Origin of the sequence: Burkholderia humptydooensis (genome assembly GCF_001513745.1) — a bacterium.
Lineage (GTDB): Bacteria > Pseudomonadota > Gammaproteobacteria > Burkholderiales > Burkholderiaceae > Burkholderia > Burkholderia humptydooensis.
Genome location: NZ_CP013380.1, coordinates 3,588,735 through 3,645,035, shown reverse-complemented (window position 1 = coordinate 3,645,035; position 56,301 = coordinate 3,588,735). Strand labels below are relative to the sequence as shown.

Sequence of the window (56,301 nt, the reverse complement as noted above, 5' to 3'; positions counted from 1 at the left end):
TCGGCGGGGGCCACCGCGATCGGGATGAACTGGCGCAGATCGACCTGCGCGTCCTGCGTGTCGTGCCACGGGTCCGGCTCGTCCTTCAGCGCGAACTGCAGCCGCTCCCACAGCGCGCGGCGGTTCCCGGCGTCGTCGAGCACGCGCGCCTTCACGTGGTCGAGGCCGACGCGCTCGAGGTAGTGCACGGTGCGCTCGAGATACCAGCCTTCCTCGCGATACAGTTGCAGGAACGCGCCCGCGTATTCGAGCACTTCTTCGTGCGTCTTCACCTTGCAGAAGAACTGCGCGACCTCGGTCTTGATTCCGCCGTTGCCGCCGACGTAGATCTCCCAGCCCGAATCGACGCCGATCACGCCGACGTCCTTGATCCCCGATTCCGCGCAGTTGCGCGGGCAGCCGGACACCGCGAGCTTCACCTTGTGCGGCGCGTACATCCGCCACAGCGCGCGCTCGAGCTGCTGGCCCATCAGCGTCGAATCCTGCGTGCCGAAGCGGCACCATTCGGAGCCGACGCAGGTCTTCACAGTGCGCAGCGCCTTCGCATACGCGTGGCCGCTCGGCATGCCGAGGTCGCGCCACACGCCGGGCAGATCCTCCTTCTTCACGCCGAGCAGATCGATGCGCTGGCCGCCCGTCACCTTGACGGTCGGGATCGCGTATTTGTCGACGACGTCGGCGATGCGGCGCAGCTCGCCGGCGCTCGTCACGCCGCCCCACATCCGCGGCACGACCGAATACGTGCCGTCCTTCTGGATGTTCGCGTGCGCGCGCTCGTTGATGAAGCGCGACTGCGGATCGTCCTTCGCGTCGTGCGGCCACGTGCTGATGCAGTAGTAGTTGAGCGCCGGGCGGCAGCTCGAGCAGCCGTTCGGCGTGCGCCATTCGAGAAAGCGCATCGCGTCCGGCACCGACAGCAGCTTGTGCTCGCGGATCGCCGTGCGTACTTCGGCATGCGTATGATCGGTGCAGCCGCATACGGACTTCGCCTTCGGCGACGCCGAGTAGTCGCCGCCCAGCGTCGACATCAGGATCTGCTCGACGAGGCCCGTGCACGAGCCGCACGACGCGGACGCCTTCGTGTGCTTGCGCACGTCGTCGAGCGTGAAGATGCCTTTCTCCTTGATCGCCGTGACGATCGTGCCCTTGCACACGCCGTTGCAGCCGCACACCTCGGCGTCGTCGGCCATCGCCATCGCGCGCGTCTCGCCGCTGTGGCCGGTGTCGCCGAGACCCGTCTCGCCGAACATCAGCGTGTCGCGGATGTCGGCGATGTTGCGGCCCTCGCGCAGCAGCTTGAAGTACCACGCGCCGTCCGCCGTGTCGCCGTACAGGCAGGCGCCGACGATCTTGTCGTCCTTGATCACGAGCTTCTTGTAGACGCCCGCGATCGGATCGGACAGCGTGATGTCCTCCGTGTCGCCGCCGCCGAGGAAGTCGCCCGCGGAGAACAGATCGATGCCCGTGACCTTGAGTTTCGTCGACGTCACCGAGCCCGTGTAGCGGCCGATGCCGAATTGCGCGAGATGGTTCGCCGCGACCTTCGCCTGCTCGAAGAGCGGCGCGACGAGGCCGTACGCGATGCCGCGATGGCTCACGCATTCGCCGACCGCGTAGATGCGCGGATCGTAGGTCTGCATCGTGTCGCTCACGACGATCCCGCGGTTGCAATAGAGGCCCGCGCTTTCGGCGAGCGCCGTGTTCGGGCGAATGCCGACCGCCATCACGACGAGATCGGCCTTGCATTCCTCGCCATCCTTGAAGCGCACCGCGCGCACGCGGCCGCTGTCGTCGCCGACGAGCGCCTGCGTTTCCTTCGGCATCAGAAATGTCAGGCCGCGCGCCTCCAGCGACGCGCGCAGCAGGCCGCCCGCCTTCGCGTCGAGCTGGCGCTCGAGCAGCGTCGGCGCGAGGTGCACGACCGTCACGCTCATCCCGCGCAGCTTCAGGCCGTTCGCCGCCTCGAGGCCGAGCAGGCCGCCGCCGATCACGACCGCGTGCGTGTGCCGCGCGGCGGCGTCGATCATCGCCTGCGTGTCCGCGATGTCGCGATAGCCGAGCACGCCGTCGAGATCCGCGCCCGGAATCGGCAGCATGAACGGAGTCGAGCCGGTCGCGAGCAGCAGCCGGTCGTACGCGGCCTCGGTGCCGTCCTCGGCGATCACGATGCGCTTCACGCGATCGATCTTCACGATCTGCTTGCCGACGTGGAGCGTGATGCCGTGCGATTCGTACCACGCGTAATCGTTGAGGACGATCTGCTCGAGCGTCTGCTCGCCCGCGAGCACGGGAGACAGCAGGATCCGGTTGTAGTTCGGATGCGGTTCGGCGCCGAATACCGTCACGTCGTACAAATCGGGCGCGAGCTTGAGCAACTCTTCGAGCGTGCGCACTCCGGCCATGCCGTTGCCGACCATCACCAGCTTCATCTTCCGCATCGGGGATCTCCTGACCGGGCCGCTTGTCGTGGGGGCCCATGTTCGATGGACGGAAAACAGCAATTGCCATGCCACTTTTTATTTGGCCGCTATTTAGAAGGCGGCCGGCCGATCGCGCGGCAATCGTGCGCGCGCGCGTGGTGCGCCGGCACACGGCCGATGCGCCATTTCGCACGCGAAGCGTGCATTGCCGCAGTTGCGCACCAGCAAAGTGCCGCCGGATCGGCCGCGCGAACCGGCGCGCCGCGTTACACTTGCGGCCGTTGCCGCGGCGTTCGGCGTGACGAAGCGCTCGAACGCCCGCCCGGCGGCTTCGCGGCGCGCGCCGCCCGTCGCGCCCGAGCGCCGGCGAGAAGATCGACGATCGAGACATGGAGGGACATTGATGAAGCTATATAGCTATTTCCGCAGTTCGGCGGCGTTTCGCGTGCGCATCGCGCTGCATCTGAAGAAACTGCCGTTCGATTACGTGCCCGTGCATCTGCTGCGCGACGGCGGCCAGCAACTGACGGACGACTATCGCGCGCTCAACCCCGACGCGCTCGTGCCGACGCTCATCGACGGCGATTCGCCGCTGCAGCAGTCGCTCGCGATCGTCGAATACCTCGACGAAGCGTATCCGGACGTGCCGCTGTTGCCGAAGGCGCCCGTCGACCGCGCTTACGTGCGCGCGATCGCGCTGCAGGTCGCCTGCGAGATTCATCCGCTGAACAACCTGCGCGTGCTGAAGTATCTGAAGCACACGTTGCAGGTTGACGACTACGCGAAGGACGCGTGGTATCGCCACTGGATCGAGGACGGCTTCAAGTCGCTCGAAGCGCGTCTGTCGAGCGATCCGCGCGCGGGCAAGCTGTGCTTCGGCGATGCGCCGACGCTCGCCGATCTGTGCGTCGTGCCGCAGGTGTTCAACGCGCAGCGCTTCTCGATCGGCCTCGAGCGGTTTCCGACGATTCAGCGCATCCACGATCATGCGATGACGCTCGACGCGTTCAAGGCGGCCGCGCCCGCCGCGCAGCCGGACGCCGAGTGAGCGCGGCATCGGCGGCGCGCCGATGAAAAACGGGCGCCTTGCCGAACCGCGCCGCCAGACGCCGGGCATCGGGCCCGACGTTGACGTGCGGTTCGGCAAGGCGCCCCTTTTCACGGCGGCGGCTGCGTCCCGCCAGAGGGATCGGCTGCCCGGCTTATCCGAGCAACGCGTCCGCGAATTCCTCCGCGCTGAACGGTTGCAGATCCTCGACCTTCTCGCCGACGCCGATGAAGTACACGGGAATCGGCCGCTGACGCGCGATCGCGGCGAGGATGCCTCCCTTCGCGGTGCCGTCGAGCTTCGTGACGATGAGGCCCGTGAGGCCGAGCGTGTCGTCGAACGCCTTCACCTGCGCGAGCGCGTTCTGGCCGGTGTTCGCGTCGATGACGAGCAGCACCTCGTGCGGCGCGCCGTCGTGCGCCTTGCCGATCACGCGCTTCACCTTCCGGAGCTCTTCCATCAGATGCAACTGCGTCGGCAGGCGGCCCGCGGTGTCGGCCATCATCACGTCGATGTTGCGCGCGCGCGCGGCGCTGACCGCATCGAAGATCACCGCGGCCGGATCGCCGCTTTCCTGCTGGACGACGGTCACGTTGTTGCGCTCGCCCCAGATCGCGAGCTGCTCGCGCGCGGCCGCGCGGAACGTGTCGCCCGCGGCGAGCAGCACCGACTGATTGAAGCTCTGCAGATGCTTCGCGAGCTTGCCGATGCTCGTCGTCTTGCCCGCGCCATTCACGCCCGCGATCATCATCACGAGCGGCTGCGCGCGGCCGAGCACGAGCGACTTCTCGAGCGGCGTCAGCAGATCGACGAGCAGGCCGCGCAGCGCGTCCTTCACCTGTTGCGGATCGGTGAGGCGGCCCGTGCGCACCTTCTCGCGCAGCGCGCCGAGCAGATGCTCGGTCGCGTCGATGCCGGCGTCGGACATCAGTAGCGCCGTCTCGAGTTCCTCGTAGAGTGCGTCGTCGATCTTCGTGTTGACGAACACGTTCGTGATGCTCGAGCTCGTCTTCGCGAGGCCGGACTTCAGCCGTGCAATCCACGATTTCTTCGCGGCCGGCTCGGGCGCGGGCGGCGGCACGATCTCGACCGTCTCGACGACGCCGTTGCGGCCGTTCGACGACGGCGTGACCGTCATCACGACGGACGGCGCGGGCTTGGCGCTCGCGCGAGCCGCTGCTGCTGCTGCTGTGGAGGGCTGCGGCTGCCCAACCGGCGATTCCGGCGCCGCGGCGGCGGGGGAGGCGGGCGGCGTTTCGGCGCGCGCGACCGGCGCGGTGGGCGCGTCGACTCGCGTGGCCTCGGGCGCGGCCGGCGCGCGGGCGTCGTCCTGCGGCGCGTCGGGCGCTGGCTGCGGCTCGGCCGGTGCGGCATCGGGCGCTTTCTTGAATCGTTTGAAGAAGCTGAACATGGTTTCGCTTGCGGAAGAGGCGGGGCGCGGCACCGGGTGCGCCGGCCGGCCGGGCTCCGTGCAAAAGAGCCCGGCGGCGCGCATGCGGCGGGTTCGCGCGCTGCAAACCCGGCATTTTATCAGGCGCTTGCGCTTCGCCGTGCGGCGGCGGCATGGCGGGCGCGCCGCTTGTGGTAACGTGCGCGTCATCGCGGCGCATCGCGCCGTTTCAGCCGGTTCATTCCGTTTCCAACGCTTCCGTATCGAATCTTCCGCATGTCCCGTTCCTCTCCGGCGCGGCCGCAGGCGCAGCGAGCCCTAGCGGCCGGCCGCGGCAAGCCGCACACGATCCGCATCATCGGCGGCGACTGGAAGCGCACGCCGCTTCCGGTGCTCGACTTGAACGGCCTGCGTCCGACGCCCGACCGCGTGCGCGAGACGATCTTCAACTGGCTCGGCCAGAATCTCGAAGGGCGGCGCTGCCTCGACCTGTTCGCGGGCAGCGGCGCGCTCGGCTTCGAGGCGGCGTCGCGCGGCGCGGCGAGCGTCGTGATGGTGGAGCGCCATCCGCGCGCCGCGCAGCAACTGCGCGCGCTGAAGGACAAGCTCGCCGCGCGCGCGGTCGAGGTCGCGGAGGCCGACGCGCTGCGCATCGCGGCGGGCCTCGCGCCGCGCTCGTTCGACGTCGTGTTCGTCGATCCGCCGTTCGGCGACGCGGCCGCGTTCGCGCGCGCGCTCGAACTCGTGCCGGAGCTCGTCGCGCCGGGCGGCTTTCTGTACGTCGAGACGGGCGCGCTGCTCGATCCGTCAGCGCATGCGTCACTCGCCGGCTGGCAGGTGACGCGGCGCGGCAAGGCGGGCGCCGTCCACTATCATTTGCTGCAACGCGAAAATGATGAATAATGCGCGTTCCAAACGAGGCGCCGCGTGCAGTCGCGACGTGCGTCCATGTCGGCGACCGCGCATGACGCGCATGGCCGTGTGACCCCAATTGCTCGATGACAGGAGGCGCGACATGGTAGTCGCCGTGTACCCAGGGACGTTCGATCCGCTGACGCGAGGCCACGAGGATCTCGTGCGGCGCGCGTCGAGCATTTTTGATACGCTGGTTGTCGGCGTCGCCGACAGCCGTGCGAAGAAGCCGTTCTTCTCGCTCGAGGAACGTCTGGAGATCGCGAACGAGGTGCTGGGCCATTACCCGAACGTGAAGGTGATGGGCTTTACCGGCCTCTTGAAGGATTTCGTGCGCGCGAACAACGCGCGCGTGATCGTGCGCGGCCTGCGCGCGGTGTCGGACTTCGAGTACGAGTTCCAGATGGCGGGGATGAACCGCTACCTGCTGCCCGACGTCGAGACGATGTTCATGACGCCGTCGGACCAATACCAGTTCATCTCGGGCACGATCGTGCGCGAGATCGCGCAGTTGGGCGGCGACGTCAGCAAGTTCGTGTTCCCGTCGGTCGAGAAATGGCTGACTGAGAAGGTGGCCGCGATGGCCCAGGGGCCGTCCGCGTGAGCGCTCGCGCGCGCGGCAGGCGGCCCGGAGCGGCCGGCCGCGCGCCGGCGGAAGTGAGACCAGTATGGCTTTGATGATTACCGACGAGTGCATCAATTGCGACGTGTGCGAGCCCGAGTGCCCGAACGGCGCGATTTCGATGGGCCCGGAAATCTACGTGATCGATCCGGACAAGTGCACCGAGTGCGTCGGTCATTTCGACGGACCGCAGTGCCAGCAGGTGTGCCCGGTCGAATGCATCCCGCGGGACCCGGATCGTCCCGAGACGAAGGATCAGTTGATGGCGAAGTATCGCGCGCTGATCGCGGCGGAGAAGAACGGCGCGTGACGCGCCGCGCGGCGGCCGGCGCGACGGCTGGGTCGTCGCCCTCCGCCCGTGCGCGATGACGGCGGCCGATGCGCCGCCCGCCGTATTTTTCCCGCATCGCTTTGGCTTGCGCGTCGACCGCGCGAGCCGCCCGTTACGCGAGCAATTCGCGCAGCGCGGCGACGAGCGCGTCGCATTCGGCGTCGGTGCCGACCGTGATGCGCAAATGCTGGTCGATCCGCGGCAGCTTGAAGTGCCGCACGAAAATCTCCCGCTGCTTCAGTTGCGTGGCAAGTGTCGCCGCATCGTGGCGAGGATGGCGCGCGAACACGAAATTCGCCGCCGACGGCACGATGTCGAAGCCGAGTGCGGCGAGTGCGGCGACGAGCCGCTCCCGGCTCGCGATCACCTGCTTGCGCGTCGCCTCGAACCACGCGGCGTCCTCGTACGACGCCTGCGTCGCGACCTGCGCGAGACGGTCGAGCGGGTACGAGTTGAAGCTGTCCTTCACGCGCGTGAGCGCGTCGATCAGCGCGGCGTCGCCGAACGCGAAGCCGACGCGCATGCCGGCGAGCGAGCGCGCCTTCGACGCGGTATGCACGACGAGCAGGTTCGGGTAGCGCGAGATCAGCGACACGGCCGATTCCGCGCCGAAGTCGACATACGCCTCGTCGATCACGACGACCGAGCCCGGATTCGCGGCGACGATCCGCTCGATGTCGGCAAGCGGCAGCGCGCGGCCCGTCGGCGCGTTCGGATTCGGGAACAGCACGCAGCCGGCGTCGTCGAGATAGTCGTCGACGACGATCGAGAAATCCTCGGCGAGCGGCACCGTCTGGTATTCGACGCGATAGAGCCGCGCATAGGTCGGATAGAAGCTGTACGTGATGTCCGGGAAGCGCAGCGGCCTGTCGTGCCGCAAGAGCGCTTGGAACACGTGCGCCAGCACTTCGTCGGAGCCGTTGCCGGCGAACACCTGCTCGGGCGCGATCCCGTGGTGGGCGGCAACCGCTTCGCGCAGCTTGCGCGCGACGGGGTCGGGATAGCGGCGCAGCGCCTCGCCCGTGTCGCCGAGCTCGCGCCGGATCGCGTCGACCGCGCGCGGCGACGGCGGATACGGATTCTCGTTCGTGTTCAGCTTGACGGGATGCGCGAGCGCCGGCTGCTCGCCCGGCACGTACGGCTCGAGTTGATGGACGATGTCGCTCCAGTAACGGCTCACCACGTGGCTCCTGATGCGATAAAACGACGAGCTTAACCGATGCGCGCGGCTCACGCGCCGTTGCGATGCAACTGCATCATCGCGCGCTCGGTCTCGCCCTTGACGATGGTCGGCATCACGGCGAGCGCGCGCTCGATCGCGGCGTCGATCACGTCCTGCTCTTCCTTGCGCGGCGGCTTCAGCACGAAGTTCGCGACATCGGGCTTCGCGCCCGCGCGCACGCTTTCGGGAATCAGGTCGCGCGGATGGCCGATGCCGATCCGCAGCCGCCAGTATTGTTGCGAAGACAGGTGCGCGGAGATGTCCTTCAGGCCGTTGTGGCCGCCGCTGCCGCCGCCGAGCTTCAGCTTGACCGTGCCGGGAGGCAAGTCCAGCTCGTCGTGCGCGACGAGGATTTCGTTCGGCAGGAGCTTGAAGAAATGCGCGAGCGCGACGACCGATTGGCCGGAACGGTTCATGTACGTCTGCGGCTCGAGCAGATGCACTTCGTCGCCGAAGAGGCGCGCCTTCGCGTACAAGCCGTGGAAGCGCCGCTCGTCGCGCAGCGTCGTGCCGGCTTCGCGCGCGAGCTGGTCGACGAGCCAGAAGCCCACGTTGTGGCGCGTCGCCGTGTATTCCGCCCCGGGATTGCCGAGGCCGACGATCAGTTTGATCATGATGAATGCTTGCCCGTCAGGGCTCGCCCTCGCGGGCTGCAAAATGAAAAAACCCGCCGGGCAAGCCGCGGCGGGTCTCGTCGACCGTCGTGCGAAACGGTTCGAAAGGCGGGTCCGAAGGGCGCTCAGGCAGCCGGCGTTTCGCCTTCGCCCGCAGCCGCTTCTTCCGACACGGCGCCAGCCGGGATCGTCGCCAAGGCGACCACGGGGTTTTCCGCGTCGACGTGCGGGGTCAGCGCGACGCCGTTCGGCAGCGCGATGTCCTTCACGTGCAGCGATTGGCCCGCTTCGATCTTCGACAGATCGACTTCGAGGAATTCCGGCAGGTCGGCCGGCAGGCACTCGATTTCGATTTCCGTCACGACGTGCGATACGACCGCGCTCGACAGCTTCACGGCCGGGCTCGTTTCCGCGTTCAGGAAGTGCAGCGGCACCTTCGTGTGCAGCTTCTTCTTCGGATCGATGCGCTGGAAGTCCACGTGCAGCACGAGCTGACGGAACGGATGGTATTGCACGTCACGCAGCAGGACGCGTTGCGACTTGCCGGCCACCTCGAGATCGAGGATCGACGAGTGGAAGGCTTCCTTCTTCAGCGCGTGCCACAGGGCGTTGTGATCGAGCTCGATCATTTGCGGGGCTGCTTCACCGCCGTACACGATACCCGTGGTCTTACCGGCGTTGCGCAGGCGGCGGCTCGCACCCGTACCTTGCTGTTGGCGCTCGAAAGCGACGACTTTCATGTGTTTCTCCATGTGCTGCCCGCGACCAGGCAGTAAAACGGGACCCTGCGACAGCATGAGGCCCCCGATCGATGGCCGGGGGTTCGTCGGTCCCGGCCGATTGTGCAAAAAGCGAAGCTCGTCGCTTCGCTTTTTGCGCTAAACCATTTTGCGGCGGATCGCTCTACGATTCCGCGAACAGCGACATCACCGAATCGCCGCGGCGGATCCGCGAAAACGTCTCGGCGAGGAGGCCCGCGCTCGACAGCGCGCGGACCTTCGAGCACGCGAGCGATTCGGCGGACAGCGGAATCGTATCGGTGACGACGAGCTCGTCGAGCGCCGAAGCGGCGATCCGGTCTGCCGCGCCGCCCGACAGCACCGGGTGCGTCGCATACGCGAACACCTGCTTCGCGCCGCGCTCCTTCAGCACTTGCGCGGCCTTGCAGAGCGTGCCCGCCGTGTCGACCATGTCGTCCATGATCACGCAGGTGCGGCCTTCGACTTCACCGATGATGTTCATCACTTCGGCGACGTTCGCCTTCGGACGACGCTTGTCGATGATCGCCAGGTCGCAGTTCAGTTGCTTCGCGAGCGCGCGGGCGCGCACGACGCCGCCGACGTCCGGCGACACGACGAGCAGATCCGGGTAGTTCTGCTTGCGCAGGTCGCCCAGGAGGATCGGCGTCGCATAGATGTTGTCGACGGGGATGTCGAAGAAGCCTTGAATCTGGTCGGCGTGCAGATCCATCGTGATGATCCGCTCGACGCCGGCGATTTCCAGCATGTTCGCGACGATCTTCGCGGAGATCGCGACGCGCGCCGAGCGCGGGCGGCGATCCTGGCGCGCGTAGCCGAAGTAGGGGATGGCGGCGGTGATCCGGCCGGCGGATGCGCGCTTGAGCGCATCGACCATGATCATCAGTTCCATCAGGTTGTCGTTCGTCGGCGCACACGTCGATTGCAGGACGAAGACGTCCTTGCCGCGCACGTTTTCCTGGATTTCGACCTGAATCTCGCCGTCGGAGAAACGGCTGACCATCGCTTTGCCGAGGGGAATACCAAGAATTTTGACGACTTCCTGAGCAAGCGCGGGATTGGCGTTGCCAGTAAAAACCATCAGGCCGTCATGGCTGCTCATCGTGCACCTGCTTCAGGCTTAGGCGGGAAATGCGGGAAAGAAATTTTGGCAGGGGAGGAAGGACTCGAACCCTCGCATGCCGGAATCAAAATCCGGTGCCTTGACCAACTTGGCGACTCCCCTACACTAAACTTTTGGCTCCATCGGAAGTGTAGGCCATCCGATGGAGCGAAACTTTATGACGCGAAAGCGAAGAATGGATGTTCACCCAAGCTCTCGGCAACTGCGCTATTCCAGCCGGCCGGCAGTTTGGCTTGCGCCGCTTCTGCTTCAGCCTTGCTCTTGAACGCCGCAAACACACTTGCTCCAGAGCCGGTCATCCGCGCGGGGGTCAGATTATAAAACCACTCGACCACCTTTGCAACTTCCGCGTACTTGCTTGTCACAACCTGCTGCATGTCATTCCGGCCGAAGCTGTCTGGCCATCCTGCAGTGCAGTTTCGCTGTGCAAGAAAGTCCGTAATTGTGATGGGTTTCGAATTTCTTGTCAACGATTTTTCGGAAAAAATCGCTGCTGTCGGAACGTGAACCCGTGGCGTCACAACCAGGAACCAGCGAGCCGGTAATTCTACAGCTTGTAGCGTTTCCCCGATACCCTCTGCGAATGCATTTTTTCCGAAGACGAAGAACGGCACGTCGGCGCCGAGCTTCACTGCGAGCGATTGCAGCGTTGCGCGCGGCAAGTCGAGCTTCCAGAGGCGGTTGAGCGCAAGCAAGGTCGTCGCCGCGTCCGAGCTGCCGCCGCCGAGGCCCGCGCCCATCGGCAGCCGCTTGTCGATCTCGATGTCGACGCCCGCCGCCACGCCCGCGTGCGCTTTCAGCAGCGACGCCGCGCGCACGACGAGATCGGTTTCCTCGGGCACGCCCGGCACGTCGGTCTTGCGCGACACCTTGCCGTCGTCGCGCAGCGTGAAATGCAGCGTGTCGCCCCAGTCGAGTAGCTGGAACACGCTTTGCAGCTCGTGGTAACCGTCCGGGCGGCGGCCCGTGATGTGCAGGAACAGGTTCAGTTTCGCCGGGGCGAGGCAGTCGCGCAGCGAGCGGGTCGTATCGGTCATGCTAAGGCAGCTTGGTCGGGCAAAAGCGCGTGTTCAGCGGTCGAGCACGAGCTTGATGTCGAGGGGCGGCGTCTGCCGCACCAGATTGATGCGTTTCACGCCGGCGGCCGGCGCGTCGGCGTATGCGAGGTAATCGATGGTCCAGCCGTCCTGGCGGATCTCCTTGATTCGCGTGCCGTCCTGCGGATCGCGCACCGTCGTCGCGGGCGTTGCGGGCGACGGCGTCGGCAGCAGCCAGTAGCGCAGGCCGTCGAGCGGCAGCGCGAAGCCGAGCGCGCGCTGCATCAGCTCGCCGACGTCGGGCGCGAATTGCGGTTGACGATTCGGCAATTCGAGCGACGCGCCGTCCGGCGCGGACTTCACGATCGCGAGCGTCTGGCCGAGCGGGCTGCGCAGTTCGAGCGACACGTTCGTGCCTTGCTGCTGCCAGTCGAAATTGCCGTAGACGTTGCGCGGATTGCCGAGCTGATCGTGGTACTGGACCGCGAAGCGGCCCGTGTACGCGCGATTCTGCTCGGTCTGCAGCGCGTTCGGCGCGGTGACGGGCGCGCGCTGCGGCTGCGTCGCGCAGCCGGCGAGCGCGACGGCGGCCGCGGCCGCCGCGGCGAGGGTGAAGCCGCGCGCGCTGCGCGCATGCGGCCGGGCAAAACGCGGCATCGTCATCAAAGTCCGTTTACCTCAAGGCGCTTGAGCGTCTGCACGAGCGTATCGTTGTCGGGCTCGAGCTTCTGCGCGGCGCGCCACGCGGCGCGCGCTTCGTCGCGCGAGCCGCTCTTCCACAGCACTTCGCCGAGATGCGCGCCGATTTCAGCGTTCGGCTGCAGGTCGTAAGCGCGTTTGAGGATCGTCGTCGCGCCCGCCGTGTCGCCGAGGCGGTACTTGACCCAGCCGAGGCTGTCCATGATGAACGCGTCGTTCGGCGCGAGCGAGCTCGCCTTCTCGATCAGCTTGCTCGCTTCCTGCAGGCGCAGGTTGCGGTCGGCGAGCGAATAGCCGAGCGCGTTGTATGCCTGCGGATTGTCCGGCTGCGCGCGCATCAGCAGGCGCAACTGCTGTTCCATCATCGTGTACTGGCCGATCTTCTCGCACGCCATCGCGTAGTCGTAGCGCAGATCGGGATCGTCCGGGAAATCCTCGACCGCCTGCGCGAGCCGGTCCGCGGCCTCCTTGTAGCGTCTCGACGTGAAGAGGATCGACGCATCGGTGCGCGCGATCACCGCGGCGTCGCGCGGATCGGACGCCTGCAGGTTCGCGAGCAGCTTGCGCGCTTCGTCGGTCTTGCCCTGCTTCTGCAACAGTTGCGCGCGCGTGACCTGCGCGGGCACGTATTGCTGGCTTGATTCGTCGACCTTGTCGAGCCATTGCGCGGCGAGCGCCTCGTTGTTCTGGTCGAGCGCGATCTGCGCGAGATACACGTACGCCTGCCCGACGTCCGCCCCCGGCTTCTTCTGCGCGACCTTCACGTATTGCTTCAGGTACGCGGTCGCGTCGTCGAGGTGCTTCTGCTGGATCTTGATGAGCGCGATCGCCATCAGCGGCGTCGGGTCGCTCGAATCGTTGCGGCGCATCGCGTCGAACTGTTTCTGCGCGTCGTCGAGGCGATCGTCGGCGAGATACAACTGCGCGAGCGCGAGGCGGCCGTCGCGCGACTTCGGATTCTGCTGAACGAACTTCTCGAACGATGCAACCCCGGCCGCGCGCTCGTCCGGCCCCATCTGCGACAGCATCAGCGCCGCCGGCAGATAATCGGGCTTGATGCGCAGCGCTTCCTTCAGCGATTGCGTCGCGCCGTCCTTGTCGTCGGTCGCGAGCTGCTGGCGCGCGATCGCGAACCGCGCCTCCGGCCGGTTCATGTCGTTCTTCAGCAGATCCTGAAGCACCGTCAGGCCGCCGACGCGGTTCGGTCCGCGCGCGAGCAGCGCCTGCAGCGCGATGATCGCCTGGCCGCGGCTGTCGCCCGTCGCGCGCGCGAGTTCCTGCGCGAGCATTGGCTGCGCCTCGGCCGGCTTGCCGCCGAGCACGAGGAGCGCGGCGTCGACCTGCGCGGCGCGCTGCGAGCCCGGCGAATACTCGCGCCACAGATTCGCGGCCGTCAGCGCGTCCGCCGGGCTCTGCGCGGCGAGCGCGATCTCGGTCGCCCGCTGGGCCATGCGCGGATCGCGCGTGTCGCGCGAGAGCGCGAGGTAGGTCTGGTACGCGGGCGCGGGAAGATTGCGTTGCAGCGCGACCTCGGCCGCGAGCACCTGGTAGACGATCTGGCTCGTCAGCGCGATGTTCGGCAGATCCTTCTGCTCTTCCGGCAGCGTCGACGCGAATGCGCCCGGAGGGGCTTCGTCGCCTGCGTCGTCTTGCGCGTGAGCGGGGAATGCGGCGAGCGCCCACGCCGCGACGAGCGCAGCGCCGATCGCGCGGCGCACCGGAACGGCGCGCGGGCCGCGCGCAGCGGCAAGGCGCTTCTGGGACAGCTTCGAGGGCAAGGTCATGGAAATCCGTTCAATGTTTCAGCCGATTGTAACGCGCTCGCTACAATACGCGCACCATCGCCATCAGCCAGATAGAGACCCGTAAAACATGCCAGAGTTGCCGGAAGTCGAGGTTACGCGCCGAGGCATCGAGCCGTTCGTCGCCGGGCGGCGCGTGCAGCGCGTCGACGTGCGCACCGCCATGCTGCGCTGGCCCGTGCCCGCCGGCTTCGCCGAGCTGCTCAGGTTGCGCGAGGTGCTGCGCGTCGAGCGGCGCGGCAAGTACCTGCTGTTCGAAGTCGACGCCGGATGGTTCATCGTCCATCTCGGCATGACGGGCACGCTGCGCGTGCTGCCGAACGACGCGCCGCCGCCCGCGCCGGCGAAGCACGATCACGTCGACTGGATCTTCGACGAGTTCGTGCTGCGCTTTCGCGATCCGCGCCGCTTCGGCGCGGTGCTCTGGCATCCGCGCGACGCGGGCGACGTGCACGCGCATCCGCTCCTCGCGAGCCTCGGCGTCGAGCCGTTCTCGGCCGCGTTCTCGGGCGCGCTCCTCTTCAAGCGCACGCGCGGGCGCACGGTGTCCGTCAAGCAGGCGCTGCTCGCGGGCGACATCGTCGTCGGCGTCGGCAACATCTATGCGTCCGAAAGCCTCTTTCGCGCCGGCATCCGGCCGACCACGGCGGCGGGGCGCGTATCGCTGCCGCGCTACGAGCGGCTCGCCGACGCGGTGCGCGCGACGCTCGCCGCCGCGATCGAGCGCGGCGGCAGCACGCTGCGCGACTTCGTCGGCAGCAACGGCGAGAGCGGCTATTTCCAGCTCGACTGCTTCGTCTACGATCGCGCGGGCGAGCCGTGCCGCGTCTGCGGCGCGGCGATCCGCCAGATCGTCCAGGGGCAGCGATCCACCTATTTCTGTCCGAATTGTCAGCGTTAAGAACTTGAAACCGCCCCGCATTCCTCCCGCGCCGCCCATCATCACGCCGCTTCACGCGGCCTTCGCGCCGACGCTGATCGCCTGGCAGCGCAAGCACGGCCGCCACGGCCTGCCGTGGCAGAACACCCGCGATCCGTACCGGATCTGGCTGTCGGAGATCATGTTGCAGCAGACGCAGGTGTCGACCGTCGTGCCGTACTACGTGCGCTTTCTCGAGCGTTATCCGGACGTCGCCGCGCTCGCGGCCGCGCCGATCGACGACGTGATGGCGCTTTGGGCCGGGCTCGGCTACTACTCGCGCGCGCGCAATCTGCACCGCTGCGCGCAGGCGGTCGTCGAGCTGCACGGCGGCGCGTTCCCGGGCTCGCCCGAAGCGCTCGCCGAGCTGCCGGGCATCGGCCGCTCGACGGCCGCGGCGATCGCGTCGTTCGCGTTCGGCGCGCGCGCGACGATCCTCGACGGCAACGTGAAGCGGGTGCTCGCGCGCGTGTTCGGCGTCGAAGGCTTTCCGGGCGACAAGCGCGTCGAGAACGAGATGTGGGCGCTCGCCGAGGCGCTCTTGCCGGATGTGGCCGAACAGGCCGACGTCACGGCGTACACGCAGGGCCTGATGGATCTCGGCGCAACGCTTTGCGTGCGCGGCAAGCCCGATTGCGCGCGCTGCCCGTTCGCGGGCGATTGCGTTGCCGATCGCAGCGGCCGGCAGCGCGAGCTGCCCGCCGCGCGCCCGAAGAAGGCGGTGCCGACGCGCCGCACGTGGATGCTCGTGCTGCGCGACGGCGACGCGGTGCTGTTGCAGCGGCGCCCGCCCGCGGGCATCTGGGGCGGCTTATGGAGCCTGCCCGAAGCGGACGGCGACGCGGCGCTCGCGCGGCGCGCGCGCGAATTCGGCGGCGCGGCGCTCGTGCCGCTCGCGCCGTTCACGCATACGTTCACGCATTTCAAGCTCGAGATCGAGCCGCGGCTCGCCGAGCTCGACGGCGCAGCGGGCGGCGCGTTGCAAGCGGCCGACGACGAGACCGCATGGGTCGCGCTCCACAAGCTCGACGCGTACGGCGTGCCCGCGCCCGTGCGCAAATTGCTCGACGGGTTGAGCGGGTCGTTGCTGTAGGCGCTGCAACTGCGGCAGGCGGGGTGGCCGCGCGGGGGCCGAAGTGGAAGCGAATGGCGCCGCCGTTTCCGGCGCGGCGCGCCTACAACCACCCGTGACGATTCAACTCCCGATGAACCGCATCGATGCGCGCGCCGACATCGGGGAATTCCATCAGCTTCTGCCGCGCGCGCAGATCGAGCGGCAGCACTTCGGCGAGCCGGTTCGACACCCACGTAGGGTCGTCGAACCGAAACGGCTCCGCGAACGGCAGCTCGGCTTCGGATTTGCGCAGCACTTCGACGATCCGGTCGAGCGCCTCCGCGCACGCGCCGAACTGCGCGAGCGCGTCGTCGCCTTCGAGCGGGATGTCGTCCTGCATCGGCTCCGCGATGCCGACGAGCAGGCCGTTCGCCTCGACCCGGTGCGACAGCAGCTCGAAGCGCTGCGTGCCGATCGTGCGCAGCAACAGCATGCCGAATTCGCCGGTATCGCATTCGATGATCCGCGCCATGCAGCCGATCGTTTCGGGCACCGATACTTCGCCTTCCTGAGCGACTTCCGGGCCGCTCTTCAGCAGGCACACGCCGAACGGCGCGTCGTCGCGCAGGCATGCGCGCGCCATGTCCAGATAACGCGCCTCGAAGACTTTCAGTGGCAGCAGCCCGCCCGGGAACAACACCGTATGCAGCGGGAAGAGCGGCAAATCGATGAGCGTGGTCGACAGAGAGGACATGGCGGGCCCGGGAAAAGTGAGCGGCGCTAGGTCACGAGCCGCGACGACGCGTCCACGGCGACGGGCGCGTCACGATGCCGCACGATCACGTTGGCCTGCCGCGACAGACGCGCGGCGAGCGTCTCCGCGAGAAACACCGACCGATGCTGGCCGCCCGTGCAGCCGATCGCGACCGTCAGGTAGCTGCGGTTGTCCTCGCGGAAATGCGGCAGCCACTTGACGAGAAACGACTCGATGTCGTCGAGCATCTGATGGACGACGGGCAGCGCGTCGAGAAACGCGACGACCGGCTGGTCGACCCCGGTGAGCGGGCGCAGCTCGTGGTCGTAATACGGGTTCGGCAGCGCGCGCACGTCGAACATGAAATCGGCGTCGAGCGGCACGCCGCGCTTGAAGCCGAACGATTCGAACATCAGCACGAGATCGTCGTTCTTCTGCTCGATGAAGCGCTTGACCCACGTGCGCAGCACGTTCGCGCGCAGATTGCTCGTGTCGATCTGATGGCCGAATTCGGCGAGCGGCGCGACGAGGTCGCGCTCGCGCTCGATCGCCTCTTCGAGCGACACGAGAAGGCCGACGTCCGCGTCGTGCGACGGCGAGCCCGACAGCGGATGGCGGCGGCGCGTCTCGGAGAAGCGCTGGATCAGCGCCTGCGTGCTCGCGTTCAGGAACAGCACGCGCACGTCGTGCTCGCGCGACAGCGCGCGGATGAGGCCCGGCATTTCGTCGAGCGACGCGCTCGAGCGCGCGTCGATCGCGACGGCGAGCCGGTTCTGGCCTTCGTTCGCGAGGTAGCGGGCGAGCTCGGGCAGCACGTGCGGCGGCAGGTTGTCGACGCAATAGTAGCCCGCGTCCTCGAGCGCGTTCAGCGCGACGGACTTGCCTGAGCCGGAGATGCCGGTGATGAGGACAATGCGCATGGAAAGAGGAAATCCTGTCGTTTCATCATAGCACCGGCTCGTTGCGCGAGCGTGGCGGGCGCGAGGCCGGCGCGGGTTACACGAGCTTGCCGGGGAACTGGCTGTCCGGGTCCTGCATCGCGAGGCGCTGGCGATCCATGAAATCGCGCAGCGTGTCGATGCCGCGCAGTTGCAGGATCGTGTTGCGCACCGCCGCCTCGACGAGCACCGCGAGGTTGCGGCCCGCCGCGACCTGGATCGTCACCTTGCTGATCGGCAGGCCGAGCACGTCGACGGTCTGGCTTTCGAGCGGCAGCCGCTGGAACTCGCCGTCGGGCCGGCGCACGAGCTGGACGATCAGCTTGAGCTTCATCTTCCGGCGCACCGCGGTTTCGCCGAAGATCGTCTTGATGTCGAGAAGGCCCAGGCCGCGCACTTCGAGCAGGTTCTGCAACAGCGGCGGGCAGCGCCCTTCGACGAAATCGGGGCCAAGTCGAACGAAGTCGACCGCGTCGTCGGCGACGAGCCCGTGGCCGCGGCTGATCAGCTCGAGGCCGAGCTCGCTCTTGCCGAGGCCCGAATCGCCCGTCAGCAGCACGCCCATCCCGAGGATGTCGAGGAACACGCCGTGCAGCGTCGCGCGCGGCGCGAGGATGCGCGACATGTACAGGCGCAGGCTGTCGATCACCGCGGCGGCCGACATCGGCGTCGTGAAGAGCGGCGTCGACGAGCGAGTGCAGCGCAGGACGAGCTCGGGCGGCGCGGCGGCGCCGCCCGCGACGACGAGAAACGGCGGCTCGAGCGCGATCAGCTCGGCCATGTGGCGCGAGCGGTCTTCGTCGGTCTGGCGCTGGTAGTAGTCGATCTCGGCCTCGCCGAGCACCTGGATCCGGTTCGGGTGGATCAGGTTCAGGTGGCCGACGAGATCGGCGCTCGACGTCGCGTTCGCCACCGTGTCGGCGGAAAAGCCGCGTTCCCAGCCTTCATGCCCCGTCAGCCAACTGAGCTTCAGCATGGCTGCGTTGTCGTCGAAGATGCTCTGGGCGTTGATGCTGGACGTATCCATGAGTCCGTCACTCCAAGGAGCCGGCGCCCTGGCGCTGCAACGACGGTTGCGGCGCCGGTCCGGCGGCGGGCGGCTCGGCGGCGCGGGCCGCGACGCAATGGGGAACGAACCGCCCCGATCAGCCTAAGGTTGCCACTGAGTCAGGAGTCGATGCAACTCGTCGCGGTCCGGTTCGGTATGCAGACGCTCGCGCGTGTCGCGGTCGGACAGCAACTGGGCGATTTCGGAAAGGATTTCGAGGTGCGCCTGCGTCGCCTGCTCGGGCACGAGCAGGAAGATCAGCAGCGACACGGGCTGGCCGTCCGGCGCTTCGAACGGGATCGGCTCGGCGAGCCGCACGAAAGCGGCGAGCGGGTGCTTGAGCCCCTTGATCCGGCCATGCGGAATGGCGACGCCCTCGCCGAGGCCCGTCGAACCGAGACGCTCGCGCGCGAACAGATTGTCGGTGACGGTGCTGCGGGCGATGCCGTTCTGATTCTCGAAGATCAGGCCGGCTTGTTCGAAGACGCGTTTCTTGCTGGTGACGGAGAGATCGATGACGACGTTCTCCAGAGGCAGGATTTTGGCTAGGCGATTCATGTTGGCAGGCGTAGGGGCGGCCTGGGGTCTCCTCGCGGCGGACTGATTTTCCATGTCGGTCAAAAAGGACGGCGTTAGGCGACGGAGACCTGTGAAGCGCGGCGAACCGGCTCATCGCCCCCGATAATAACCGAGACATTATAGAGCACTGCAGACGGCGCCGCGCACCGCGCAAAACGTCGGGAATCGCTCGGGGCGCGGCGCATCCGCGTCGCGCCGCAGCGGTTTGCACAATAAAAAACCGCCCGTCGAGGCGGGCGGTTCGGCTGGCGCTGTCGCGCCGCGATCATTGCGGCGGCAGCTCGATCTGTTCGGCAGCCTGCTGGTGCTTGATCGGCTCGTGCGTGTGCGTCTGCAGACGCTCCATGTGCTTGACGACCTGGCGGTCGAGCTTGTCGATCAGCAGATCGATCGCCGCGTACAAATCGCCGTTCGCACTTTCGACGAAGATATCCTTGCCCTTCAGATGCAGCGTGATTTCCGCCTTTTGCCGCTTGTCCTTCTCTTTGTGGTTGTCGACCGTGAGGATCACTGCGCCATCGATGACCTGATCGCTATGGCGTAGCACCCTGTCGAGCTTGGTGATCACGTATTCGCGGATAGCAGGCGTGACTTCGAGATGGTGTCCACTGATCTTCAGGTTCATAGTGCTTCTCCAAGCTAATGACCACCTTCCGCATAGAGGCGGCATGCCTGCCGATTCTGTTGCCGACGCTCGTGGTGAGCAAGCATCGGTCGGCCGGCTTTGCCGTCGACGATGCGGCGGCCGGAAAACGCCCGCCGTGTGGCGACGGGCTACAGAGACTTGCGCAGATTCACCGCCGGGATCTTGAGGGCTTCGCGATATTTGGCAACCGTGCGGCGCGCGACCACGAACCCTTGTTCCGCTAGCAGCTCGGCTATGCGACTGTCCGAAAGAGGGGATTTGGGGTCTTCGGCTCCTATCAGTTGTTTGATGAGGGCGCGGATCGCTGTCGACGACGCGGCGCCTCCGGTGTCTGTCGATACGTGCGATCCGAAGAAGTACTTAAATTCAAGCGTGCCGAACGGGGTCAGCATGTACTTGCCGGTTGTCACACGGGAGACAGTCGATTCGTGTAGGCCCAGCGTATCAGCTATTTCCCGCAAAACCAAGGGGCGCATCGCGATTTCGCCGTGCGCAAAGAAATTCTTCTGACGTTCGACAATCGCCTGCGCGACGCGCAGGATCGTCTCGAATCGCTGCTGAATATTCTTGATCAGCCAGCGCGCTTCCTGAAGCTGCTGCTTCAGCGATCCCGTGCTCGGATCGCCCCGGCTGTTGCGCAGGATGTTCGCGTAAAGATGGTTGATCCGCAGCTTCGGCACCACTTCCGGATTGAGTTCCGCCTGCCAGTTCTGGCCGGTCTTCTTCACGATGATGTCGGGCACCACGTAATCGGCTTCGGCCTTGCCGTATGCCGCGCCGGGGAACGGCTCGAGCGAGCGGATCAGCGCGTGCGCGTCGCGCAGCTCGTCGTCGGTCGCCTTCAGTTGCTTGCGCAGGCGCGTGAAATCGCGCGCGGCGAGCAGCTCGAGATGCTGCGACACGATATCGAGGGCGAGCGTGCGCGTCGGGGACGGATCCAGGCGCAGCAGTTGCAGCTTCAGGCATTCGGATGCGGAGCGCGCGCCGACGCCCGCGGGATCGAAGCTGTGCACGAGCGCGAGCGCCGCATTCAGTTCGTCGACGTCGACTTCGAGCTCCTCGGGCAGATCGGCGAGCACTTCCTCGAGCGACGCGGTCAGATAGCCGTCGTCGTCGAGCGATTCGATCAGGAACGTGACGAGCGCGCGATCGCGCGGGCTCGCCTGCGTGACGCGCAACTGCGCCATCAGATGATCGCGCAGCGACGTCGACGTTTCGTGGATCTGCATCGGCGGCAGATCGTCGTCGTCGGACGCGGCGGGCGAGCGGCCGAAATCGTCGAGGTTCCACTGGTTCGCGTCGCCGCTGTCGGCCGAATAGCTGTCGTATTCGTCGACGCCGGCGGCTTCGTCGCGCTCGGTGCGCTCATTCGTCGCAGTCGTGCCGTTCGACGCGCCCGCCATCGGCTCGGGCGCGGACGGCGCGGGCGTCTGCGCGATCACCGAGCCGTCGGCCGCGACGCGCAACGGGCTCGCGATCCAGTCGTCGTCGCTTTCGAGCAGCGGGTTCTGCGCGATCGCCGTCGCGACTTCCTGCTGCAGTTCGAGCGTCGACAACTGCAGCAGCCGGATCGACTGCTGAAGCTGGGGCGTGAGCGCGAGATGCTGCGACAGGCGAAGTTGGAGACTGGCTTTCATGGCAAAAAGGGAGTCGTACCGGAAGTTTGCCACGAGGGCGGCGCGTTGAGGCATTCGGGATGACGCTCGGCGCGCGGGGCGAGCGCGCGCGGCGCGAGCCGGGCGTGCGGTGAGGCGGCGCGGATCGCGCCGGGGAGCGGGCGGCCGCGGGATCGTGTCCCGCGCCGCCTACATGCGGAAGTGCTCGCCGAGGTAGACGCGCCGCACGCTTTCGTTTTCGATGATTTCCTTCGGCGCGCCGGACGCGAGCACCGAGCCGTCGCTGATGATGTACGCGTGATCGCAGATGCCGAGCGTCTCGCGCACGTTGTGATCGGTGATCAGCACGCCGATGTTGCGCTGCTTCAGGAACTTCACGATCTTCTGGATTTCGAGCACCGCGATCGGGTCGACGCCCGCGAACGGCTCGTCGAGCAGGATGAAGCTCGGGTTGCTCGCGAGCGCGCGCGCGATCTCGACGCGGCGGCGCTCGCCGCCCGACAGCGACAGCGCCGGATTCTCGCGCAGGTGCGCGATCTGCAGCTCTTCGAGGAGCGCTTCCGTGCGCGCGCCGATCTCGTCCTTCGACAGCCGCTTGCCGTTGTCGTCGTGCTGCAGCTCGAGCACCGCGCGCACGTTCTGCTCGACGGTCAGCTTGCGGAACACCGACGCTTCCTGCGGCAGGTACGACAGGCCGAGCGACGCGCGCTTGTGGATCGGCATCAGGCTGATCGGGCTGCCGTTCAGCGAGATGTCGCCCGCGTCGAGCGGCACGAGGCCGACGATCATGTAGAACGACGTCGTCTTGCCGGCGCCGTTCGGACCGAGCAGGCCGACCACTTCGCCGCTCTTCACGTCGAGCGACACGTCCTTGACGACGGTGCGCGAGCCGTAGCGTTTCTTCAGGTTGCGCACGACGAGCGAGCTCGACGTGCCGGCCGGTTGGCGATTGGGGAGGGCGTTCACGGGTTCGGCGCTCCCTGGACGTCGTTCGACGGCGCGAGCCGCGCGGGGCCGCCTGACAGCGGCGCGGGGCCGCCGTTCTTCGGCGTCAGCATCGCGCGCACGCGGCCGCCCGGGTTGCCCGGACCGGCGACGTCCTTGCCGCCGCGCGCCGTGTAGAAGTCGCGCTGGCCGTCGTACGTGATCACGCTGCCGTGGACCGTGTCGGCGACGGTCGACTGGCCCTGCAGGCGGCGCACGGTCGCGTTCGTCGTGAGCGTGGTCAGATCCTGCTTGCCGTCGTAGTCGATGCGCTCGGCGTCGCCGTCGATGTACTCGTCGAGGCCCTCGCGCTTCTGGCGGAACGACGCGTGTTTCTTGCCGGAGGCCGTCGCCGTTGCGTACTGGTAACCCTGCGGGTCCTGGCGCACCTCGACGCGATCGCCCTTGATCAGGATCGTGCCCTTCGTGATGACGACGTTGCCGGTGGCGACCGTGACCTGCTTCAGGTCGTCATAGGTGAGGTTGTCCGCTTCGACGTTGATCGGCTTGTCGCGGTCGGCCTTCTCGGCGTGGGCTGCGGGCGCGACGCCCGCGAGCGGCGCCGCGACGAGCGCCGCCGCGACCAACGCGCGCGCGGCGCGGCGTGCGCCGCTCGGAAATAAACAAGGGAACGATTCGTTCATGCAGTCCCGCGTGGTGAGTTACTTGGGTTGGCCAGCAGCGCCGCCGGACGTGTCGGAAGCGGCGATCGTGCCGCGCACGTTGCCGTAAAGTTCGATGACCCGGGTGACGTTGTTGTACTTCATCCCGGCGGCGGCGTTCGCGATCGACAGGCCGCGCTGAAGTTTAACCGGCTTTTCGGTCTCGATCACATCGTCGTTGACCAACACCCGGAAATGCTGGGAATCCGCCTGCATCGGCGGGTCGCCCGCGCCCGCCGCGCGCAGGATTCGCGCATCGTCATACAAATCGACGATCGACACGTCGCCGTTGACGGCGCCGCGCTTCGCGGTGGCGGTCACGGTCGGCTTGCCGGGCTGGAACGCGCGCAGCGCCGGCTGCGCGAGCTCGCTCGTCTCGTCGTCTTCGTAATGGACGAGGCCCGCCGCCGTCAGCCGGTACTGGGTCGAGCCCGTCTGGTCGAGCTCGGTGACGGAGAAATTGTTCGCGAAATAGTCGGGCGTGTGCGACTTCGGCCGCACGAGCGCCTCGCCGGGCGGCGGCAGCGTGGCCTGCAGCAGCCAGTACGTGCCGCCCGCGAGCGCCGCCATCGCGACGAGCGGGATCAGCGAGGTCAGCCGGAATTTGCCGTCCATCCGCTCAGGCTCCGCAGGCGGCGGCGAGCAGCGCGTCGTAGCGGCGCTGCGCGCGCAGGATCGCGTCGCACGCTTCGCGCACCGCGCCGTGGCCGCCGCGGGCCTCGGCGACCCAGTGCGCGCGCGCGATCACGTCCGGATGCGCGTTCGCCGGCGCGGCCGCGAAGCCGCAACGCAGCATCACCGCGAGGTCGGGCCAGTCGTCGCCCATGTAGCCGCACTCGGCGGGCTCGAGGCCGAGCGTGCGCAGCAGCTCGCCGAACACGGCGAGCTTGTTCTCGACGCCCTGATGCAGGTGCGCGATGCGCATTTCCCGCGCGCGCGCGGCGACGGCTTCCGAGCGGCGGCCGGTGATGATCGCGGTCGCGATGCCCGCTTCGCCGAGGAGCTTCACGCCGTGGCCGTCGAGCGTGTTGAACGACTTCGTCGTGTCGCCCGCTGCGGTGAAATGGAGGCCGCCGTCGGTCAGCACGCCGTCGACGTCGAAAATCATCAGCTTCACGCGGCTCGCGCGTTCGGCCGCCGTGGCAGGGGGCGCGGACATCAAATCACCTTCTTCGAGAACAGATCGTGCATGTTGAGCGCGCCGATCAGCGCGCCGTGCTCGTCGACGACGAGCATCTGGTTGATCCGGTGGCGCTCCATCAGTTCCACCGCCTCGACGGCGAGGTGATCCGGCGCGATCGTGCGCGGATCGTGCGTCATCACGTCGATGATCGGCAGCCGGCGGAAATCGCCGTCGCGCTCGAGCACGCGGCGCAGGTCGCCGTCGGTGAAGATGCCGGCCACGCGGCCCGCGTCGTCGACGACGGCCGTCATGCCCATGCGCTTCGCGGTGATCTGGAAGAGGGCGTCGGAGAGCGTCGCGCCAAGCGGCACGGCGGGCACTTCGTCGCCCGTGCGCATCACGTCGCGCACGTACGTGAGCAGGCGCCGGCCGAGCGCGCCGCCGGGGTGCGAGCGCGCGAAATCGTCGGAGCCGAAGCCGCGCGCGTCGAGCACCGCGACGGCGAGCGCGTCGCCGAGCGCGAGCGCGGCCGTCGTGCTGGCCGTCGGCGCGAGGTTCAGCGGGCAGGCTTCCTTCGCGACGCCCGCGTTCAGATGGACGTCCGAGAGCGTCGCGAGGCTCGATGCCGGGCGGCCCGTCATTGCGATCAGCTTCGCGCCGAGCCGCTTGATGAGCGGCAGGATCGCGACGAGCTCCTCCGATTCGCCGGAGTTCGAGATCGCGATGAACACGTCGTCCTTCGTGACCATGCCGAGGTCGCCGTGGCTGGCTTCGGCCGGATGGACGAAAAACGCGGGGGTGCCGGTGCTCGCGAGCGTCGCTGCGATCTTGCGGGCGATGTGCCCCGATTTGCCGATGCCGGACACGACGACGCGTCCGCGGCAATTCAGAAGCAGCCCGACCGCGGCGACGAATTCGCCGTCGAGCTGGCCGGCGAGCGCGCGCACGGCGTTCGCCTCGATGTCGAGCACGTCGCGGGCGAGCGCGAGCGCCCGATCATCATTGATTTTCGCTATCATGCGCGGAGTATAGCAAAGGCGTTTGTTCGCCGCGCCGGGCCCCTTGCGCCCACCTTTTCGAGTAGTCTCCCGGCCCAACCCGGCGTCCGTTTCGCGGCGCCGTCGACGAACGAGGACGCTTTGCCCGTGATTTCCCCGCTCGAAATGACGCTTCTGCTGCTGCTTGCCTCGGTGGCGGGCGTCGTCGTGTTCCGTTCGCTGAACCTGCCGCCGATGCTCGGCTATCTGACGGTCGGCATCGTGGTCGGCCCGCATGCGCTCGGCTTCGCGGCCGACCTCGAGCGCGCCGAGCATCTCGCCGAGTTCGGCGTCGTGTTCCTGATGTTCTCGATCGGCCTCGAGTTCTCCCTGTCGAAGCTGCGCGCGATGCGCCGGCTCGTATTCGGGCTCGGGCTCGCGCAGGTGCTCGGCACGATCGCGATCGCGCTCGCGCTGGGCGCGCTCTTCGAGCGCTGGATGCATATCACGTGGGAAGGCAGCGTCGCGCTCGGCGGCGCGCTCGCGATGTCGTCGACGGCGATCGTCTCGAAGATGCTCGCCGAGCGGCTCGAGATCGAGACCGAGCACGGCCGCAACATCTTCGGCGTGCTGCTGTTCCAGGATCTCGCCGTCGTGCCGCTGCTCATCGTGATCGCCGCGTTCGGCGGCGAATCGTCCAGGGATCTCGCGATGTCGCTCGGGCTCGCGGCCGTGAAGATCGTCGTCGCGCTCGCGCTGTTGCTGATCGTCGGCCAGCGCTTCATGACGCGGTGGCTGAACGTCGTCGCGCGGCGGCGCTCGCAGGAGCTGTTCGTGCTGAACCTGCTGCTCGTCACGCTCGGCGCCGCGTTCATCACCGACCGCTTCGGCCTGTCGCTCGCGCTCGGCGCGTTCATCGCGGGGATGCTGATCTCCGAGACGCCCTACCGGCATCAGGTGGAGGAGGACATCAAGCCGTTCCGCGACGTGCTGCTCGGCCTGTTCTTCGTGACGACCGGCATGCTGCTCGATCCGAGCGTGATCTGGCGGCATCCGTTTCTCGTGCTCGCGTTCTTCGCCGGCCAGGTGCTGCTCAAGAGCGTGATGATCACGGCGCTCGCGCGCGCGTTCGGCGCGACGCCCGGCGTCGCGATGCGCACGGGGCTCGGGCTCGCGCAGGCGGGCGAATTCGGCTTCGTGCTGCTGAACCTGATTCTCGACCGGCATCTCGTCGACGCGACGCTGTTGCAGTCGATCCTCGCGTCGATGCTGCTGTCGATGCTCGCCGCGCCGTTCCTGATCCAGAACGCGGACCGGATCGTGATGCGGCTGTCCGCCGCCGAATGGATGCAGCAATCGCTGCAGATGACGCGGATCGCGACGCAGAGCATCAAGCAGAAGGGCCATGTGATCGTCTGCGGCTACGGCCGCGCCGGGCAGAATCTCGCGCGGATGCTCGAGCAGGAGGGGATCGCGTACGTCGCGCTCGACCTCGATCCGGACCGCGTGACGGCGGCGGCCGCGGCGGGCGAATCGGTCGTGTTCGGCGACGCCGCGCGCCGCGAGTCGCTGCTCGCGGCGGGCATCCATCGCGCGGCGGCCGTGGCCGTCACGTATGCGAACACGCCGTCCGCGCTGCGCGTGCTGCACAACGTGCACGAGCTCGAGCCGACGTTGCCCGCGATCGTGCGCACGGTCGACGACGCCGATCTCGAGAGGCTGCTCGCCGCGGGCGCGACCGAGGTGATTCCGGAGATCGTCGAAGGCAGCCTGATGCTCGCGTCGCACACGCTCGTGCTGATGGGCGTGCCGATGCGGCGCGTCGTGCGGCGCGTCGAGGAGATGCGCGACGCGCGCTACAGCCTGCTGCGCGGCTACTTCCGCGGCGCCGACGACGCGGACGACGACGACCACGAGCAGGTGCGGCTACAATCGGTGCCCGTCGACGCGCGTTCGGACGCGGTCGGCCGCTCGCTCGCCGAGCTGGGGCTTTTCGCGCTCGGCCTCGAGGTGACGGCGATCCGCCGGCACGGGATTCGCGGCGTCGAACCCGACCCCGAGACGAAGCTGCGCGCGAGCGACATCGTCGTGCTGCGCGGGCTGCCCGAGGCGCTCGCGGAGGCCGAGGAGCGGCTGTCGCGCCATCGGCGCGAAGGCGGATCGACCGTGGTGGCGTGACGCCGCGCGGCCGCTGATTGTTGAGTTGTCGAGCGATCGACGAACGGCGCGAGATTCCGGCGCCGTTTTTTTCGGAGAGTTCCATGATGTCCACGTCGTCGGACGCGCAGCTCGATCCCGTCGAGTTCATTCACAGCCGCATCCGCACGGTGCCGAACTGGCCGCAGCCGGGCGTGATGTTCCGCGACATCACGCCGCTCTTGCAAAGCGCGAAGGCGCTGCGCGTGCTCGTCGATCTGTTTGTCGAGCGCTATGTCGACGCGAAGCTCGACTACGTCGCGGGCCTCGACGCGCGCGGCTTCATCATTGCGCCGATCGTCGCGTACGAGCTGTCCGTCGGCTTCGTGCCGATCCGCAAGGTCGGCAAGCTGCCGTACCGGACGCAGCGCGAATCGTACGCGCTCGAATACGGCGCCGCGACCGTCGAGATCCATGAAGACGCGTGCCAGCCGGGCGACCGTGTCGTGATCGTCGACGACCTGATCGCGACGGGCGGCACGATGATGGCGGGCAAGAACCTGCTCGAGCGGCTCGGCGCCGTGGTCGTCGAGGGCGCGGCGATCGTCGACCTGCCGGATCTCGGCGGCTCGGCGCTGCTGCGCGGGGCCGGCCTGTCGCTCTACACGGTCACCGGATTCGCCGGACATTGAGCGCGGCGCGCCACCGCGCGCCGGATGCCCGGCCGCGGTTCCATCCCGCGCTCGCCCGAACGCGGCCCACTCATCCACCGATTCAAGCGAGCTCACGATGCCGAACTTCATGCTGTTCCTCGCGACGTCGATCGCGATCACCGTCGCGCCCGGCCCCGACAACCTGCAGGTGCTCGCGCGCGGCATCTCGCAGGGCCGCGCGGCCGGCATCGTCGCGGCGCTCGGCTTCGCGTCGGGCGTGCTGTTCCATACGACGCTCGCCGCGTTCGGCGTCGCCGCGCTGCTGCGCTCGTCGCCCGTCGCGTTTCACCTGCTCAAGCTCGCGGGCGGCGCGTATCTGATCTGGATCGGCCTCAAGGCGCTGCGCAGCAAGGGCCTCGCGACCGCGCACGAGCGCGCGCCGCAACCGCTGTCGACGATCTTCCGCCAGAGCGTGATCGGCAATCTGCTCAATCCGAAGGTGACGCTGTTCTTCGTCGTGTTCCTGCCGCAGTTCGTCGATCCGCGCGGCGCGCAGCCCGTCGCGCTGCAGATGCTGGAGCTGGGCGCGCTCTTCATGGCGCAGACGGCCGTCGTGTTCTCGGTGTTCGGCGTCGGCGCGGGCGCGATCGGCGTGTGGCTCAAGCGCCGGCCGCGGGTTGGCGTGTGGCTCGACCGGCTCGCGGGCGCGACGTTCGTCGCGCTCGGCCTGCGCGTCGCGCTGAAGGACTGAGGAGCGGCGCGATGACGTTTCCGTGCATTGCCGCCGCGCGCCGCTTCGATCCTGCCGCGCACGTGCCGTTCTGGATCGCGGGCCGGCAGGTGGGCTGGCTGCGCCGCGGCGACGTCGCGCGCCTCGCGCGCTGGCCCGACGTGTTCGAGTTTCCGGCGGGGCGCGTCGAGCTCGCCGCGCGCTACGACAGCGTCGACGCGCGCAGCATGGCGCTCGCGAGCCCGATCGGCGCGCTCGCGGCCGAAGGCGCGATCGTCGGCTGGCGCGACGAGATCTACGCGATCCGCAACCGCTTCGACGATCCGCCGCTCGCTTACATCGAGCGGGCCGCGTCGCGCTTCTTCGGTACGATGACGTACGCGGTGCATCTGAACGGCGTCGTAGAATATGCGCCTTCGGCGCCGCTTGCGATGTGGCTTGGCCGCCGCAGCGCGACGAAGGCGACCGATCCGGGCATGCTCGACAACGTCGTGGCGGGCGGCATCGGCTGGGGGCTCGGCATCGAGGACACGATCGCGAAGGAATGCTGGGAAGAAGCGGGCATTCCGGCCGAGCTCGCCGCGCGCGCGATTCCCGGCCGCGTCGCGTACGTGCTGTGCTCGCTGCCGGAAGGCACGCAGGCCGAGCAGATCTTTGTCTACGACCTGCCGCTGCCGCGCGATTTCGCGCCCCGCAATCAGGACGGCGAAGTCGCCGAGCACCTGCTCGCCGGCGTGGGCGAGATCGTCGCGTGGCTGCGCGCGGGCGAAGCCACCGTCGACGCGAGTCTCGCGATGCTCGACAGCCTGTTGCGCCACCGCGCGCTTTCGCCCGACGACGCGCACGGAATCGACGCGCTGTTCGCGCCGCCGCCGCCCGGCTGAGCGCGGCGCGCGCGCATCGCATTGTTCAGAAGATTTGAGAAGGGAGTAGCGGTCATGTCGACCGATCACAGCTTTATCCTGAAACTGTCGTGCCCGGACCGGCGCGGCATCGTTCACGCGGTCTCGGGCTTTTTGCTCGAACGCGGCAGCAACATCCTCGATTCGGCGCAGTTCGGCGATAGCCGCACTGGCGAATTCTTCATGCGCGTGCATGCGGGGCAGGCGGGCGGCGCGGATGCCGCGGCGGCGCTCGATGGCCTGCGCGCCGAGTTCGCGCCGCTCGCCGAGCAGTTCGCGATGCGCTGGGAGCTGCACGACGCATCGGTGAAGCCGCGCGTCGTGATCCTCGTGTCGAAGATCGGCCATTGCCTGAACGACCTGCTGTTCCGCTACCGCACGGGCCAGTTGCCGATCGAGATTCCGGCGATCGTGTCGAATCACAAGGACTTCTACCAGCTCGCCGCGAGCTACGACATCCCGTTCCATCACTTCCCGCTCGCCGCGGGCGCGTCGGCCGACGCGAAGGCCGCGCAGGAGGCGCGCGTGCTCGAGGTGATCGACGAGCACGCCGCCGATCTCGTCGTGCTCGCGCGCTACATGCAGATCCTGTCGCCGAACATGTGCGAGCGGCTCGCGGGGCGCGCGATCAACATCCATCACTCGTTCCTGCCGAGCTTCAAGGGCGCGAAGCCGTACTACCAGGCGTTCGATCGCGGCGTGAAGCTGATCGGCGCGACCGCGCACTACGTGACGACCGATCTCGACGAAGGCCCGATCATCGAGCAGGAAGTCGAGCGCGTCGATCACAGCATGACGCCGGACGAACTGACGGCAGTCGGCCGCGACGTCGAGTGCGTGACGCTCGCGCGCGCGGTCAAGTGGCACGTCGAGCACCGAATCGTGCTGAACGGCACGAAGACGGTGGTGTTTCGCTGAGCGAGGCCGCGCGGCGCGCGCCGCGCCTCAGATGAGCCGCAGGTAGATCAGCTCGCGCTTCACGTATGCGTAGAAAATCGGCGCGGCGATCACGCCGGGCACGCCGAACGCGGCCTCCATCACGAGCATCGCGAGCAGCAGCTCCCACGCGCGCGATTCGATCTGGCCGCCGATGATCTTCGCGTTCAGGAAGTATTCGAGCTTGTGGATCACGATGAGGAACACGAGCGACGCGATCGCGGTGCCCATGCTGACCGACAGCGACACCGCGACGATCAGCGTGTTCGAGATCAGATTGCCGACGACGGGCAACAGGCCCGCGATGAACGTGACGAGCACGAGCGTCTTCGACAGCGGCAGCCGCTGATGGAAGAGCGGCAGCGCGACGAGCAGGTAGAGCGCGGTGAAGAACGCGTTGAGCGCCGAGATCTTGATCTGCGCGAACACGATCCGGCGGAACGCGTCGGAGAAGCGCGAGATCCGCGTGACGAGCGCGGTCGACAGCGGCTGGCGCAGCTTGTGGCGATCGACGCCGATCGCGATCATCGCGCCGATGATCATCCCGAACAGCACGTGCCCGAAGCCGCGCGCGACGCTCTTGCCGCCTTGCTGCAACTGATCCATGTGCTTGCTCATCAGGCCCGTCGCCTTCGCGCGCATCTGCTCGGCGTCGACGGGCAGCAGGTTCGATATCCACTCGGGCGTGCGGGTGCGCGCCTGGTCGACGATCTGCATCACCTGGCCGAGCAGGTTCTGCGCGTTCGGCACCGCGTGCTCGAAGTGCTCGATGACCGCGATCGTGAGGCCCGCGAGGCCGCCGACGATCGCGGCGGACAGCAGCACGACCGCGAGCCAGCGCGCGCGCTGGCTCGACATGTGGCGCTCGATCGCGGGCGCGATCATGTGGACGAGCTGATAGACGAGGAGGCCGGCGAGGAGGCCGCCGAGCAGCTTCAGGTGCAGGACGAGCCACAGGCCGAGGAGGGCGAGGAGGTAGCTGCCGATCTCGATTGCCGAAAGCTTCGGCAGGCTGAAATCGCTCGTCAGCCGGACGCTGCGCAAGTGCGGTTCCCGCGTTTGCGGCTCGCGCGTCGGCTCAGATTGCTTCTCCATGACTATCCCTGTATTCGGAGGCTACTCGGCGCGCTTGTGGCCGCAAGCGGGCGTAACCTTGTATCGCCGCGAGTATAGCAACGATTATCGACCTGAATATTAGGATCTTGTAAGGAGGAATTTGGCGTCGCGCGCCCGGAGCGGCCGCCGGCGTTCGCCCGGACGGCCGCATCCCGCTTACTTCTGGCGCTTGAGGAGCGGCGCGAGGTACTTGCCCGTGAAGCTCGCCTTCGTTTTCGCGACCTGCTCGGGCGTGCCCTGCGCGATGATCCGGCCGCCGCCCGCGCCGCCTTCCGGCCCGAGGTCGATCACCCAGTCGGCCGTCTTGATCACGTCGAGGTTGTGCTCGATGATCACGACCGTGTTGCCCTGGTCGCGCAGCCGGTGGATCACCTCGAGCAGGAGCGCGATGTCGTGGAAGTGCAGGCCGGTCGTCGGCTCGTCGAGAATGTAGAGCGTGCGGCCCGTGTCGCGCTTGGAGAGCTCCAGCGACAGCTTCACGCGCTGCGCCTCGCCGCCCGACAGAGTCGTCGCCGACTGGCCGAGCCGGATGTAGCCGAGGCCGACGTCGAGCAGCGTCTTCAGCTTGCGCGCGACGACGGGCACCGCGTTGAAGAACTCGTGCGCGTGCTCGACCGTCATGTCGAGCACTTCGCTGATGTTCTTGCCCTTGTACTGCACTTCGAGCGTCTCGCGGTTGTAGCGCTTGCCGTGGCACACGTCGCACGGCACGTAGACGTCCGGCAGGAAGTGCATCTCGACCTTCAGCACGCCGTCGCCCTGGCACGACTCGCAGCGGCCGCCCTTCACGTTGAACGAGAAGCGGCCCGGATCGTAGCCGCGCTCCTTCGACGCGGGCACGCCCGCGAACAGCTCGCGGATCGGCGTGAACAGGCCCGTGTAGGTGGCCGGGTTCGAGCGCGGCGTGCGGCCGATCGGCGATTGATCGACGTTGATCACCTTGTCGAAGTGCTCGAGGCCCTCGACCGACTCGTGCGGCGCGGGTTCCGTCGCCGAGCCGTACAGGTGGCGCGCGACCGCGTTGTACAGCGTGTCGTTGATGAGCGTCGACTTGCCGGAGCCCGACACGCCGGTGATGCAGGTCAACAGGCCGACCGGCAGATCGAGATCGACGTTCTTCAGGTTGTTGCCGTGCGCGTCGGTGATGCGCAGCATCCGCTGCGCATCGGGCGCGATCCGCTCGTCCGGATATTCGATCGTGCGCTTGCCGACGAGATACTGGCCCGTGAGCGAATCGCCGTTCGCCTGGACCTGCTTCGGCGTGCCTTCGGCGACGACCTTGCCGCCGTGCTCGCCCGCGCCGGGGCCCATGTCGACGACGTAGTCGGCCGTGCGGATCATGTCCTCGTCGTGCTCGACGACGATCACCGAGTTGCCGAGGTCGCGCAGGTGCTTGAGCGTCGCGATCAGGCGATCGTTGTCGCGCTGGTGCAGGCCGATCGACGGCTCGTCGAGCACGTACATCACGCCCGTCAGGCCCGAGCCGATCTGCGACGCGAGCCGGATGCGCTGCGCCTCGCCGCCCGACAGCGTCTCGGCGCTGCGCTCGAGCGACAGGTAATCGAGGCCGACGTTGTTCAGGAACGTGAGCCGCGCGACGATTTCCTTGATCACCTTGTCGGCGATCTCGCGCTTCGCGCCGTCGAGCGTCAAGCCGTCGAAGTAGCCGAGCGCGTCGCGCAGCGGCCAACTGCTCACTTCGTAGATCGCGCGCGCGTAGTCGCCCTGGCCGACGCGCACGAAGCGCGCCTCGCGGCGCAGGCGCGTGCCGTCGCACGACGGGCACGGCTGGTTGTTCTGGTACTTCGCGAGCTCCTCGCGCACGGCGGCCGAATCGGTCTCGCGGTAGCGGCGCTCGAGGTTCGGGATGATCCCCTCGAACACGTGCTCGCGGATCGTCGTGCGGCCGCGCTCGTTGATGTACGAGAACGGGATCGTCTGCTTGCCGGAGCCGTACAGCAGGATCTTCCTGATCTTCTCGGGCAGGTCCTCGAACGCGGTGTCGATGTCGAAATCGTAGAACGCCGCGAGGCTTTGCAGCATCTGGAAGTAGAACTGGTTGCGGCGGTCCCAGCCCTTCACCGCGCCCGCGGCGAGCGACAGCGACGGATGCGCGACGACCCGCTTCGGATCGAAGAACGTGATCTGGCCGAGGCCGTCGCATTCCGGGCACGCGCCCATCGGGTTGTTGAACGAGAAGAGGCGCGGCTCGAGCTCCTGCAGCGAGTACGAGCACACCGGGCACGCGAACTTCGAGCTGAACAGGTGCTCGTGGTCCGTATCCATCTCGAGCGCGATCGCGCGGCCGTCGGCGAGCCGCAGCGCGGTCTCGAACGATTCGGCGAGCCGCTGTTTCATGTCCGGGCGCACCTTCAGGCGATCGACGACGACGTCGATCGTGTGCTTGTCGTTCTTCTTGAGCTTCGGCAGCGAATCGACTTCGTAGATCTTCGCGACGCCTTCGTTCGCCGCGCCGCCGCCCGAGCGCACGCGAAAGCGCACGAAGCCCTGCGCCTGCATCTCGTCGAACAGCTCCGCGTGCTCGCCCTTGCGGTTCGCGACGACGGGCGCGAGGATCATCAGCCTGGTTTCCTCGGGCAGCGCGAGCGCCGCGTCGACCATCTGCGACACGCTTTGCGCCTCGAGCGGAATTTCGTGGTCCGGACAGTACGGCGTACCGACGCGTGCGTACAAAAGCCGCAGGTAGTCGTGGATTTCGGTGACGGTGCCGACCGTCGAGCGCGGATTGTGCGACGTCGCCTTCTGCTCGATCGAGATCGCGGGCGACAGGCCCTCGATCAGGTCGACGTCGGGCTTCTCCATCAACTGCAGGAACTGGCGCGCGTACGCCGACAGGCTTTCGACGTAGCGCCGCTGCCCTTCGGCGTACAGCGTGTCGAACGCGAGCGACGATTTGCCCGAGCCGGAGAGGCCGGTGATCACGATCAGCTTGTGCCGCGGAAGGTCGAGATTGACGTTCTTCAGGTTGTGGGTGCGCGCCCCACGGATACGAATTTGTTCCATGAACCCGGCGGAAGACGAGAGAACCAAACCTGCTACTATAACGACTTTTCGAGTCCGTCGTTTCAGGCTCCCAACCAATTCCCGCGCCCTCCGGCAGCGGGCTTTCGCGACGCCCGGGCCGCAGCGGGGCGGCGCGCGGCGGCAGGCGGCCGGCCCCGGATCTTCCGCCGTCCGGCAGCGGGCGGACCACCGATTCAATCGAACACACGCCCGATGTCCAATCCGTCCGCTACCTCCACTCGCATGAGCGCGCCCGAGTTGCGCGCGACCACGTCGCTCGCGGCGATCTTCGCGCTGCGCATGCTCGGTCTCTTCATGATCATGCCGGTGTTCTCCGTCTACGCGAAGACGATTCCCGGCGGCGAGAACGTCGTGCTCGTCGGCGTCGCGCTCGGCGCTTACGGCGTCACGCAATCGCTCCTTTACATCTTTTACGGCTGGGCGTCGGACAAGTTCGGGCGCAAGCCGGTGATCGCGGCGGGCCTTTTGATCTTCGCGCTCGGCAGCTTCGTCGCGGCGTTCGCGCACGACATCACGTGGATCATCGTCGGCCGGGTCATTCAAGGAATGGGAGCGGTATCGTCGGCGGTGCTCGCGTTCATCGCCGATCTGACGTCCGAGCACAACCGGACCAAGGCGATGGCGATGGTGGGCGGCTCGATCGGCATGTCGTTCGCGGTCGCGATCGTCGGCGCGCCGATCGTGTTCCACTGGGTCGGGATGAGCGGGCTCTTCGCGATCGTCGGCGCGCTGTCGGTTGTCGCGATCGGCGTCGTGCTGTGGGTCGTGCCGGATGCGCCGCGGCCCGTGCACGTGCCCGCGCCGTTCGCCGAGGTGCTGCGCAACGTCGAGCTGCTGCGCCTGAACTTCGGCGTGCTCGTGCTGCACGCGACGCAGACCGCGCTCTTCCTCGTCGTGCCGCGCCTGCTCGTCGACGGCGGGCTGCCCGTCGCGTCGCACTGGCAGGTCTATCTGCCGGTGATGGGGCTCGCGTTCGTGATGATGGTGCCGGCCATCATCGTCGCGGAAAAACAGGGCAAGATGAAGCCCGTGCTATTGGGCGGAATTGCGGCTATCCTGATCGGTCAACTGTTGCTCGGCGTGGCAACGCATACGATATTGATTGTCGCGGCAATCCTGTTCGTCTACTTCCTGGGCTTCAACATTCTGGAGGCGTCGCAGCCGTCGCTCGTGTCGAAGCTCGCGCCCGGTTCGCGCAAGGGCGCGGCCACGGGCGTCTACAACACGACGCAGTCGATCGGGCTTGCGCTCGGCGGCGTCGTGGGCGGCGTGCTGCTGAAGCACGGCGGCGCGAACGCGGTGTTTTTCGCGTGTTCGGCGCTGGTAGCCGTGTGGCTTATAATCGCGGCCGGCATGAAACAGCCGCCGCGCAAAGCCTGACACGCGAACGCCCTTCGAAGCGCGCGGCGTGCTCCGGTCCGGCACACGCCGGGCCGATGAAGCCGTGAACGGTTTTGCCGCGCTGTTTGGCATCGAATCAACTGGAGAAACACATGGCATCCGTCAACAAGGTCATTCTCGTCGGCAACCTCGGCGCCGATCCCGAAGTGCGTTATCTGCCAAGCGGCGACGCGGTGGCGAATATCCGCCTTGCGACGACCGACCGCTACAAGGACAAGGCGTCCGGCGAATTCAAGGAAATGACCGAATGGCACCGCGTCGCGTTCTTCGGACGCCTCGCGGAGATCGTCAGCGAGTATCTGAAGAAGGGCTCGTCGGTGTACATCGAAGGCCGGATCCGCACGCGCAAGTGGCAAGGCCAGGACGGCCAGGACCGCTACTCGACCGAAATCGTCGCCGACCAGATGCAGATGCTCGGCGGCCGCGGCGGCTCGGGCGGCGGCGGCGGTGACGATGGCTACGGCGGGGGTTACGGCGGCGGCCGCGACACGGAGCGCGGCGGCGGTGGCCGCGCGTCGGGCGGCGGCGGCACGGGTGCGCGCAGCGGCGGTGGCGGTGGTGGCGGCGGCGCGAGCCGGCCGAGCGCGCCGGCGGGCGGCGGGTTCGACGAGATGGATGACGATATTCCGTTTTGAGGTCTCGTTAACCAAACGCTGTAAAGCTCAACCCTGCCTTTTGGCGGGGTTTTTCTTTTTGTATTTCAGTTTCAGGGCGTCGTTCGACCCGCAACCTCGACCGGCGGGCCGCTCAGGGCGGGCATTGTCGCGAAGAAATCGTCAACATCGCCTGCGCTGAATCGCGAGGGCTCGGCTGATGAAGATCGTGGAACCCGTCACGGATTGGCGCGGCATCGGTTGCCCTGTGGCACGCGGGATGGACAACCGGCAATGCGCTTCCGATCACCCGCGGGTTTTCGCCGTTGCTCTCGGCAGCGAGCGGCGCCGCGCGATTATCAGCATGCAGATGCTGACCGACGCCACGATGTTGACGACCGGATAAAACGCGACCGCGACAGTCCACTTTTCCAGGGCCATCACCGCCAGCGCATATTTGACGACACACAATGCGAAATAGGTGAGGCTTTCGCTCCACGGGGCCCGGGTAGTCTTGCGGATCGTCGGGCCGAGGCCGGCAAGCTCGATGAGCGTCACGAGGCAGATCGAAACCGTCGGGTCTTTGGCCAATACCCAAATCGGAATAGCCGAGCAGGCGGCGGCAAGAAAAAACCAATCCGATTGCGTCCAGTTTTTGTCGCCGCGAAAAATGCTGGCCACGAGGGTAAGAAAACATGTGGCGGCGATTGCCGCCGTACACCACGCGGACGGGCCGGCGCCCGCAACGAATTGCCCGGCGGCGGCAATCGCCGTTACGATCGACCAGATCAGCCACGTGAAAAGATGGGGGCGAATTTCACGCCTGTATATCGCGAGCCCATACGGAATGGCCGCTAGAAGAGAGACGGCTGAACCGGCGACTCCAAATATCGAAACGGCATTCTGATCGACGCTCAAGTGAATAACCTCGTTCGCTCGAAACATATTGGAGCCGACGCCGAAGTATTCATATCATGCGGCCGCGGTCGCCCGTCTCGCGGTGATCGGCCTGCCGAAGAGCATCACGCTTGGGCTTGGGCGGGATACGGACGGGACGGGCTTGCGGGACGCCCGACCACGGATGGAGCGGGTCCCCGCGCGCCACGTCGTTCCGGTCCGCGTTGTTCGAATGGGCGACACGAACTCGGCAGCGCCTCAAAGCCCCGGAATTCACGCCTTGCCGATGGCGGCCGCGCCGAACACTTCGTCGAAAAGCGCGAGCATCATCGTCCACGCCCGCTTGTCTGCGGCGGGACTGTAGCCGTAGCCGGGTTTGTTCCACCGGTCCGCGTCCGGATTCGTGTAAGCGTGCCCGATTCCGCCGAAGAGATGAAGCTGCCAGTCCACCCGCTTTCCCTGCATTTCCGCGGCGAACGCGGTCCGATCCTCCGCCGGCACATCGGGGTCCTGGTCGCCGATCATCATCAGGACCTTGGCGTGGAGCGGCTGATCCTGGCTGCCTGCCGGACGCATCAAACCAGGATGGAAGCCGACCGCGCATCGAATCGGGGCCCCGCCACGCGCGAGTTCGAGAGCGCTGATGCCGCCCTGGCAAAAGCCGATTGCCGCGACCCTCTCCCGATCCACTCCGGGCTGTTCCATCAGGACCCCGAGCGCAGCGTTTGCGCGGGCGTACATGAGTCCCGGCGCGGACATCAATGCGATATGCCGTCTGATCGCCTCCGGCATCGAAAATCCCTCGGCGCCATACATATCGAGGGCGAACGCGGCATAGCCGAGTTCGGCCAGGCGTCTCGTTCTTGCCCGTACATGGTCGTTGATTCCGAAAGCCTCGTGTGCGATCAAAATGGCGGGCTTCTTCGTGTTTGGCGCGCCGTCGGCGAAGTACCCCGTCAGCTTGATCCCTTCACATTCGTAGGCTATCGAGCGTATTTCCATTGTCGGAATTCCTTGCGCGGTAGTAAGGGGGCCTCGCTCGTCCGAGCGGTCTCCCGGGATTTCATGAGTGGAGCGTCGTGGGCGATCATGCTGCCGATTGGATCGCGGGCGGCGTCGCGAAGTATGCCTCACCCGGTGTCCGATCCGCCTGCCCGAATGAGGTCGTTCGCATCCAGCGCTCATGTCGTGCGCGCCGCCAGCGAGCATCCGCCGCGGCTCGCGGGACCGATGGGCGTGCTGGTGTTCCGGCGGGATGGCCGGTGACGTCGCGGGAGCGTTCGGCCGAGCGGACGGGTAATGGTCGATGGTCGGGCCGGTTGGCCGGCGGCCCGAAGCGGTGGCGGCGAGCCGATCGATGCGGGAAGGGGCCGCCGTCGCGCGACGGCGACGCCCGTTCGCCCCTTCAGTCGAACGCGCCCGCTTCGAGATCCTGCTTGAAGTGCCGAAGCCAATCGCTCGCGTCGCCGAGCGGATATTCCTTCGTCACGTGCGTTGAGCGCCGGGTGATCGTGACGAAGCCCATTTGCCCAATGTTCTCGTCGCTCTTCGGGTCTGTCGTGTCCGTTTCGCGAAGCGCGAAGTCGTTGCCCGACAGGCCGCGGCTGTGCAGCGCCGCGAGATAGGCGTGGTGCTCGCTCGTTTCGATCAGTCGCATGGTCTTCCTCCCGTGCGTTCGACGCTCTCCGTTCGATGGGTGCGCGCCGGCAGCGGCCGACGATCGATGTTCGCCGACTCGCATGGCGGCGCGCCGTGCGTCATGTCGTGGCCCGATGACTTCGCGAAGCGGAAAAAGCCGTTATCGACGCAAGCCCTTCATGCTTTCCGCTTCCATTGCCGCTCGCCATTCCTCGCGCGCCTCGATGGGGTCCATCTCGTCATCCACCGACGACATCGCGCGTTCGGCAACGGCCCGCGTCTCGTCCGACAGGAAATCGGATTCGTTGGAGTCGTCCTCCGGCGGCAGCATCATGTCGCGAATCATCGCTTCCAATTCCGGCGTATCCCACGGTTGACCGCGCTGCGCGCGAACCTTGATGTAATGCATTACTTCAGCGTTCTGCTCGGGCGTCAACGGCAAGCCGCGGAAGGTGCTTTCAGGGTCGGGAGGAATCATGGTGTGTTCTCCGGCGTAAGCAACCTTAGTTTAGCGCTGTGGGGCGGTCCGGGGGATAGGGGAGCTTGATGATTGTCGGAGGTGGGTATCGGAAATCGTGGCCGCTGTTGGCTTCTTCTCGTGTTCTTTCTTGGCGGAGCAGCCGATGGGTTTTGTGGAGGCCGTGTTTAGTGTGAATGCAAGACTGTGACCGATCCAAAGCAGCCATTCGCTGTCCACTCGATCCAATGCGGAGACGTCGCTCGCACGGCGTCGATGCCGAGTCGAGACGCGCAGGTTGGCGTGCGTATTGTCGGGCGGCAATTGCCGGCTCCCGATCGTTCCGCGCTCATTGTCGAATGGACGATCCGCGCGGATACGGACGACGTAGCCGAAGCATATTCGGGCGGCCGCTCTCGCCGATTGCCGCCATCAAGCCGCAAATTCCTCGAACGCCGTCAGCGCATGCGCCGCATACATCATCGATGGCCCGCCGCCCATATAAACCGCCGTCGCGAGCAGATCCTCGAATTCCTCGCGCGTCGTGCCGAGCTTCACGAGCGTCTGCACGTGAAACCCGATGCAATCGTCGCAGCGCGACGCGATCGCGATGCCGAGCGCGACGAGTTCGCGCGTTTTCTTCCCGAGCGCGCCTTCTTTCGTTCCCGCCGCCGCGAGCGCGCCGAACGCCGACATCAGACCCGGTTGCGTCTTGCGCAGCGCGCGCATTTGCGTCGCGACTTCGCCGGTCAATTCCCGATAGCTTCGTGGCAGAGCCATGATGTTTCTCCGGTCGCACGTGATGAGCGAGGCGATGCCGATAGCTCGCATCCGCGAATCCGGTTCTATTCCGGCTCGAATCCATCTCGAATCCGGCTCGATGCGCAATCGCGCGGGGCGACCGAAACCGCGGACCTCATTCGTCCGGGTTCGAGCGCTCGCATCGATGCGGATATTTCGTCTGATCTATCCGGCGAGACTGCGCAAACCCGCGCAAGATCGGATCGCATCACCGGATCGCACTCGACATCGAGCATAAGAAAGCTCGCCCGCGACGATTTGATCTGCCGCAATCAGTCGCGTGCATTCGATCGGCATCCGAACGGATCGGGTCGCTCGCCATTCGGCGGCCCAAGCGGCGAAGCGAAACCAGGAGCGCACGCCGTCATCCATGAGCCGCAGCGCATCGCGTCGCCGCCCGCCCCAAAACAGAACCCGGCGGCCCGACCGGACCACCGGGTTTCTCGTTTGCGCGCTTGTTGTTCTGTCGATCCCGTCGCATTCGATCGGGAATGCTTGCGTTATCGCGAAACGACTCCAAGGTGCTACCGAACGCATTTTTATTCCGGCCGGACGATACGCTGTCCGCCGGGCGCCGTTTCGAATCGACGGCGCACGATTTGCCGAAGCCGATGTCCGTCGCGCGCGCTCCGCTTGCCGCCGCCGCGGATCGCCGCGGCGGCCGGTTCGCAGTCAGCCGGCCCTCGTTCGACGGGTCACAGGCTGAGCGTGCCGCTCTTGCTCGTGCCTCCTATGATCGGCGCGCAGACGGTCAGCTTGTAGTCAAGCTTTCCACCCGGCACGTCGAGCGTCAGATCGACTTCGGCTTTCAACTTGCCGACCGAGCCCCCGCACTTGCCGCTCGGATGCGCGGCGTTCACCGTGCAGCCGCCGACCAACTGCCGCGAGATGTGCAGCTCGGCCGTCGCGGAAGGAGGCTCCGCACTGGTGCGGAACTCCACCGTGACCGGGCCGATCGTCACCGCTTGGCAAGACACGGCGAAAATGCTGCCGTCGAGCTGGTCGGCCCGAATGTGCGTGAGCAGCTCCTGGTTCATGTTTTGTTCCCTGTTGTCGTCGTCAGGAAATCGAAGCGCAAGGGCGGCGCTCGTCCACTCACTCGGCGTCGAGCGTCGCCTCGGCCGCCTGCACGGCTTCGTGGCGAAACAGCCCGACCTTGACGGGAATGATTCCGTTCGCACCGCGAATGAAGATCTCCTTGTGATACCGGCTTTCGAACGAGCAAGCCGGCGTCCGGTACTTCTTCACCGTCGGCGACGGGCGCCCCGCAATGCCCACGACCTCGAGCAGCACCCCGCCGATGAAACCGGGATCGTGCGCGAGATGGATGTTGCCCACGTGAAGCGGCGCCTCGCCTTCCGCGACAATGTGCAGGAATCCCGGCACGTGCGGGCTCAACGCCGTATACGTGGCCGTTGCGCTCGCGATCGAGACGAGGACCTGGCGTGGCTGGATGATGTCCGACGAACTCATGTTGGTCTCCGCGCGCTGCTGGGCGCAGCGTCATCAGTCGAAAGAAGCGTCGTTGGCGGCATGCGGCGGTGCCGGTGAAACGAACGGTATGGCGGCGGCGGGGCGAAATCCATTACAGGCGATTACGGGCGGTGTGCGGCGTGCGGCGGATCGCGGACGGCGGCTATTCTTTGGCGTCGAGCCAGGCGGCGCACGCCGCGGCTTCGGACCGATTCGAAATCGCTTTCGCTGTCTCGCGCCGTAACGCAGTCGGATATATCGACGCGCAACCTCCGCTTTGGATTGCCAAATTCATTGACTGTGACAGTCGACAATGAATTCGATTTGACCGGCGCATTCAGCCGTTTGGCATCGGGATCGAAACGCATTTAAATATGACGACGCACGACTTCCATTCTTATCTCGATATTCGAGCGCGGCATTCACGAGCTGCGAATGTAATCGGAAATCGATAAAAAAAAGACCCGGCGATCCATTTCCGGATGCCGGGCGCTTTCGTTCGCTTGTTGTTGTCTGACGATTTTCTGGTTTCGACGGAATTCGTCTTCAGTTGTCGTGCAAACGATTCGGAGTGCGGTGGGGCTGCGTCGGCCGGCTCCGATTCGGCCGGCGCGCCGCGTTCACGCGGCGTCGAGCGCCTGCAGGAACGCGTCGGCTTCTTCGTGCGGGATCTGCCTGACCTCGACGACCTCGGTCTTGTTGCTGCCGTGCACGACGATCGTCGGGTGGAATACGCCCTGGAACGTATGTCGCACCCTGTACGGCTGCGTGCCGCTCGACAGCGGTCCTGTCCAGCCCATCACGTCGATCTTCAGTCCGCCGACGAAGCGCGGATCGCGTACCAGTTGAATGCCAGTCGTGAAGCGCGGCGCGTTGCCGTCGACCTCGACGATGAGGGCGCCGGGTACGCGCAGGCCCAGCCACACGTAGGTGGCGGTCGCTTTTTCGAACGGCTCGGGTCCATAGAATCCCATGGCGGTCTCCAAACGCTAGATATCCGTAACATTTTCGGAATATTGAATCGTGACCGGCATACGGATGTACCGGTGAAACAAAAACTAGGCGAGACGATCGCCAAAATCCATTACACCCAATTACGTCTTGTCGGCGATGCGGCGCTTGCCTATGATTCAACAGAATCTGATATTCGACCGTCAATCATTCACATAAAACACGCACGACGTCCTTTGGAGGTGCCGCCGGACGTCGTGCATTTTTTACGCGGGTCGACGAAATGGCGCTATTGGAAAACGGTTTTTCCGGGGAAGCCGGTTTGCTGCGCGCACGCCACGTATTGGGTCGCGATCCGCAGCGCTGCGACACGGTCATCGCCGATCCGTATGTGTCGCGCATTCACGCGAGCATCTGCTGGACGGCGGGGCGGTGGGAACTGCACGATCACGGCCGCAACGGCACGTTCGTGTCCGGGCGATTCGTCGGCGAAGGCGAATGGGTGGTGCTGCGCGACGGCGATCTGATCCAGTTCGGCAGCGCCAGCTCGGTTCGCTGGCGCGCGCGCGAGCTGGGCGAGCCCGTCGACATGCTGTGGCCGCTGCGCTCGCCCGCGCAGCCGATCGCGCTCGATCGCGCGCAGGCGCTGCCGGGCGCCGCGCTCACCGTCAGCCGCTCCGCGCAGGGCGACTGGCTCTGCAACGACACGACACCCGCGCGCGTGCTGCACGACGGCGATGCGGTGATCTGCGGCGAATTCGCGTGGCAACTGGTGCTCGCGCATCGCAACGTGACGGCCGCGCTGCCGCGTGCGACGCAGATCGCGACGCTGCCGCAGCGCGTCGACTTCACGGTGAGCCGCGACGAGGAGCACGTGACGGCGACGCTGCACGCGCGCGGCGGCGCGGTCGATCTCGGCGCGCGCGCCCATCACTATTGCCTCGTGACGCTCGCCCGCGCGCGCTTCGCCGACGCGCAAGCGGGCTACGACGCGGCGTCGCAAGGCTGGATCGAGCTCGACGTGCTCGCGCGGATGCTCGGCCTCGACGAATCGCACGTCAACGTGCAGATTCACCGCGCCCGCACGCAGTTCCTGCCGCTCCTGTCTCCAGGCTCTCCCGAACTCGTCGAGCGCCGCCGGGGCAGCGTGCGTTTCGGCGCGCTCGCATTTCGCGTCGTGCGCGGCGACCGGCTCGAATGCCAGTCAGCCGAGGCCGACGCTTCAGCGCCGCTGCCCGATCCGCTCGTGCGTGGCGCGGTGGCGTTCGTCTCGCCCGCCGCGCTCGGCTGAGCGGCGCTACATGTCTGCTCCCGTTCTGGCTGAACGCGCGCGCACCGGCAATCGCCGTTTGCCGCGCGCGCTTGCGCCGCTGCTGCCCGGCGACGGCGACGAACTGCAAGGCGAGCATCGCTACCGGCTCGGCGCCGTGCTCGGCGAAGGCGGCGCGGGCCAGGTGCACGAAGCGATCCGGCTCGACACGTCGCAGCGCGTCGCGATCAAGCTGCTGCGCGAGGACGCGCCGAGCGGCGCGCGCGAGCGCACCCGGCTGCGCGCGCGCTTTCGCCGCGAGATGGCGCTGTGCGCGCGGCTGTCGCATCCGCACGTCGTCGCGCTGCTCGACAGCGGAGAGACGCCGGACGGCCTGCTGTTCGCCGTGTTCGAGCACGTCGCGGGCCGCACGTTGCGCGCGCTGCTCGCGGCCGACGGCGCGCTGCCCGCCGAGACGACGGGCACGCTGATGGCGCAGGTGCTCGACGGTCTTGCGCACGCGCATGCGAACGGCGTCGTGCATCGCGACCTGAAGCCGCAGAACGTGATGGTGACGACGCTCGACGGCGAGCCGTGCGCGAAGATCCTCGACTTCGGGATCGGCGCGCTGCTGCCCGATGCGCACGCGGCCGACGAGCTGACGCTCACCGCGACGGCCGAGGTGCTCGGCTCGCCGCAGTATTGCGCGCCGGAGCAGTTGCGCGGCGAGCCGCCGACGGCGAAGAGCGATTTCTACGCGTGGGGCCTGATGGTGATCGAGTGCCTGACCGGGCACCCGGTGATGCAGGGCGCGAGCATCGCGGACGTCCTGTATCAGCATCTGAGCCCCGTCGACGTCGCGCTGCCGCCCGCGATCGCCGCGCACCCGCTCGGCGACGTGCTGCGCGATGCGCTGAACAAGGACCCCCGGCAGCGCGCGGAATCCGCGCAGGCGCTCGCGGGCCGGTTTCGCGCGATCCACTTTCCGGCGCTCGTCGGCGGCCTGCGCTACGGGCGGCGCGCGCAGGCGGAGCCGGGCGCCGCGTATCGCGAGCCGGGCAGGACGATCGCGCTCGACGCGCCCGTCGGGCGCCGGCAGGTCACGGCGCTTTGCTGCCGCGTCGCGATCGTCGCGACCGGCGCGCAGCCGGACGACGCGGCGGCGGCGGAGGAAGCGCTCGACGCCTACCATGCGCAGTGGCTCACGCGCTGCTCGGACATCGCGGTGCGCTACGGCGGCCACGTCGCGGGCGCGCTCGGCGACACGCTGCTGTTCTACTTCGGCTACCCGGAAGGCATCGATCGTCCCGCGCAGCGCGCGTGTCGCGCGGCGCTCGAAATGACGCGGCATGCGGGGCCGCCGACGGGCGCGCCGCGCTCGTCCGCCTACGACAACGACGACGACGACGGCGCGCGTGCGCCCGCGCCCGCGCCCGCGTGGCGGATCGAGATCGCGGGCGCGATCCACGTCGGCACCGCGCTCGCGAACGCGCGCGGCGCGTCTGGCGGCGCGATCGCGAGCGCGGCGGTCGGCCTGCAGCGCATCGCGCCGCCGGGCGGCATTCTGCTGAGCGACGAGGCGGCGCGCGCGCTCGAGCGCCACGTCGACGCCGCGGCGACGCCGCTCGTGTTCGCCGCGCCCGGCGCCGCGCCGCAGCCGGTGCGCGAGCTGCTCGGCGAGCGCTACGAGCGCGGGCCGTTCGAATCGCTCGAGCTTGGCGACGCGGCGCCCATCGTTGGCCGCGACCGCGAGCAGGCGGCGCTCGCGCGCGCGTGGCGCGATGCGATGCGCGCGGCGGGGGGCGGCACGCGCGGGCGGCGGCGCGCGACGCTCATCGTCGGCGAGCCGGGCATCGGCAAGTCGCGGCTCGTGCATGCGCTGCGCGAGATGGTGCGCGCGCAGCGCGGCGCGTGCGCGGCGTGCGTGTGCCTGCCCGAGCAGACGAACCATGCGCTCTTTCCGATCCTGCGCTTCGTGCGCGCGCACTGGCAGCTCGACGCGGGCGATCCGCACGCGCTCGACCGGATGCTCGAAGCGTTCGACGGCGATCGCGCGTCCGCGCGCGCGACGCTCGCCGCGTGGCTCGGCCTGCCGGGCGGCGCGGATACGCTGCGCTGGTCGGGCGCGCGGCAGCAGCAGGCGCTCTTCGACGTGCTGTGCCAACTGCTCGGCTCGCTCGGCGGCGGTGGCCCGGTGCTGCTGATCGTCGACGACGTGCAATGGTGCGACAGCGCGACGGGTGATTTTCTCGACGCGCTCGCGCGTCATCCGGCGTGCGCGGCGGTGTGCGCCGTGCTGACGTCGCGGCCGGAGCAGCTCGAGCGCTGGCGGCGCGGCACCGAGCGGCTGATGCTGCGCCGCCTGCCGGCCGCCGCGACGCGCAATCTGATCGTGTCGCTGATGCCCGACGCGGGCGCGGACCGCGCGGCGCTCGACTTCCTCGTGAAGCGCACGGGCGGCGTGCCGCTGTATGTCGAGGAAACGATCCGCGCGCTCGCCGAGGGCGGCGTCGTGCCGACGGCGAGCGGACGTCTGCCGGATCTCGCGGAAGCGGGGCGCTGCCCGCTGCCGGGCAGCCTGCGCGAGACGCTCGAGCTTGCGCTCGAACGCGCGGACGACGCGCTCGACACCGTGCAGCTCGCCGCGACGATCGGCCTCGAAGTCGACGCGCGGCTGCTCGCCGATGCGTCGCCGCACGCGGGCGCGGAACTCGACGACCGGTTGCGGCGGCTGCTCGAAGGCCGCGTGCTGTACGCGCAGCACCGGATCGGCGGCGCGACGTACGTGTTCCGCCACGCATTGCTGCGCGAGGCCGCATACGAATCGATGCCGGCCGCGATGCGCCGCGAGCACCACCGGCGCGTCGCGCACGCGCTGCTCGCGCGCGCCGCGGCCGGCGATCCGGCGGCGCGCTCGGCGAACATCGCCGACCATTTCGCGCGCGCGCACGCGTTCGCCGACGCGGTGCCGCACGGCATCGAGGCCGCGCGCCACGCGCTCGCTCGCGCGCTGCACGACGACGCGATCCGCTACGCGAGCGCGGTGCGCGGCTGGCTGCTGCATTGCGACTATCCGGGGCAGCAGGAGGACGCCGTCTCGATCGACCTGACGCTCGCGCACGCGCAGATGGCGCGCGACGGCTGGGGCGATCCGCGCGTGCGCGAGCATACCGACCGCGTGCTGGCGCGCGTCGGCGAGCTGAGCGACGCGAAGGCGGCCGCGAGCGCGTTGTGGACGGTCGCGGTGTATCACCACGTCGCCGGCGATCGCGAGGCGGTGCGCCGTATCGGCGCGCAACTGTCGGCGCTCGCGCGCGCGTCGGCGCGCGCCGATCTCGGCGTCGCGGCCGATACGCTGCGCGGCATGGCGCTCTGGATCGACGGCCACTACACGCCCGCGCTCGACGCGTTCGACGCGGCGCTCGCCGCGTACGACCCGCGCCGCGACGGCGATCATCGGCGCACGTTCGGCCTCGATACGCGCGCGTGGGCGCTGTCCGCGCGCGCGTGCGTGCTGTGGGGCATCGACGACGACGTCCCGCGCACGCTCGCGCTCGCGCACGACGCGGTTGAACTCGCGACCTGCAGCGATCATCTGCCGACGATCGGCCTGACGATGATGTATCTCGCGCGAATGCAGCAATGCGCGGGCGACCGCGACGGCGCGCGCACGACGTCGGACGCGGTGCTGCGGCTGTCGCGCTGCTACGGGCTCAACGCGGTCGAGCGCTACGCGGCCGTCCTGCATGCGTGGTGCGACGGCGATCGCGACGCGGCGCGCGCGAACGTCGACGCGCTGCGCGTGTCGGGATGCCTGCTCGGTCTCACGTATTACGTGTCGGTCGTCGCCGACATCGAAGCCGATCGCGGCGACGCGCGCGCCGCGATCGCGACGCTCGACGAATGTCTCGCGCTCGCCGAATCGATGGACGAGCGCCATTACGTCGCGGAGCTGCTGCTCAAGAAGGCGCGCTGCGTGCGCGACGCGCACGGCCGCCGCGCGGCCGACGAGGTCGATGCGTTGTGCGCGCGGGCCGCCGCCGTCGCGCGGCAGAGCGGCATGGCTCGAATCGTGAAGAAAGCGCAGGCGGAGCTGCGCGAGCTGCAACGAGGACTCCGATCAACCACTGGAGAAGAGCAATGACAGACCGAAGCCCCAGTATTCCGACGTATGACCAGTTTCTCGAGTACCGCGCGGTGATCGTGCAGGCGATCGCGGCGGCGTGGCACGATCCCCAGTTTCGCAAGGATCTGATCGCGCATCCGGTCGACGCGCTGTACAAGCGTTTCGACTACCGGTTCCCGATGAAGATGCATCTGAAGGTGCACGACGACAGCGCGACGTGGACGCCGCTCACGAACGGCGGGTGGACGACGAAGGAGGTCAACGGCCTCGATCTCGTGCTGCCGCCGGCGCCGCCGCCGGAGCAGCGCGCGGCCGCGCTCGCCGCGTACAACGCGAGGCACATCAGTCTGTTTGGACCGGACCGCAAGGAGATCTGACATGGCCGACAACAACGCCGTCCCTACCCACCAATCGCTGCTCGAATTCCCTGAGGTCTATCTGCGCGCGATCGCGCTGTCGTGGGAGAACGAGGAATTCAAGCGGGATCTGCTCGCCGATCCGCTCGATGCGCTCGAACGCTATCTCGACTATCGCTGCCCGTGGATCCTGAATCTCAAGGTCGCCGAAGTCCCGGCGAGCGAGCCTCATTATGGCTGGGATGCCAAACGGCAGCGCTGGAATCTGCCCGCCAACACGTTGAGCGTCGGCATTCCGAAGCAGCCCGCGAACCTCGCCGAAGAAGGCATCGCGCTCGCCGCATACAACGACGCCGGGCCCGCCTATCTCTTCACCTGCTGCTGAGCCGTTCATACGGCGGCCTGCGGCGCGGCCCGGCCCATCGCGCGCGCGGGCCGGGCCGCGCATGTCAATCGCGGTATCCCTTACGGGGGGGACGATGCTCGACGACTTCTCGCGCGTGCTGCGTTTCAAGCCGCATCTGCTGGTGCGCGACGCCGGTTCCGGCGCGTTGTATGTGGTGGACGAATTCAGGCGCTCGGTGTTGCCGGGCGACGTGTTTCCCGCGCTCGCCGCGTGCATGCGCGAGCGCCTGACGATCGCGCAGACGTTCGCGGCGCTCGCCGCGCGGTTTTCTCAATGGGAGGTGCTCGCCGCGCTCGATCACCTCGTGCGGCGCGGCTACGTGCGCGCCGACGCGCCCGGCGAGCGCGACGCCGCCATCGGCTTCTATGAGCGCACGGGCGTCGACGGCGATGCGGCGTGCGAGCTCGCATCGCGGCTCTCGGTCGCCGTCGAGGCGTTCGGCGTGGACCCGCGCGCGCAGCTCGACGCATTCGCCGCGTGCGGCATCGGCGTCGCGCCCGACGTGCCGCTGACGGTCGCGCTCGTGGACAGCTACGAGCGCGCCGAATTGGTCGAGGCTGCCGAACGCGCGGCGGCGCGCGGCGGCGCGCTGCTCGTCGCCGTTCCCGATCGCGTGGAGCCGCTGCTGGGGCCGTTGCTCGGTGCGCCCGCGGCACCGGCACCGGCACCGGCGCGGGCGGCGGACGCCGATGCCGGCGCCGATGCGCCGCCCTGCATCGAATGCGTGCGCTACTGGACCGCGCTGAACCACCCGGTCGAGACGCTGCTCGCGCGCCTGCACGGCAGCGACGCGGCGCGCCTGCCGGGCGCGCATAGCCGCGCAAGCGCCGCCGCCGTTGCGGCCGTCGTCGCGTCGTTCGTCGAGCAGATCGCAGTGAATGCGCAGCGCCGCCGCCATGCGGGCGCGCACATCGTGTCGCTGCGCGTCGATACGCTTGCCACCGCCGCGCATCGCGTCGTGAGGCGGCCGCAGTGTCCGCGTTGCGGCAAGGCGGGATGGATGCGCGAGCAGGCCGAGCGCCCGGTGGCGCTTGCATCGGCGGATGCGGGCGCGCGCCGCGAAGGCGGCTATCGGACGCTCGCCGCCGCCGAGCTCTTCAAACGCTACGGACATCTGATTTCTCCGGTGAGCGGCCCGATTGCGTATCTGCATCCGATGCCCGGGCGCAACGCCGGCATGCGGCACGTCTATGTGGCGGGCTACCTGGTGTGCCCGCCGAGTGCGCCGCGCGAGAACCGTTTCGACAAGCTGTGCTCGGGCAAGGGCGCGAGCGACGCACAGGCGCGCGCAAGCGCGCTCGCCGAGGCGCTCGAACGCTTCAGCGGCGTGTATCAGGGCGACGAAGCGACGCTGCGCGGCAGCCTCGCGGAGCTTTCCGCGCACGCGCCGCCGGGCGGCGGGCCGATCGACGTCAACGCGCTGCAGCAATACAGCGATCGCCAGTTCGAGCGGCGCGAGCGCCACAACGCGACGACCGACGACCCGCGCAAGCAGGTGCCGCGGCGCTTCGCGCGCGACAGCGTGATCGACTGGACGCCCGCCTGGTCGATCGCGACGGGCGCGCGGCGGCTCGTGCCGCTTGCGTACTGCTATGCGGAAACGCCCGCGGCGAGCGGCACCGCGTATTGCATACACAACCCGAACGGCTGCGCGGCGGGCGCGTGCATCGAGGAGGCGATCCTGCAGGGCCTGCTCGAACTCGTCGAGCGCGATGCGGTCGCGATCTGGTGGTACAACATGCTGCGCCGGCCGGCCGTCGACATCGAAAGCTTCGGCGATCCGTACTTCGACGCGCTCGTCGCCGACTATGCATCGCTCGGCTGGCGCTTGTGGGCGCTCGACATCACGCACGACCTGCGCATTCCGGTGTTCGTCGCGCTGGCGCGAGAAACGGCGACAGGGCGCTACTCGATCGGCTTCGGCTGTCATCTTGACAGCCGGATCGCGTTACAGCGCGCGCTCACCGAAGTGAACCAACTGCTCGACGTCGGCGCGTCGGCGCCGCCGCCCTGGGATGTCGACAAGCTGCCGGGCGACGCATTCCTTCATCCCGATCCCGCGTTGCCGCCGACGCGTGCGCCTTCTCGGGCGTCGCACGGCGCCAGCGATCTGAAGGGCGACATCGAGGATTGCGTCGCGCGCTTGTCCGCGGCGGGCATCGATACGCTCGTCGTCGACAAGACGCGGCCCGACATCGGCCTGCCGGTCGTGCAGGTGATCGCGCCCGGCCTGTGCCACTTCTGGCCGCGCTTCGGCGCGCAGCGGCTGTATTCGGTGCCCGTCGCCGAGCGTTGGTGCGAGCGGCCGCGCGACGAGGACGAACTCAACCGCTCGCTGCTGTTCCTGTAGCGCGGGTCCGCCGCCGGGCTTGCGCGCGCCGCGCGAGGGCGCTTCACGCGGCGCTGCCCGACGAAGGCAGGCGGATCGTCGACTGGATCGATCCGGGTTATCGAAGCTGAATGCGGATGCGGCGATTGTTCTGATCAAAATCGTTCGCCGGATTGACTTCAAATATCAGGAATCAATTGATCCGGAGCGCCTGCATTCGGAATCGAAATTTGATGATTTGTGTTTTGAATTTCGATTTCGCTCGATTATGAACAGGCATGGGCAAGGACTAACCCGACGCTTCATTTTCATTCGATACATGCCGGAACGGCAAGCCTGAAACGCTTAGTCGTGAAAGGCGCGCGCCACGTAGGGCGCGCATCGATCCGAAATGAATTGCGTCATCCAGCCCACACACTCGCATCACGATGTCGTGGATGATCGAATCAGGTTGAATCGGCGCAAATCGGAATCGATTTGGCATCGGAATTTCGAATCGATTAATCGAATGCGCGCTCGAAATGTTCGCGGCTTATCGCTTTCGGTGATGCATCGATGGCTTCCGTCCCCAGTCGACTGTCTTGCGGACCGAGCGCGCTGGCGGCGGCCCTGCTCGGCGCGGCGCTGCTGTCCGCCGGGTTGCACGGCATCGCGCGCAGCCGCGCGCCGGTCGCGATCCCGACGAGCATCGGCGCGCGCTTGACAGGTTGCGCGTTCATTGCCGAGGGCGTCGGCGAGGCATCCGCCGAAGCGGCGCGCGGCGACGCGCCGCCGGACTTCGATGCGATCGAGCGCGTGTTCGGCCCGATCGGCATGCGCGAACGGCGCGCGCACGACGCGACGTGCACGGCGGATGCAAGCGTGGCGGACGCGCCGCACGCTGCGCAGAACACCACGCCGCGACTGTCCGAAGCGGGCGCCGCGGCGGTCCCACAATCGCAATCGTACCTGGACATGATCGATTCGACGTTTCGCGAACCGGCAGCCATCGTGCTTGCTTTGAGCCTGCTCGGCATGATCGCGCTCGCGCTGCTGCCCGTGTTCCGGATCAGGCGGCTCGCGCTTCGCCTCGGCGAAGCGGAGGGCGCGCTCGCGATGAGTGAAGCGCGAGCGCGCGCGGCGCTCGTCGCGGTCGGCGACGGCGTGATCTTCACCGGCCGGGCAGGGCGCGTCGAATGCCTGAATCCGGCGGCGGAGCGGCTGATCGGCATGCTCGCCGACGATTGCCGCGGCCGCCCGCTCGTGTCGGCGCTGCGGCTGTCGCGCACATGCGGCGATGCGGTCGGCTCGGCCGGTTCGTCAGGCGCGTCCGATTCGTTCTATTCGTTCGATGCATCCGGCTCGGCCGCATCGGCCGACGCGCCGCTCGGCGGTCTCGAGGACGGCGGCAGTTGCGACGCGACGCTGTACCGCGCCGACGGCGGCGCGATCGCCGTGCGCGCGACCGCGTCGTCGATCGCGCCGCCGTCCGGGCGAGCGCCGCGCGCGTGCGGCAGCGGCCGCGTGCTCGTGCTGAAGAGCCTCGCGACCGAGCACGATCTCGTGCGCCGCCTCGCGTGGCAGACGACGCACGATCCGCTCACCGGTCTGCCGAATCGCGCCGAGTTCGAACGCCACGTCGCTTTCGCGCGCGCGGCAAACGTGCGCAGGCCGGTCGCGCTGCTGTTCGTCGATCTCGATTGCTTCCGGATCGTCAACGACACGTGCGGCTATGCGGCGGGCGACGCGATGCTCGCCGCGCTCGCCGCGCGCCTCGTGTCGTGCGCGGCGTCGGCCGACGTCGTCGCGAGGCTCGGCGGCGACGAATTCTGCGTGCTGCTCGACGCGGGTGACGAAGCATCGGCCGTGTGCGCGGCGGAGCACCTGCGCGCGAGCGTCGACGGCTTCGTGTTCGTCTGGGACGGTCAGCCGTTCTCGGTGACGGCGAGCGTCGGCGTCGCGCTGCTCGGCGCGCCGGACCGCGCGCCGCGCGTCGAGGATGCGGTGCGTCTCGCCGGCATCGCGTGCGACGTCGCGAAGGCGCGCGGACGCAACCGCGTGCAACTGGCCGATCCGCACGATCGCGCGCTCGCGCACCACATCAGCGACGTGTCGTGGTGCGCGCGCGTGAGGCAGGCGCTCGAATACGACGATTTCTGCCTGTACGTGCAGCCGATCATCGATACCGCGACACAGGGCGCGACCGGCCTGCCACGCGCGAACCGGGGCGAGCTGCTGCTGCGGATGGGCTCGCTCGGCGAGCGCGAAGGCGTTGCGCCGCCCGGCCTTTTCATTCGCGCGGCCGAGCGCTACGGGCTCGTGACGGATATCGACCGCTGGGTCGTGCGCACGGTGCTCGACGCGCTCGCGCGCACGCGCAGCCGGCGCTTCAGCGAATACGCGATCAATCTTTCGGGGATCTCGATCGGCGACGAGCGTTTCCTCGATTACGTGCTCGAACAGTTCGCGCGGACGCGCGTCGCGCCCGCGCTGATCTGTTTCGAGATCACCGAGACGGCCGCGATCGCGAACCTGGCCGGCGCGCTGCGCTTCATGCACGAACTGAGGGCGCTCGGCTGCCGGTTCGCGCTCGACGATTTCGGCTCCGGGATGGCGTCGCTCAGCTATCTGAGGCAACTGCCCGTCGAGTACCTGAAGATCGATGGCAGCTTCGTGACGGGCATCGCGAACGACGCCGCGAGACTCGACATCGTCGCGTCGATCAACGACATCGGGCATGCGATGAATTGCAAGACGATTGCAGAGTACGTCGACAGCGCGGCGACGCTGCGCAAGCTCGCCGCGCTCGGCGTCGATTATGCGCAGGGCTATTACATCGGGCGGCCCGTGCCGTGGCGCGAGGCGCCGCGTTTGCAGGCGCGAGCGGTTATCGTGCGCTGGTTGTAGATTGCCGATTGCCAGCCGATGGCCGTCACCCGCGGGACGCGGGACGCGGCGCAGGCCGCGCGAAGATCGACACGCGCTTGCGATACAGCACGTATGCGAGCGTCGCGGCAACCGCGGTCTCCGCGATCAGCACGGCGGCCGCCGCGCCCTGCTCGGCGAAGAACTTCGCGAGCAGCGGCAGCAGCGCGACGTTCAGCACGCCGGATGAAATCAGCACGCGGCTGAATGCGCTCTTCATGCCGAGCGGCAGCATCGTCTGCACGCCGAACAGGTCGGTCATGCCGGCCATGAACGGAATGAACGCCATGCAGCGCAGCACGCCGACGGTCGGCTCATAGGTCGGGCCGTACAGGATGTGCACGGCGAGCGGCGCGAGCGCGAAGATCGCGAGCGAGATCGCGAGCACCAGGGCGCCCTGCACGACGAGCAGCTTGCGCAGGAACGACATCGCGTCCTCGCGCGCGTGATGCATCAGATAGCTGACGTGCGGATATGCGGCCGCCTTCAGCGGCTGCAGCAGGCTGATCGCCGAGCGGATCAGCTTGTCGCCCGCGGCGAAGTAGCCCGCCGCGACGTTGCCCGACACGAAGCCGAGCAGCACGGTGTTCGTCGACGCATAGAACGCGACCGACGTCGACGCGAGAAACACCTGCCATCCGCCCTTGAGCGACGCGGCGACGTCGGCCGCGCCGATGCGCACGAACGCCACTTCGCGCCGCGCGATCAGATAGCCGAACACGAGCGCGCCGCACACGAGCGGCACGGCCGCGTTGATCGCGACCGCGTCGATCAGGTCGGCGGGCGAGCGCACGAACAGATACATCGCCGGCACGCTGAGCGCGCGGCACGCGAACAGCGTGACGCTGTAGATGCGCAGCTTCTGGATGCCCTGGAAATACCAGCCGGGCGTGAGCGCGGCGCCCACCGTCATGCCGAAGCCGATCACGAGCAGCGTGCGGTCAATCGCGAACCGGCCGATCGCGAACGTGAGCGCGAGCAGGATCGCGAAGCCGGCCACCGTGATCGCGGCCTGCGCGGCGAAGGTCGCCCAGAAGATCTTCGAGCGCGCGGCGAGATCGTCGTGCGCGAGCGCGACGCGCGGCGTCGCGGTCAGATCGAAACTGTAGTTCGTGAAATTGATGAAGTACGTGATGACGGCGAGCACGAACGACAACTGCCCGTATGCCTCGGGGCCGAGCACGCGCGTGAGGAGCGGCAGCGTGACGAGCGGCACGACATAGGTCGAGATCTGCAGCGTCATCAGCAGCAGGAAGTTCTTGCGAACGGTCGTCATGCGTGGCCTTCGCGTCGCATGGGCGACATCGTGCCGCGCGCGGCGAGGTGAACCGGATCGATCAATCGCATTGCGGCGCGAGTTCCCGTGCTTCGTCGGCGCTCAGTTGCAGCAGCGCGGCCAGGCGTTCGGCGTAATGCTGCCGCGTGTAGAGCGACCAGTCGTAACGGCGCCGCGGGTCGCGCAGATGCGCGCGCAACGCGTCGAGCGCGTGTGCGAGGCTCGCGTCGTTGCGCGCGTAGCGGATCTTGTTGCCGATCTCGTCGCCGAAGCTCGACAGGCTGCCGACGTCGTGGACGAGCACGGGCAGCCCGATCATCGCCGCCTCGACGATCACGAGCGGCGCGTTTTCCGCCCACACCGACGGCAGCACGAGCGCATCGTGCTCGCGCAGCGCGACGAAGAGCCGCGCGTGATCGAGCCGGCCGGCGAAGCGCAACCGGCCGGCCGCGATCAGATCCGCGTACTTGTGCTCGAGCATCGCGCGCTGAGCGCCGTCGCCGTACACGGTCACGCTCGCGATGCGCTCGAAGCGCGACGCGTTCGCGAGTTCGAGAAATTCGTCGAGGCCCTTTTCCGGATCGATGCGGCCGACGAACGCGAGATCGAGCCGCTCGCGGTCCGCGCATTTCGGCTCGCGCGGCGCGA

The 56,301-nt window shown here is 67.7% G+C and carries 52 protein-coding genes and 1 tRNA gene (2 of these 53 running past the window's edge); 19 read left to right on the top strand and 34 right to left on the bottom strand.

Translation table 11 applies throughout. From position 1 onward, the window contains the following. Window positions 1–2,438, bottom strand: the 5' portion of a protein-coding gene (nirB, locus tag AQ610_RS16225; protein ID WP_043281987.1) for a nitrite reductase large subunit NirB. The gene continues 7 nt to the left of window position 1, outside the view; 2,438 of the gene's 2,445 nt are visible here — the first part of the coding sequence; it begins with the start codon at window positions 2,436–2,438; the stop codon falls past the left edge of the window. A gap of 385 nt (window positions 2,439–2,823) precedes the next feature. On the opposite strand from nirB, the gene maiA reads away from it, so the two are divergent. Further along, complete coding sequence (gene maiA, locus AQ610_RS16220; RefSeq protein WP_010676309.1) at window positions 2,824–3,468, top strand: maleylacetoacetate isomerase; 645 nt, start codon at window positions 2,824–2,826, stop codon at window positions 3,466–3,468. Window positions 3,469–3,622: 154 nt separating this feature from the next. On the opposite strand, the gene ftsY is transcribed toward maiA, so the two are convergent. Continuing rightward, window positions 3,623–4,879: a signal recognition particle-docking protein FtsY gene (gene ftsY, locus AQ610_RS16215; RefSeq protein ID WP_006024477.1), complete on the bottom strand. Its 1,257-nt coding sequence runs from the start codon at window positions 4,877–4,879 to the stop codon at window positions 3,623–3,625. Between the two features lie 255 nt (window positions 4,880–5,134). Here ftsY and rsmD point away from each other — a divergent pair, with 255 nt between their 5' ends. From rsmD to AQ610_RS16200, 3 genes are all read left to right on the top strand, one after another. Further along, window positions 5,135–5,761, top strand: coding sequence for a 16S rRNA (guanine(966)-N(2))-methyltransferase RsmD (rsmD, locus tag AQ610_RS16210; RefSeq protein ID WP_006024478.1), 627 nt, complete (start codon window positions 5,135–5,137; stop codon window positions 5,759–5,761). A 112-nt stretch (window positions 5,762–5,873) separates the two neighbouring features. Next, window positions 5,874–6,374: a pantetheine-phosphate adenylyltransferase gene (coaD, locus tag AQ610_RS16205; protein ID WP_010676314.1), complete on the top strand. Its 501-nt coding sequence runs from the start codon at window positions 5,874–5,876 to the stop codon at window positions 6,372–6,374. 64 nt (window positions 6,375–6,438) lie between these two features. Beyond that, on the top strand, window positions 6,439–6,702 hold the full coding sequence (locus tag AQ610_RS16200; protein WP_010676315.1) for a YfhL family 4Fe-4S dicluster ferredoxin: 264 nt from the start codon (window positions 6,439–6,441) through the stop codon (window positions 6,700–6,702). A 133-nt stretch (window positions 6,703–6,835) separates the two neighbouring features. Here the strand turns inward: AQ610_RS16200 and hisC are convergent, their stop codons facing one another. The 8 genes from hisC to AQ610_RS16160 all read right to left on the bottom strand — a co-directional run bounded on the left by hisC (window position 6,836) and on the right by AQ610_RS16160 (window position 13,960). Beyond that, the gene (hisC, locus tag AQ610_RS16195) at window positions 6,836–7,903 is read right to left on the bottom strand and encodes a histidinol-phosphate transaminase (RefSeq protein ID WP_010676316.1); all 1,068 of its coding nucleotides are present in this window, start codon (window positions 7,901–7,903) and stop codon (window positions 6,836–6,838) included. Between the two features lie 50 nt (window positions 7,904–7,953). Next, on the bottom strand, window positions 7,954–8,559 hold the full coding sequence (gene pth / locus AQ610_RS16190) for an aminoacyl-tRNA hydrolase (RefSeq protein ID WP_006024482.1): 606 nt from the start codon (window positions 8,557–8,559) through the stop codon (window positions 7,954–7,956). A 125-nt stretch (window positions 8,560–8,684) separates the two neighbouring features. After that, on the bottom strand, window positions 8,685–9,299 hold the full coding sequence (locus tag AQ610_RS16185; protein WP_015600789.1) for a 50S ribosomal protein L25/general stress protein Ctc: 615 nt from the start codon (window positions 9,297–9,299) through the stop codon (window positions 8,685–8,687). Window positions 9,300–9,462: 163 nt separating this feature from the next. After that, window positions 9,463–10,419, bottom strand: coding sequence for a ribose-phosphate pyrophosphokinase (locus tag AQ610_RS16180; protein WP_006024484.1), 957 nt, complete (start codon window positions 10,417–10,419; stop codon window positions 9,463–9,465). Between the two features lie 46 nt (window positions 10,420–10,465). Continuing rightward, window positions 10,466–10,542, bottom strand: a tRNA-Gln gene (locus AQ610_RS16175). 53 nt (window positions 10,543–10,595) lie between these two features. Next, window positions 10,596–11,477 (bottom strand): 4-(cytidine 5'-diphospho)-2-C-methyl-D-erythritol kinase, encoded by an 882-nt coding sequence (ispE, locus tag AQ610_RS16170; protein WP_006024485.1) that lies wholly within the window; start codon window positions 11,475–11,477, stop codon window positions 10,596–10,598. 33 nt (window positions 11,478–11,510) lie between these two features. Continuing rightward, window positions 11,511–12,143, bottom strand: coding sequence for a lipoprotein insertase outer membrane protein LolB (gene lolB, locus AQ610_RS16165; protein ID WP_043281990.1), 633 nt, complete (start codon window positions 12,141–12,143; stop codon window positions 11,511–11,513). Next, window positions 12,140–13,960, bottom strand: coding sequence for a tetratricopeptide repeat protein (locus AQ610_RS16160; protein WP_009911184.1), 1,821 nt, complete (start codon window positions 13,958–13,960; stop codon window positions 12,140–12,142). Before AQ610_RS16160 ends, lolB begins: the two co-directional genes overlap by 4 nt. Before the next feature lie 88 nt (window positions 13,961–14,048). Between AQ610_RS16160 and mutM the strand changes: the two genes are divergently transcribed. Together mutM and mutY are read left to right on the top strand one after the other, a co-directional pair. Beyond that, window positions 14,049–14,879: a bifunctional DNA-formamidopyrimidine glycosylase/DNA-(apurinic or apyrimidinic site) lyase gene (mutM, locus tag AQ610_RS16155; RefSeq protein WP_009911185.1), complete on the top strand. Its 831-nt coding sequence runs from the start codon at window positions 14,049–14,051 to the stop codon at window positions 14,877–14,879. 4 nt (window positions 14,880–14,883) lie between these two features. Next, window positions 14,884–15,990 (top strand): A/G-specific adenine glycosylase, encoded by a 1,107-nt coding sequence (gene mutY / locus AQ610_RS16150; protein ID WP_006024489.1) that lies wholly within the window; start codon window positions 14,884–14,886, stop codon window positions 15,988–15,990. Window positions 15,991–16,072: 82 nt separating this feature from the next. Here the strand turns inward: mutY and AQ610_RS16145 are convergent, their stop codons facing one another. The 11 genes from AQ610_RS16145 to kdsD all read right to left on the bottom strand — a co-directional run bounded on the left by AQ610_RS16145 (window position 16,073) and on the right by kdsD (window position 25,320). Continuing rightward, window positions 16,073–16,705 (bottom strand): LON peptidase substrate-binding domain-containing protein, encoded by a 633-nt coding sequence (locus AQ610_RS16145; protein WP_009911186.1) that lies wholly within the window; start codon window positions 16,703–16,705, stop codon window positions 16,073–16,075. A 26-nt stretch (window positions 16,706–16,731) separates the two neighbouring features. Continuing rightward, entirely contained in the window at window positions 16,732–17,625 is an 894-nt protein-coding gene (gene rapZ / locus AQ610_RS16140) for an RNase adapter RapZ (protein WP_006024491.1), read from the bottom strand. 76 nt (window positions 17,626–17,701) lie between these two features. Next, window positions 17,702–18,670, bottom strand: coding sequence for an HPr(Ser) kinase/phosphatase (gene hprK / locus AQ610_RS16135; protein ID WP_004195225.1), 969 nt, complete (start codon window positions 18,668–18,670; stop codon window positions 17,702–17,704). Window positions 18,671–18,793: 123 nt separating this feature from the next. Then, window positions 18,794–19,303 (bottom strand): PTS IIA-like nitrogen regulatory protein PtsN, encoded by a 510-nt coding sequence (gene ptsN, locus AQ610_RS16130; protein ID WP_004534308.1) that lies wholly within the window; start codon window positions 19,301–19,303, stop codon window positions 18,794–18,796. A gap of 232 nt (window positions 19,304–19,535) precedes the next feature. Then, window positions 19,536–19,895 (bottom strand): ribosome hibernation-promoting factor, HPF/YfiA family, encoded by a 360-nt coding sequence (hpf, locus tag AQ610_RS16125; RefSeq protein ID WP_006024493.1) that lies wholly within the window; start codon window positions 19,893–19,895, stop codon window positions 19,536–19,538. 149 nt (window positions 19,896–20,044) lie between these two features. Beyond that, a complete protein-coding gene (locus AQ610_RS16120; protein ID WP_006024494.1) occupies window positions 20,045–21,553 on the bottom strand; it encodes an RNA polymerase factor sigma-54 in 1,509 nt (502 codons plus the stop codon). Between the two features lie 168 nt (window positions 21,554–21,721). Then, on the bottom strand, window positions 21,722–22,498 hold the full coding sequence (lptB, locus tag AQ610_RS16115) for an LPS export ABC transporter ATP-binding protein (RefSeq protein WP_006024495.1): 777 nt from the start codon (window positions 22,496–22,498) through the stop codon (window positions 21,722–21,724). Further along, window positions 22,495–23,160: a lipopolysaccharide transport periplasmic protein LptA gene (lptA, locus tag AQ610_RS16110; RefSeq protein WP_006024496.1), complete on the bottom strand. Its 666-nt coding sequence runs from the start codon at window positions 23,158–23,160 to the stop codon at window positions 22,495–22,497. The genes lptB and lptA overlap by 4 nt, the downstream gene beginning before the upstream one ends. Before the next feature lie 18 nt (window positions 23,161–23,178). Continuing rightward, the gene (gene lptC / locus AQ610_RS16105; RefSeq protein ID WP_006024497.1) at window positions 23,179–23,793 is read right to left on the bottom strand and encodes an LPS export ABC transporter periplasmic protein LptC; all 615 of its coding nucleotides are present in this window, start codon (window positions 23,791–23,793) and stop codon (window positions 23,179–23,181) included. A 4-nt stretch (window positions 23,794–23,797) separates the two neighbouring features. Beyond that, complete coding sequence (locus AQ610_RS16100) at window positions 23,798–24,337, bottom strand: KdsC family phosphatase (RefSeq protein WP_009911188.1); 540 nt, start codon at window positions 24,335–24,337, stop codon at window positions 23,798–23,800. Then, window positions 24,337–25,320, bottom strand: coding sequence for an arabinose 5-phosphate isomerase KdsD (kdsD, locus tag AQ610_RS16095; protein WP_006024499.1), 984 nt, complete (start codon window positions 25,318–25,320; stop codon window positions 24,337–24,339). Before kdsD ends, AQ610_RS16100 begins: the two co-directional genes overlap by 1 nt. A 126-nt stretch (window positions 25,321–25,446) precedes the next feature. On the opposite strand from kdsD, the gene AQ610_RS16090 reads away from it, so the two are divergent. From AQ610_RS16090 to purU, 5 genes are all read left to right on the top strand, one after another. Then, window positions 25,447–27,456, top strand: a complete 2,010-nt coding sequence (locus AQ610_RS16090) for a monovalent cation:proton antiporter family protein (RefSeq protein WP_006024500.1) — start codon at window positions 25,447–25,449, stop codon at window positions 27,454–27,456. Window positions 27,457–27,539: 83 nt separating this feature from the next. Next, window positions 27,540–28,106 (top strand): adenine phosphoribosyltransferase, encoded by a 567-nt coding sequence (locus AQ610_RS16085; protein ID WP_009911189.1) that lies wholly within the window; start codon window positions 27,540–27,542, stop codon window positions 28,104–28,106. Between the two features lie 97 nt (window positions 28,107–28,203). Beyond that, window positions 28,204–28,818: a LysE family translocator gene (locus AQ610_RS16080; protein WP_006024503.1), complete on the top strand. Its 615-nt coding sequence runs from the start codon at window positions 28,204–28,206 to the stop codon at window positions 28,816–28,818. Window positions 28,819–28,829: 11 nt separating this feature from the next. Then, on the top strand, window positions 28,830–29,681 hold the full coding sequence (locus AQ610_RS16075) for an NUDIX hydrolase (RefSeq protein WP_006024504.1): 852 nt from the start codon (window positions 28,830–28,832) through the stop codon (window positions 29,679–29,681). A 54-nt stretch (window positions 29,682–29,735) separates the two neighbouring features. Then, the gene (gene purU, locus AQ610_RS16070) at window positions 29,736–30,617 is read left to right on the top strand and encodes a formyltetrahydrofolate deformylase (RefSeq protein ID WP_006024505.1); all 882 of its coding nucleotides are present in this window, start codon (window positions 29,736–29,738) and stop codon (window positions 30,615–30,617) included. A 27-nt stretch (window positions 30,618–30,644) separates the two neighbouring features. On the opposite strand, the gene AQ610_RS16065 is transcribed toward purU, so the two are convergent. Both AQ610_RS16065 and uvrA read right to left on the bottom strand, forming a co-directional pair. Next, window positions 30,645–31,730, bottom strand: a complete 1,086-nt coding sequence (locus AQ610_RS16065) for an AI-2E family transporter (protein ID WP_009911190.1) — start codon at window positions 31,728–31,730, stop codon at window positions 30,645–30,647. 177 nt (window positions 31,731–31,907) lie between these two features. Next, window positions 31,908–34,775 carry an excinuclease ABC subunit UvrA gene (uvrA, locus tag AQ610_RS16060; RefSeq protein ID WP_006024508.1) on the bottom strand — a complete coding sequence of 956 codons (2,868 nt, stop codon included), beginning with the start codon at window positions 34,773–34,775 and terminating at the stop codon, window positions 31,908–31,910. 213 nt (window positions 34,776–34,988) lie between these two features. Between uvrA and AQ610_RS16055 the strand changes: the two genes are divergently transcribed. Next, entirely contained in the window at window positions 34,989–36,176 is a 1,188-nt protein-coding gene (locus AQ610_RS16055) for an MFS transporter (RefSeq protein WP_043281995.1), read from the top strand. 113 nt (window positions 36,177–36,289) lie between these two features. Beyond that, window positions 36,290–36,832: a single-stranded DNA-binding protein gene (locus tag AQ610_RS16050; protein ID WP_043281997.1), complete on the top strand. Its 543-nt coding sequence runs from the start codon at window positions 36,290–36,292 to the stop codon at window positions 36,830–36,832. Window positions 36,833–37,096: 264 nt separating this feature from the next. Here the strand turns inward: AQ610_RS16050 and AQ610_RS16045 are convergent, their stop codons facing one another. From AQ610_RS16045 to AQ610_RS16010, 9 genes are all read right to left on the bottom strand, one after another. Next, a complete protein-coding gene (locus AQ610_RS16045; protein ID WP_043281999.1) occupies window positions 37,097–37,735 on the bottom strand; it encodes a hypothetical protein in 639 nt (212 codons plus the stop codon). A gap of 225 nt (window positions 37,736–37,960) precedes the next feature. Next, window positions 37,961–38,689 carry a dienelactone hydrolase family protein gene (locus AQ610_RS16040; RefSeq protein ID WP_006024512.1) on the bottom strand — a complete coding sequence of 243 codons (729 nt, stop codon included), beginning with the start codon at window positions 38,687–38,689 and terminating at the stop codon, window positions 37,961–37,963. 403 nt (window positions 38,690–39,092) lie between these two features. Then, window positions 39,093–39,344: a hypothetical protein gene (locus AQ610_RS16035; RefSeq protein WP_006024513.1), complete on the bottom strand. Its 252-nt coding sequence runs from the start codon at window positions 39,342–39,344 to the stop codon at window positions 39,093–39,095. A gap of 141 nt (window positions 39,345–39,485) precedes the next feature. Further along, window positions 39,486–39,803 (bottom strand): hypothetical protein, encoded by a 318-nt coding sequence (locus AQ610_RS16030; protein WP_010676321.1) that lies wholly within the window; start codon window positions 39,801–39,803, stop codon window positions 39,486–39,488. A 411-nt stretch (window positions 39,804–40,214) separates the two neighbouring features. Next, window positions 40,215–40,562, bottom strand: coding sequence for a carboxymuconolactone decarboxylase family protein (locus AQ610_RS16025; protein WP_015601447.1), 348 nt, complete (start codon window positions 40,560–40,562; stop codon window positions 40,215–40,217). Window positions 40,563–41,278: 716 nt separating this feature from the next. Then, window positions 41,279–41,620 carry a hypothetical protein gene (locus AQ610_RS16020; protein WP_006024517.1) on the bottom strand — a complete coding sequence of 114 codons (342 nt, stop codon included), beginning with the start codon at window positions 41,618–41,620 and terminating at the stop codon, window positions 41,279–41,281. Between the two features lie 58 nt (window positions 41,621–41,678). Next, window positions 41,679–42,056, bottom strand: a complete 378-nt coding sequence (locus AQ610_RS16015) for a hypothetical protein (RefSeq protein ID WP_006024518.1) — start codon at window positions 42,054–42,056, stop codon at window positions 41,679–41,681. 422 nt (window positions 42,057–42,478) lie between these two features. Beyond that, complete coding sequence (locus AQ610_RS38165) at window positions 42,479–42,658, bottom strand: hypothetical protein (RefSeq protein ID WP_075645041.1); 180 nt, start codon at window positions 42,656–42,658, stop codon at window positions 42,479–42,481. Window positions 42,659–42,676: 18 nt separating this feature from the next. Then, window positions 42,677–43,030, bottom strand: a complete 354-nt coding sequence (locus tag AQ610_RS16010; RefSeq protein WP_006024519.1) for a hypothetical protein — start codon at window positions 43,028–43,030, stop codon at window positions 42,677–42,679. 269 nt (window positions 43,031–43,299) lie between these two features. Between AQ610_RS16010 and AQ610_RS16005 the strand changes: the two genes are divergently transcribed. The 6 genes from AQ610_RS16005 to AQ610_RS15980 all read left to right on the top strand — a co-directional run bounded on the left by AQ610_RS16005 (window position 43,300) and on the right by AQ610_RS15980 (window position 54,359). Next, complete coding sequence (locus AQ610_RS16005) at window positions 43,300–44,298, top strand: FHA domain-containing protein (RefSeq protein WP_015600851.1); 999 nt, start codon at window positions 43,300–43,302, stop codon at window positions 44,296–44,298. 10 nt (window positions 44,299–44,308) lie between these two features. After that, window positions 44,309–48,400 (top strand): TOMM system kinase/cyclase fusion protein, encoded by a 4,092-nt coding sequence (locus AQ610_RS16000; RefSeq protein WP_043282003.1) that lies wholly within the window; start codon window positions 44,309–44,311, stop codon window positions 48,398–48,400. Then, the gene (locus tag AQ610_RS15995; protein WP_015601332.1) at window positions 48,397–48,759 is read left to right on the top strand and encodes a BMA_0021/BMA_0022 family TOMM bacteriocin; all 363 of its coding nucleotides are present in this window, start codon (window positions 48,397–48,399) and stop codon (window positions 48,757–48,759) included. The genes AQ610_RS16000 and AQ610_RS15995 overlap by 4 nt, the downstream gene beginning before the upstream one ends. Before the next feature lies 1 nt (window position 48,760). Next, a complete protein-coding gene (locus AQ610_RS15990) occupies window positions 48,761–49,123 on the top strand; it encodes a BMA_0021/BMA_0022 family TOMM bacteriocin (protein ID WP_006024523.1) in 363 nt (120 codons plus the stop codon). A gap of 94 nt (window positions 49,124–49,217) precedes the next feature. Then, window positions 49,218–51,494, top strand: a complete 2,277-nt coding sequence (locus tag AQ610_RS15985) for a TOMM precursor leader peptide-binding protein (RefSeq protein WP_006024524.1) — start codon at window positions 49,218–49,220, stop codon at window positions 51,492–51,494. Window positions 51,495–52,028: 534 nt separating this feature from the next. Next, the gene (locus AQ610_RS15980) at window positions 52,029–54,359 is read left to right on the top strand and encodes a putative bifunctional diguanylate cyclase/phosphodiesterase (RefSeq protein WP_045554872.1); all 2,331 of its coding nucleotides are present in this window, start codon (window positions 52,029–52,031) and stop codon (window positions 54,357–54,359) included. A gap of 25 nt (window positions 54,360–54,384) precedes the next feature. On the opposite strand, the gene AQ610_RS15975 is transcribed toward AQ610_RS15980, so the two are convergent. Next, window positions 54,385–55,653 carry a flippase gene (locus AQ610_RS15975; protein WP_006024526.1) on the bottom strand — a complete coding sequence of 423 codons (1,269 nt, stop codon included), beginning with the start codon at window positions 55,651–55,653 and terminating at the stop codon, window positions 54,385–54,387. Window positions 55,654–55,714: 61 nt separating this feature from the next. Further along, window positions 55,715–56,301, bottom strand: the 3' end of a protein-coding gene (locus AQ610_RS15970; RefSeq protein ID WP_006024527.1) for a glycosyltransferase family 4 protein. Its footprint extends 610 nt past the window's final position; the window shows 587 of its 1,197 coding nt (coding positions 611–1,197); the start codon falls outside the window, past its right edge; its stop codon occupies window positions 55,715–55,717.

Bases quoted from the DNA above. Each gene is read 5' to 3' on its own strand.
- maiA (WP_010676309.1), top strand. From the start codon at position 2,824: ATGAAGCTATATAGCTATTTCCGCAGTTCGGCGGCGTTTCGCGTGCGC.
- ftsY (WP_006024477.1), bottom strand. From the start codon at position 4,879: ATGTTCAGCTTCTTCAAACGATTCAAGAAAGCGCCCGATGCCGCACCG.
- rsmD (WP_006024478.1), top strand. From the start codon at position 5,135: ATGTCCCGTTCCTCTCCGGCGCGGCCGCAGGCGCAGCGAGCCCTAGCG.
- coaD (WP_010676314.1), top strand. From the start codon at position 5,874: ATGGTAGTCGCCGTGTACCCAGGGACGTTCGATCCGCTGACGCGAGGC.
- AQ610_RS16200 (WP_010676315.1), top strand. From the start codon at position 6,439: ATGGCTTTGATGATTACCGACGAGTGCATCAATTGCGACGTGTGCGAG.
- pth (WP_006024482.1), bottom strand. From the start codon at position 8,559: ATGATCAAACTGATCGTCGGCCTCGGCAATCCCGGGGCGGAATACACG.
- AQ610_RS16185 (WP_015600789.1), bottom strand. From the start codon at position 9,299: ATGAAAGTCGTCGCTTTCGAGCGCCAACAGCAAGGTACGGGTGCGAGC.
- AQ610_RS16180 (WP_006024484.1), bottom strand. From the start codon at position 10,419: ATGAGCAGCCATGACGGCCTGATGGTTTTTACTGGCAACGCCAATCCC.
- ispE (WP_006024485.1), bottom strand. From the start codon at position 11,477: ATGACCGATACGACCCGCTCGCTGCGCGACTGCCTCGCCCCGGCGAAA.
- AQ610_RS16160 (WP_009911184.1), bottom strand. From the start codon at position 13,960: ATGACCTTGCCCTCGAAGCTGTCCCAGAAGCGCCTTGCCGCTGCGCGC.
- mutM (WP_009911185.1), top strand. From the start codon at position 14,049: ATGCCAGAGTTGCCGGAAGTCGAGGTTACGCGCCGAGGCATCGAGCCG.
- AQ610_RS16145 (WP_009911186.1), bottom strand. From the start codon at position 16,705: ATGTCCTCTCTGTCGACCACGCTCATCGATTTGCCGCTCTTCCCGCTG.
- rapZ (WP_006024491.1), bottom strand. From the start codon at position 17,625: ATGCGCATTGTCCTCATCACCGGCATCTCCGGCTCAGGCAAGTCCGTC.
- hprK (WP_004195225.1), bottom strand. From the start codon at position 18,670: ATGGATACGTCCAGCATCAACGCCCAGAGCATCTTCGACGACAACGCA.
- ptsN (WP_004534308.1), bottom strand. From the start codon at position 19,303: ATGGAAAATCAGTCCGCCGCGAGGAGACCCCAGGCCGCCCCTACGCCT.
- hpf (WP_006024493.1), bottom strand. From the start codon at position 19,895: ATGAACCTGAAGATCAGTGGACACCATCTCGAAGTCACGCCTGCTATC.
- AQ610_RS16120 (WP_006024494.1), bottom strand. From the start codon at position 21,553: ATGAAAGCCAGTCTCCAACTTCGCCTGTCGCAGCATCTCGCGCTCACG.
- lptA (WP_006024496.1), bottom strand. From the start codon at position 23,160: ATGAACGAATCGTTCCCTTGTTTATTTCCGAGCGGCGCACGCCGCGCC.
- lptC (WP_006024497.1), bottom strand. From the start codon at position 23,793: ATGGACGGCAAATTCCGGCTGACCTCGCTGATCCCGCTCGTCGCGATG.
- AQ610_RS16100 (WP_009911188.1), bottom strand. From the start codon at position 24,337: ATGTCCGCGCCCCCTGCCACGGCGGCCGAACGCGCGAGCCGCGTGAAG.
- kdsD (WP_006024499.1), bottom strand. From the start codon at position 25,320: ATGATAGCGAAAATCAATGATGATCGGGCGCTCGCGCTCGCCCGCGAC.
- AQ610_RS16085 (WP_009911189.1), top strand. From the start codon at position 27,540: ATGATGTCCACGTCGTCGGACGCGCAGCTCGATCCCGTCGAGTTCATT.
- AQ610_RS16080 (WP_006024503.1), top strand. From the start codon at position 28,204: ATGCCGAACTTCATGCTGTTCCTCGCGACGTCGATCGCGATCACCGTC.
- AQ610_RS16075 (WP_006024504.1), top strand. From the start codon at position 28,830: ATGACGTTTCCGTGCATTGCCGCCGCGCGCCGCTTCGATCCTGCCGCG.
- purU (WP_006024505.1), top strand. From the start codon at position 29,736: ATGTCGACCGATCACAGCTTTATCCTGAAACTGTCGTGCCCGGACCGG.
- AQ610_RS16065 (WP_009911190.1), bottom strand. From the start codon at position 31,730: ATGGAGAAGCAATCTGAGCCGACGCGCGAGCCGCAAACGCGGGAACCG.
- uvrA (WP_006024508.1), bottom strand. From the start codon at position 34,775: ATGGAACAAATTCGTATCCGTGGGGCGCGCACCCACAACCTGAAGAAC.
- AQ610_RS16055 (WP_043281995.1), top strand. From the start codon at position 34,989: ATGTCCAATCCGTCCGCTACCTCCACTCGCATGAGCGCGCCCGAGTTG.
- AQ610_RS16050 (WP_043281997.1), top strand. From the start codon at position 36,290: ATGGCATCCGTCAACAAGGTCATTCTCGTCGGCAACCTCGGCGCCGAT.
- AQ610_RS16045 (WP_043281999.1), bottom strand. From the start codon at position 37,735: ATGTTTCGAGCGAACGAGGTTATTCACTTGAGCGTCGATCAGAATGCC.
- AQ610_RS16040 (WP_006024512.1), bottom strand. From the start codon at position 38,689: ATGGAAATACGCTCGATAGCCTACGAATGTGAAGGGATCAAGCTGACG.
- AQ610_RS16035 (WP_006024513.1), bottom strand. From the start codon at position 39,344: ATGCGACTGATCGAAACGAGCGAGCACCACGCCTATCTCGCGGCGCTG.
- AQ610_RS16030 (WP_010676321.1), bottom strand. From the start codon at position 39,803: ATGATTCCTCCCGACCCTGAAAGCACCTTCCGCGGCTTGCCGTTGACG.
- AQ610_RS16025 (WP_015601447.1), bottom strand. From the start codon at position 40,562: ATGGCTCTGCCACGAAGCTATCGGGAATTGACCGGCGAAGTCGCGACG.
- AQ610_RS16020 (WP_006024517.1), bottom strand. From the start codon at position 41,620: ATGAACCAGGAGCTGCTCACGCACATTCGGGCCGACCAGCTCGACGGC.
- AQ610_RS16015 (WP_006024518.1), bottom strand. From the start codon at position 42,056: ATGAGTTCGTCGGACATCATCCAGCCACGCCAGGTCCTCGTCTCGATC.
- AQ610_RS16010 (WP_006024519.1), bottom strand. From the start codon at position 43,030: ATGGGATTCTATGGACCCGAGCCGTTCGAAAAAGCGACCGCCACCTAC.
- AQ610_RS16000 (WP_043282003.1), top strand. From the start codon at position 44,309: ATGTCTGCTCCCGTTCTGGCTGAACGCGCGCGCACCGGCAATCGCCGT.
- AQ610_RS15995 (WP_015601332.1), top strand. From the start codon at position 48,397: ATGACAGACCGAAGCCCCAGTATTCCGACGTATGACCAGTTTCTCGAG.
- AQ610_RS15990 (WP_006024523.1), top strand. From the start codon at position 48,761: ATGGCCGACAACAACGCCGTCCCTACCCACCAATCGCTGCTCGAATTC.
- AQ610_RS15985 (WP_006024524.1), top strand. From the start codon at position 49,218: ATGCTCGACGACTTCTCGCGCGTGCTGCGTTTCAAGCCGCATCTGCTG.
- AQ610_RS15980 (WP_045554872.1), top strand. From the start codon at position 52,029: ATGGCTTCCGTCCCCAGTCGACTGTCTTGCGGACCGAGCGCGCTGGCG.
- AQ610_RS15975 (WP_006024526.1), bottom strand. From the start codon at position 55,653: ATGACGACCGTTCGCAAGAACTTCCTGCTGCTGATGACGCTGCAGATC.